Source organism: Rhodococcus daqingensis (genome assembly GCF_042665615.1).
Lineage (GTDB): Bacteria > Actinomycetota > Actinomycetes > Mycobacteriales > Mycobacteriaceae > Rhodococcus_G > Rhodococcus_G daqingensis.
Window position 1 is genome coordinate 228347 of the sequence record NZ_JBHTCS010000022.1, and the last position, 49878, is coordinate 278224.

47 protein-coding genes, 1 tRNA gene, 1 rRNA gene and 1 riboswitch (1 of these 50 running past the window's edge) are annotated in these 49878 nt (G+C 70.1%); of the genes, 13 read left to right on the plus strand and 36 right to left on the minus strand.

Annotation, left to right across the window (positions count from 1 at the left end; genetic code table 11):
- A protein-coding gene (locus ACFQS9_RS18775) for an alpha/beta hydrolase (RefSeq protein WP_378407410.1) crosses the window boundary here: on the minus strand, positions 1 to 896 show its 5' portion. 415 nt of this gene lie to the left of the window's left edge; 896 of the gene's 1311 nt are visible here — the first part of the coding sequence; it begins with the start codon at positions 894 to 896; its stop codon lies off the left edge, out of view.
- Positions 897 to 1028: 132 nt separating this feature from the next.
- Between ACFQS9_RS18775 and ACFQS9_RS18780 the strand changes: the two genes are divergently transcribed.
- The 4 genes from ACFQS9_RS18780 (at position 1029) to gndA (ending at position 6298) form a co-directional block, all read left to right on the plus strand.
- Positions 1029 to 1451, plus strand: a complete 423-nt coding sequence (locus tag ACFQS9_RS18780; protein WP_378407412.1) for a BlaI/MecI/CopY family transcriptional regulator — start codon at positions 1029 to 1031, stop codon at positions 1449 to 1451.
- A 26-nt stretch (positions 1452 to 1477) separates the two neighbouring features.
- Positions 1478 to 2422: a M56 family metallopeptidase gene (locus ACFQS9_RS18785; RefSeq protein WP_378407414.1), complete on the plus strand. Its 945-nt coding sequence runs from the start codon at positions 1478 to 1480 to the stop codon at positions 2420 to 2422.
- Between the two features lie 283 nt (positions 2423 to 2705).
- Positions 2706 to 4688 (plus strand): DEAD/DEAH box helicase, encoded by a 1983-nt coding sequence (locus ACFQS9_RS18790; protein ID WP_378407416.1) that lies wholly within the window; start codon positions 2706 to 2708, stop codon positions 4686 to 4688.
- Positions 4689 to 4840: 152 nt separating this feature from the next.
- Complete coding sequence (gndA, locus tag ACFQS9_RS18795; RefSeq protein WP_378407418.1) at positions 4841 to 6298, plus strand: NADP-dependent phosphogluconate dehydrogenase; 1458 nt, start codon at positions 4841 to 4843, stop codon at positions 6296 to 6298.
- 67 nt (positions 6299 to 6365) lie between these two features.
- On the opposite strand, the gene ACFQS9_RS18800 is transcribed toward gndA, so the two are convergent.
- Complete coding sequence (locus tag ACFQS9_RS18800; RefSeq protein WP_378407420.1) at positions 6366 to 6851, minus strand: DUF4262 domain-containing protein; 486 nt, start codon at positions 6849 to 6851, stop codon at positions 6366 to 6368.
- 193 nt (positions 6852 to 7044) lie between these two features.
- Here ACFQS9_RS18800 and ACFQS9_RS18805 point away from each other — a divergent pair, with 193 nt between their 5' ends.
- The 6 genes from ACFQS9_RS18805 (at position 7045) to ACFQS9_RS18830 (ending at position 14352) form a co-directional block, all read left to right on the plus strand.
- Positions 7045 to 8397 carry a DEAD/DEAH box helicase gene (locus ACFQS9_RS18805; protein ID WP_378407422.1) on the plus strand — a complete coding sequence of 451 codons (1353 nt, stop codon included), beginning with the start codon at positions 7045 to 7047 and terminating at the stop codon, positions 8395 to 8397.
- Between the two features lie 3 nt (positions 8398 to 8400).
- A complete protein-coding gene (locus ACFQS9_RS18810) occupies positions 8401 to 9282 on the plus strand; it encodes a DMT family transporter (protein ID WP_378407423.1) in 882 nt (293 codons plus the stop codon).
- 3 nt (positions 9283 to 9285) lie between these two features.
- The gene (gene guaB1 / locus ACFQS9_RS18815; RefSeq protein WP_378407424.1) at positions 9286 to 10722 is read left to right on the plus strand and encodes a GMP reductase; all 1437 of its coding nucleotides are present in this window, start codon (positions 9286 to 9288) and stop codon (positions 10720 to 10722) included.
- A gap of 285 nt (positions 10723 to 11007) precedes the next feature.
- On the plus strand, positions 11008 to 12381 hold the full coding sequence (locus tag ACFQS9_RS18820) for a hemolysin family protein (protein ID WP_378407426.1): 1374 nt from the start codon (positions 11008 to 11010) through the stop codon (positions 12379 to 12381).
- Entirely contained in the window at positions 12374 to 13462 is a 1089-nt protein-coding gene (locus ACFQS9_RS18825) for a hemolysin family protein (RefSeq protein WP_378407428.1), read from the plus strand. Before ACFQS9_RS18820 ends, ACFQS9_RS18825 begins: the two co-directional genes overlap by 8 nt.
- The gene (locus ACFQS9_RS18830; RefSeq protein ID WP_378407430.1) at positions 13459 to 14352 is read left to right on the plus strand and encodes a 3-methyladenine DNA glycosylase; all 894 of its coding nucleotides are present in this window, start codon (positions 13459 to 13461) and stop codon (positions 14350 to 14352) included. The genes ACFQS9_RS18825 and ACFQS9_RS18830 overlap by 4 nt, the downstream gene beginning before the upstream one ends.
- Positions 14353 to 14364: 12 nt before the next feature.
- On the opposite strand, the gene ACFQS9_RS18835 is transcribed toward ACFQS9_RS18830, so the two are convergent.
- Positions 14365 to 14733, minus strand: a complete 369-nt coding sequence (locus ACFQS9_RS18835; protein ID WP_378407432.1) for a SpoIIAA family protein — start codon at positions 14731 to 14733, stop codon at positions 14365 to 14367.
- Between the two features lie 103 nt (positions 14734 to 14836).
- Between ACFQS9_RS18835 and ACFQS9_RS18840 the strand changes: the two genes are divergently transcribed.
- From ACFQS9_RS18840 to ACFQS9_RS18850, 3 genes are all read left to right on the plus strand, one after another.
- Entirely contained in the window at positions 14837 to 15454 is a 618-nt protein-coding gene (locus ACFQS9_RS18840) for a PaaI family thioesterase (RefSeq protein ID WP_378407434.1), read from the plus strand.
- Between the two features lie 145 nt (positions 15455 to 15599).
- A complete protein-coding gene (locus ACFQS9_RS18845; protein WP_378407436.1) occupies positions 15600 to 17783 on the plus strand; it encodes a malate synthase G in 2184 nt (727 codons plus the stop codon).
- Between the two features lie 181 nt (positions 17784 to 17964).
- Positions 17965 to 19752, plus strand: coding sequence for a substrate-binding domain-containing protein (locus tag ACFQS9_RS18850; RefSeq protein WP_378407438.1), 1788 nt, complete (start codon positions 17965 to 17967; stop codon positions 19750 to 19752).
- A gap of 26 nt (positions 19753 to 19778) precedes the next feature.
- On the opposite strand, the gene ACFQS9_RS18855 is transcribed toward ACFQS9_RS18850, so the two are convergent.
- The 33 genes from ACFQS9_RS18855 to rrf all read right to left on the minus strand — a co-directional run bounded on the left by ACFQS9_RS18855 (position 19779) and on the right by rrf (position 49762).
- The gene (locus tag ACFQS9_RS18855) at positions 19779 to 19949 is read right to left on the minus strand and encodes a hypothetical protein (protein ID WP_378407440.1); all 171 of its coding nucleotides are present in this window, start codon (positions 19947 to 19949) and stop codon (positions 19779 to 19781) included.
- Positions 19950 to 20081: 132 nt separating this feature from the next.
- Positions 20082 to 22934 (minus strand): aminomethyl-transferring glycine dehydrogenase, encoded by a 2853-nt coding sequence (gene gcvP, locus ACFQS9_RS18860; RefSeq protein ID WP_378407442.1) that lies wholly within the window; start codon positions 22932 to 22934, stop codon positions 20082 to 20084.
- Positions 22935 to 23115: 181 nt separating this feature from the next.
- A riboswitch (glycine riboswitch) is annotated at positions 23116 to 23211 on the minus strand.
- A 102-nt stretch (positions 23212 to 23313) separates the two neighbouring features.
- The gene (locus ACFQS9_RS18865) at positions 23314 to 23913 is read right to left on the minus strand and encodes a MerR family transcriptional regulator (RefSeq protein ID WP_378407444.1); all 600 of its coding nucleotides are present in this window, start codon (positions 23911 to 23913) and stop codon (positions 23314 to 23316) included.
- 212 nt (positions 23914 to 24125) lie between these two features.
- Positions 24126 to 24599 (minus strand): bifunctional nuclease family protein, encoded by a 474-nt coding sequence (locus ACFQS9_RS18870; RefSeq protein ID WP_378407446.1) that lies wholly within the window; start codon positions 24597 to 24599, stop codon positions 24126 to 24128.
- Positions 24600 to 24743: 144 nt separating this feature from the next.
- Positions 24744 to 25481: a transcriptional regulator FtsR gene (gene ftsR / locus ACFQS9_RS18875; RefSeq protein WP_378407448.1), complete on the minus strand. Its 738-nt coding sequence runs from the start codon at positions 25479 to 25481 to the stop codon at positions 24744 to 24746.
- On the minus strand, positions 25481 to 25960 hold the full coding sequence (gene garA, locus ACFQS9_RS18880) for a glycogen accumulation regulator GarA (protein WP_378407450.1): 480 nt from the start codon (positions 25958 to 25960) through the stop codon (positions 25481 to 25483). The genes ftsR and garA overlap by 1 nt, the downstream gene beginning before the upstream one ends.
- Positions 25961 to 26130: 170 nt before the next feature.
- On the minus strand, positions 26131 to 26535 hold the full coding sequence (gene gcvH / locus ACFQS9_RS18885) for a glycine cleavage system protein GcvH (protein ID WP_378407452.1): 405 nt from the start codon (positions 26533 to 26535) through the stop codon (positions 26131 to 26133).
- A 55-nt stretch (positions 26536 to 26590) separates the two neighbouring features.
- The gene (locus tag ACFQS9_RS18890; protein ID WP_378407454.1) at positions 26591 to 27340 is read right to left on the minus strand and encodes a DUF881 domain-containing protein; all 750 of its coding nucleotides are present in this window, start codon (positions 27338 to 27340) and stop codon (positions 26591 to 26593) included.
- A gap of 6 nt (positions 27341 to 27346) precedes the next feature.
- Complete coding sequence (locus ACFQS9_RS18895; RefSeq protein ID WP_378407456.1) at positions 27347 to 27733, minus strand: small basic family protein; 387 nt, start codon at positions 27731 to 27733, stop codon at positions 27347 to 27349.
- On the minus strand, positions 27730 to 28536 hold the full coding sequence (locus tag ACFQS9_RS18900; protein WP_378407526.1) for a DUF881 domain-containing protein: 807 nt from the start codon (positions 28534 to 28536) through the stop codon (positions 27730 to 27732). The genes ACFQS9_RS18895 and ACFQS9_RS18900 overlap by 4 nt, the downstream gene beginning before the upstream one ends.
- Before the next feature lie 50 nt (positions 28537 to 28586).
- Complete coding sequence (locus ACFQS9_RS18905) at positions 28587 to 29219, minus strand: CDP-alcohol phosphatidyltransferase family protein (protein WP_378407458.1); 633 nt, start codon at positions 29217 to 29219, stop codon at positions 28587 to 28589.
- Positions 29220 to 29262: 43 nt separating this feature from the next.
- A complete protein-coding gene (locus ACFQS9_RS18910) occupies positions 29263 to 30306 on the minus strand; it encodes an SMP-30/gluconolactonase/LRE family protein (protein ID WP_378407460.1) in 1044 nt (347 codons plus the stop codon).
- Positions 30307 to 30375: 69 nt separating this feature from the next.
- Positions 30376 to 30996 carry an NUDIX hydrolase gene (locus ACFQS9_RS18915; protein WP_378407462.1) on the minus strand — a complete coding sequence of 207 codons (621 nt, stop codon included), beginning with the start codon at positions 30994 to 30996 and terminating at the stop codon, positions 30376 to 30378.
- 69 nt (positions 30997 to 31065) lie between these two features.
- A tRNA-Pro gene (locus ACFQS9_RS18920) sits at positions 31066 to 31139 on the minus strand.
- Between the two features lie 161 nt (positions 31140 to 31300).
- A complete protein-coding gene (der, locus tag ACFQS9_RS18925; RefSeq protein WP_378407464.1) occupies positions 31301 to 32734 on the minus strand; it encodes a ribosome biogenesis GTPase Der in 1434 nt (477 codons plus the stop codon).
- Positions 32731 to 33393: a (d)CMP kinase gene (cmk, locus tag ACFQS9_RS18930; RefSeq protein ID WP_174562898.1), complete on the minus strand. Its 663-nt coding sequence runs from the start codon at positions 33391 to 33393 to the stop codon at positions 32731 to 32733. The genes der and cmk overlap by 4 nt, the downstream gene beginning before the upstream one ends.
- A 53-nt stretch (positions 33394 to 33446) precedes the next feature.
- Entirely contained in the window at positions 33447 to 34670 is a 1224-nt protein-coding gene (locus ACFQS9_RS18935) for a pseudouridine synthase (protein WP_378407466.1), read from the minus strand.
- Positions 34671 to 34682: 12 nt separating this feature from the next.
- A complete protein-coding gene (gene scpB / locus ACFQS9_RS18940; protein WP_378407468.1) occupies positions 34683 to 35381 on the minus strand; it encodes an SMC-Scp complex subunit ScpB in 699 nt (232 codons plus the stop codon).
- The gene (locus tag ACFQS9_RS18945) at positions 35378 to 36286 is read right to left on the minus strand and encodes a segregation and condensation protein A (RefSeq protein WP_378407470.1); all 909 of its coding nucleotides are present in this window, start codon (positions 36284 to 36286) and stop codon (positions 35378 to 35380) included. The genes scpB and ACFQS9_RS18945 overlap by 4 nt, the downstream gene beginning before the upstream one ends.
- Positions 36287 to 37156, minus strand: a complete 870-nt coding sequence (locus ACFQS9_RS18950) for a ParA family protein (protein ID WP_378407528.1) — start codon at positions 37154 to 37156, stop codon at positions 36287 to 36289.
- Positions 37157 to 37421: 265 nt separating this feature from the next.
- Positions 37422 to 37877: an SRPBCC family protein gene (locus ACFQS9_RS18955; RefSeq protein WP_378407472.1), complete on the minus strand. Its 456-nt coding sequence runs from the start codon at positions 37875 to 37877 to the stop codon at positions 37422 to 37424.
- Positions 37878 to 37933: 56 nt separating this feature from the next.
- Positions 37934 to 38857: a site-specific tyrosine recombinase XerD gene (locus ACFQS9_RS18960; protein ID WP_378407474.1), complete on the minus strand. Its 924-nt coding sequence runs from the start codon at positions 38855 to 38857 to the stop codon at positions 37934 to 37936.
- A 2-nt stretch (positions 38858 to 38859) separates the two neighbouring features.
- On the minus strand, positions 38860 to 39540 hold the full coding sequence (locus ACFQS9_RS18965) for an NUDIX domain-containing protein (protein WP_378407476.1): 681 nt from the start codon (positions 39538 to 39540) through the stop codon (positions 38860 to 38862).
- Between the two features lie 14 nt (positions 39541 to 39554).
- Complete coding sequence (locus tag ACFQS9_RS18970) at positions 39555 to 41306, minus strand: CTP synthase (RefSeq protein WP_378407478.1); 1752 nt, start codon at positions 41304 to 41306, stop codon at positions 39555 to 39557.
- A 156-nt stretch (positions 41307 to 41462) separates the two neighbouring features.
- The gene (locus ACFQS9_RS18975; protein ID WP_378407480.1) at positions 41463 to 42416 is read right to left on the minus strand and encodes a copper transporter; all 954 of its coding nucleotides are present in this window, start codon (positions 42414 to 42416) and stop codon (positions 41463 to 41465) included.
- A complete protein-coding gene (gene steA / locus ACFQS9_RS18980) occupies positions 42413 to 43597 on the minus strand; it encodes a putative cytokinetic ring protein SteA (RefSeq protein WP_378407482.1) in 1185 nt (394 codons plus the stop codon). Before steA ends, ACFQS9_RS18975 begins: the two co-directional genes overlap by 4 nt.
- A gap of 95 nt (positions 43598 to 43692) precedes the next feature.
- Positions 43693 to 45474: a DNA repair protein RecN gene (recN, locus tag ACFQS9_RS18985; protein ID WP_378407484.1), complete on the minus strand. Its 1782-nt coding sequence runs from the start codon at positions 45472 to 45474 to the stop codon at positions 43693 to 43695.
- Entirely contained in the window at positions 45464 to 46444 is a 981-nt protein-coding gene (locus ACFQS9_RS18990) for an NAD kinase (protein ID WP_378407530.1), read from the minus strand. Before ACFQS9_RS18990 ends, recN begins: the two co-directional genes overlap by 11 nt.
- 20 nt (positions 46445 to 46464) lie before the next feature.
- Positions 46465 to 47280, minus strand: coding sequence for a TlyA family RNA methyltransferase (locus ACFQS9_RS18995; protein ID WP_378407486.1), 816 nt, complete (start codon positions 47278 to 47280; stop codon positions 46465 to 46467).
- A gap of 1 nt (position 47281) precedes the next feature.
- Positions 47282 to 47509 (minus strand): hypothetical protein, encoded by a 228-nt coding sequence (locus ACFQS9_RS19000; RefSeq protein WP_378407488.1) that lies wholly within the window; start codon positions 47507 to 47509, stop codon positions 47282 to 47284.
- Between the two features lie 82 nt (positions 47510 to 47591).
- A complete protein-coding gene (locus tag ACFQS9_RS19005; protein WP_378407490.1) occupies positions 47592 to 48596 on the minus strand; it encodes an HAD-IIA family hydrolase in 1005 nt (334 codons plus the stop codon).
- A complete protein-coding gene (locus ACFQS9_RS19010) occupies positions 48593 to 49561 on the minus strand; it encodes a tetratricopeptide repeat protein (RefSeq protein WP_378407492.1) in 969 nt (322 codons plus the stop codon). Before ACFQS9_RS19010 ends, ACFQS9_RS19005 begins: the two co-directional genes overlap by 4 nt.
- Positions 49562 to 49645: 84 nt before the next feature.
- Positions 49646 to 49762: ribosomal RNA gene (rrf, locus tag ACFQS9_RS19015) — 5S ribosomal RNA — on the minus strand.
- Positions 49763 to 49878 lie beyond the last annotated feature (116 nt).

Here is a 49878-nt window from a genome sequence, read left to right on the forward strand (position 1 = left end):
GTCCGCGGGTCCGGGTTCACCTCGAGATGCGATTTCACCCAGTCGGGCACGTCCCGGGCGAGATAGGTCGCCACGTTGCCGAGCCGCGAATCGAGACAGAGCGGGTTGGCGAGCTGGGACCCCGTGCCGTCGGCGACGACCACCACCGGCGCCAGGCCGCCGTGCTGCGCGGCGAAGGCATCCATCGCCTGAGCCAGCCGTCCACCGCCCAGCCAGTCCTCCGGGGATCCCGGCTGCCCGGCGAGCAGGACCAGCACGGGCAGCGCCGGGCTGGGGTCCGCGAAGTAGGCCGGCGGGAGGTAGATCCGAGCCTCGCGGGCACCGAATCCGGACACGACGCCGGGGATCGCCACCGTCGTCACGCGCCCCTCGGTGGGCAGGTCGGCCGGTGGCCGCCACACCGACTCGAGCGGGGTACCCGCGACCGGATCCGGTTGGGGCGGCGGCAGCTGATCGAAGCCGATCTCGTTGGGATCGGCGATGCCGAGGACGTCGCGCACGGTCGGGTAGGCGGCGAACTCGAGGTTGATCTGCGCGCCTGCCGCCGCGACCACGGCCACAGCGGCAAACACGGAGACCACCGCTCGCCACACCCGCCGGTCCAGCAGCAACCGCGCCAGCAGCAGCGCCACCGCGAGGATCCCCAGGCCGATCCAGACATAGACCTCGGTCGCGATCGGATCGGGGAACGGCCGCCACCACTTCTCGACGACGAACCAGAGGGCGGCGGTGCACGCGAGCGCGACCGCGGCGGCGAGCGGTACCGCGCGGCGCCGGTACCGACGCGGATTCGTGATCGGCGCCAGCAGCAGCCAGAGTCCGCCCGCGGCTCCGACGACCGTGACGAACCACGGGAGCGGGCCGGAGGTCAGTGACCAGCGAAGCAGCCAATCCACGGGTGCGCCTCTCGACGGAATGACTGCAGACTATTCCCTCCAGCGCCCCCGCACGCCCATAGCACAGTTCCCGCGATTCCGTACTACGAGTAGTAGTACGCATGTGCGTCGGACAGTCCGTAGACTGTTCCCATGGCAGGACTTGGTGAACTCGAGCGCGCAGTCATGGACCACCTCTGGTCCAGTTCCGAACCCCAGACGGTGCGGCAGGTACATGAGGCTCTCGCCACGCGCCGGGAGCTCGCGTACACGACCGTGATGACGGTGCTGCAGCGTCTCGCCAAGAAGAATCTGGTGATCCAGCAGCGCGACGATCGCGCCCACCGCTATGTGCCCGTGCACGGCCGCGACGAGCTCGTCGCGAGCCTGATGGTCGACGCGCTGCAACAGGCCGAGGAGTCCAACGGACGGGCCGCCGCGCTCGTCCATTTCGTCGGGCAGGTGGGCGCCGACGAGGCGGCCGCGCTGCGGGAGGCGCTCGCCGCGCTCGAGGCCTCCGACGCCGCCAAGCGAGGCCTCCACAGCGTCGATCCGGGGACCGATCGAGCCAGCTGAACCAGAATGTGGATGATGGGTAGGACATGAACCCCACCACCGCACTGGCCTTCGCGCTGCTCGCACTTCTGCTTGCAGGGCCGGTGCCCGCCGTCCTCGCCCGGGCCACCTGGCCGTATCGGGCGCCGCGGGCGGCTCTGGTCTTGTGGCAGGCGATCGCGCTGGCCGCCGTGCTGTCCGCCTTCAGTTCCGGGCTGGCGATCGCGACCCAACTGCTTGTGCCCGGCCCCGACGGCAAGCCGACGACCGCACCCACGGCAGAGATCGACGCGCTCGGCCTCCCACTGTGGACCGCCTACGTGGTGGTGCTCACCCTCACCCTGCTGATCGGCGCGAAGCTGGTGTTCTCCATCGCGTCGGTCGGCGTGCGCACGCGCAGGCGCCGGGCCCGGCACCGGATGCTGGTCGACCTCCTCGATCAGCGGGACCCGCACCGCGGACGCACCTCGAACCTTCGGGTACTGAGCGCCGCCGAACCGATCGCCTACTGTCTGCCCGGCCTCCGGCAACGCGTCGTGCTCAGTGAGGGCACTCTGGCGAGCCTGAAGCGCGAGGAGGTCAAGGCCATCCTCATGCACGAGCGCTCGCATCTTCGGGCCCGGCACGACCTGGTCCTCGAGGCGTTCACCGCCGTGAACGAGGCCTTCCCCCGGGTGGTCCGCAGCAAGTCCGCGCTCGGCTGCGTCCAGTTGCTCGTCGAGATGCTCGCCGACGACTCGGCGGTCAAGGTCACCGGACCGACTCCCCTGGCCCGTGCGCTGGTCGCCTGCTCGGGATCAAGCGCCCCGGTCGGCGCCATGGCGGCGGGCGGGCCCCACACGCTGACCCGGATCAGGCGACTCGGCGGCGACGGCAACGATCTCCAGATCGCGGCCGCCGCCTATCTCGCCTCGGTTGCCATCCTCGTCGTACCCACGATCGCGGTCGCGGTGCCCTGGTTGGTCGAGCTCAGCCGCCTGTTCCGGGGCTGAGCCCGACCCGTTCCGGTTCGGGGGCTGAGCCCGACCCGGCGGCGCGCCCAGGCGCAGTTGCCCACGTCACAACCCCGCTGACGTGTTGTTTTACCGGGCCTCGCGTACACTCGACGACGGCCGCAATCGCGGTCCAACCATTGATTGTTCAGGCACCCAGCCCCGCCCCCGGCCGTAATGTCACCGGGAATGGCCAGGCGACACTGTGCCCGGCTCGTCTCTTTGCGTGCTGCATGACAGCTCGCGCTCCGCGACGCGCCCGACGTCCGGAGAGGTAATCCGCGTGACCGACGCTGTCCACATGTCTTCTGCTGCCCCCGTTTCCCCCGAGGAACCGGCGACGCTCGAGTCCCCCTCGCCCGCCGAGGAGACCCCCACCATCACGTTCGCCGAGATCGGTCTGCCCGCTCCCGTGATCGCCGCCCTCGGCAGGAACGGCATCACCGTGCCGTCGCCGATCCAGGCGATGTCCGTGCCCGACGCGCTCGCGGGCAGGAACGTCCTCGGTCGGGCCCAGACAGGGTCCGGCAAGACCCTCGCCTTCGGCCTGCCGATGCTGGCCCGGCTCGCCCAGCACGAGGACCGTCCCGCCGCGAAGCGACCCCGCGCACTGGTCCTCGTGCCCACGCGCGAGCTCGCGATCCAGGTCGTCGACTCGCTGTACCCGTACGCATCCTCGGTCGGCGTGAACGTGCGCGCCGCCGTGGGTGGCATGCCGTTCACCAAGCAGGTCGAGCAGCTCCGTCGCGGCGTCGACATCCTCGTCGCGACCCCCGGTCGACTCGGTGACCACCTGCGCCAGGGGACCTGCGTGCTCGACCAGGTCGAGATCACCGCGCTGGACGAGGCGGACCAGATGGCGGACATGGGCTTCCTGCCCGAGGTCCGTTCCATCCTCGGCGAGACCCGGCCCGACGGTCAGCGCCTGCTGTTCTCCGCGACCCTCGACCGCGAGGTGCAGTCGCTGGTCCGGCAGTTCCTGTCCGACCACGTGACGCACTCGACCGAGGACGGCAAGGCCAGCGTCGACACCATGGAGCACTACGTGCTGCTCGTCGAGCGCGGTCAGAAGGATGTCGTCCTCGCCGAGATCGGCGCCCGCGAGGGCCGCACCATCATGTTCGCCCGGACGAAGCTCGGCTGCGAGGGCATCACCGATCGTCTTCGCGCGGTTGGCATCCCGGCCGAGTCGCTGCACGGCGGCAAGGCCCAGAACCAGCGCACCCGCGTCCTCGAGCGCTTCAAGAGCGGCCGCACCCCGGTCCTCGTCGCCACCGACGTCGCGGCCCGCGGCATCCACGTCGACGGCATCGACCTGGTCGTGCACGTCGATCCGCCCGCCGATCACAAGGACTACCTGCACCGCGCCGGCCGGACCGCCCGCGCGGGCGAGAAGGGCACGGTCGTGGCGATCGTGCTGCCGAACCAGCGTCGCCTGGTTCGCAAGCTCACCGGGATGGCAGGGGTGGACGCCACCGCGGTGAACGTCGCGCCCGGCTCCGAGGAGCTGGCCAGCATCACCGGCGCCAAGGCGCCGAGTGGCGAGCCGGTTCGCGAACAGCACTTCAAGAGCGATCGCTTCGGCGATCGGCCCCGACGCGAGGGTGGCTACCAGGGCAACCGGCCGCGCCGCGAGGGCGGCGGCTACCAGGGCAGCCGGCCCCGCAGTGAGGGTGGCTACCAGGGCAACCGCTCCGAAGGCGGCTACCAGGGTGAGCGCAAGTACGGCGAGCGCCCCCAGCGCAGCGAGGGTGGCTACCAGGGCAACCGGCCCCAGCGCGACGGTGGCGGCTACCAGGGCAACCGGCCCCAGCGCGACGGTGGCGGCTACCAGGGCAGCCGGCCCCAGCGCGACGGCGGCGGCTACCAGGGCAGCCGGCCCCGCAGCGAGGGCGGCTACCAGGGCAACCGCCCCCAGCGCGACGGCGGCGGCTACCGCGGCGAGCGCTCCGAGGGTGGCTACCAGGGCAACCGCTCCGAGGGCGGTTACCAGGGCGAGCGCAAGTACGGCGACCGCCCCCAGCGCAGCGACGGTGGCTACCAGCGTTCGCACGGCAGCCGCCCGTACGGCGACCGTCCCCAGGGCGAGCGCCCGCAGCGGGACCGCCCGTACGGCGACCGCCCGAACCGCGACTCCGGCAACGCCGATCGCGGCCACGGCGACCGTCCCCAGCGCAGCGGCGATTCCGCTCGCTCCGGCGGCTTCCGCAGCCGCACCGAACGCCGCTCGTACGACGGATTCGAGGGCCCGCGTCGCGATCGCTGATCGCAGACGACCCCACCACGAGACGCCACCGACCGCCCACGCGGTCGGTGGCGTCTCGTGTATCCGGACACAGGACGCGCAGCACCGGCACCCGCAGCCGAAATCGGGACCCGCGCTTTTGTTCGCGCGCCCAGCAAGGGAAGGTGTACGGCATGACCGAGAACAGCAGCACGACCGCCCGCGCGCAGATCGGCGTCACCGGACTTGCCGTGATGGGCTCCAATATCGCCCGGAACTTCGCCCGGCACGGCCACACCGTCGCCCTGCACAACCGCAGCGTCGCGAAGACCGACGCCCTCATCGCCGAGCACGGCGGTGACGGCGACTTCGTCCGCACCGAGACCGTCGAAGAGTTCGTCGCGGCCCTGCAGAAGCCGCGCCGGGTCCTGATCATGGTGAAAGCGGGAGACGCCACGGACTCGGTGATCGAGGAGCTCGCGTCCGCGATGGAACCGGGCGACATCATCATCGACGGCGGAAACGCGTTGTACACGGACACCATCCGCCGCGAGGCCGCGCTCCGCGCCCGCGGACTGCATTTCGTCGGTGCAGGCATCTCCGGCGGCGAGGAGGGCGCCCTGAACGGCCCGTCCATCATGCCGGGCGGCCCCAAGGAGTCCTACGAGTCCCTCGGACCGCTGCTCGAGTCCGTGGCGGCCCAGGTGGACGGCACCCCCTGCTGCACCCACATCGGCCCCGACGGCGCCGGTCACTTCGTGAAGATGGTGCACAACGGCATCGAGTACGCCGACATGCAGCTGATCGGCGAGGCGTATCACCTCTTCCGTGACGCGCTGGGCCTCGATGCCGGCCAGATCGCGGACGTGTTCGCCGAGTGGAACACCGGCACGCTCGAGTCCTACCTGATCGAGATCACCGCGGAGGTGCTGCGGCAGAAGGACGCCGCGACCGGTCAGGCCCTCGTGGACGTCATCGTCGACGCCGCCGAGCAGAAGGGCACCGGCCGCTGGACGGTCAAGTCCGCGCTCGACCTCGGAGTCCCGGTCACCGGCATCGCCGAGGCCGTCTTCGCTCGCGCGCTGTCCGGTTCTCGGGCCCAGCGAGCGGCCGCCCAGGCGCAGGGCCTCGCCGCCGGAACCCTCGGCGACAAGCCGACCGACGCCGCACAGTTCACCGAGGACATCCGCGCGGCGCTGTACGCGTCGAAGATCGTCGCGTACGCCCAGGGTTTCGACCAGATCGCCGCCGGAAGCGCCGAGTACAACTGGGATCTCAAGCCCGCCGACCTCGCCACCATCTGGCGCGGCGGCTGCATCATCCGCGCACAGTTCCTCAATCGGATCAAGGACGCGTACGAGGAGAACCCGGACCTGCCGAGCCTGATCCTCGCCCCGTACTTCCGGGAATCCATCGAGGCGGGCATCGACAGCTGGCGCCGCGTCGTGGCCACCGCCACCATGCTCGGCATCCCGGTCCCCGGTTTCGCCTCCTCCCTGTCGTACTACGACGGCCTGCGCGCGGAACGCCTGCCCGCCGCGCTCACGCAGGGGCAGCGCGACTTCTTCGGCGCGCACACCTACGAGCGCACCGACCGCCCCGGCAAGTTCCACACACTCTGGAGCGGCGACCGCTCCGAGGTCCAGGCGTAACACCGCCGAGTTCCGTGGACCCGGCCTCCCTCCGGCGCCGTGAGGTGCAGGAGGGAGGCCGGTCTCGTCAGGCCACGATCCGGCCGCCCGGCGGCGTCCCCAGCAACGGTTGCACGATGGTCGAGCTGATCGGGCCCTCCCACGGCATCAGGCCCTCGCAATCGGCCCAGACAGCCTGGACGGCGGACACGGCCCGCGGCCCGTACAGGTCCACCGCGCGCAGCAGCCAGGACTCGCACTCACGCACTCGGATCAGGCACACCTCGAGTCCGCAGGCCTCGATACGGTCCCCCGGCTCGAGCGGATCGCCGTGCCACAAGCGCTGTCCGAGCTCGTTGAGAACCGCCACCGACTCATCCGCCGCCCTGCCGGTGAGGACAACCTCGGAGCACCCGATCCCGGTCAACCCGACCGTGTAGCAGAAGGCCGGGTGCACGCCCCTGTCGTCCACCGACGATTCGACGTACTGCAGCGCCCATCCGCACCTGTCGATGGCTCGCAACATCTTTCGACGTGCCTGTTCCGGGCTCATCCCGTCGCAGATCTCACACATGACCCACCCTCCCGAATTCGAATGTATGTTCGATGTCGAATGATGCACCCGGCCACCGACAGCGTTCGCCGCGTCGAGGTCACGGGCATGAATGGCGAATCCTGGCCGCCCGGGCGGTAACCTCACTGCACGCGCCGACGACGTTCCGTGAGATCGGGGGCGCCCGCGGCCCAACATCGGAGGCAACCGCGACATGTCCGACCCAGTGACCGCAGGACCCGCCGCCACCTTCGCGGGGCTCGGCCTCCCGCCGCTGCTGGTGCAGTCACTGAATCGGGAGAAGATCACCGTCCCGTTCCCCATCCAGGCCGCCGCGATCCCCGACATCCTGACGGGCCGCGACGTGCTCGGGCGCGGTCCGACCGGCTCCGGCAAGACCCTCGCGTTCGGATTGCCGATGCTGGTCCGGCTCAAGGGCGCCCCCAGCGCGCCCGGCCGCCCTCGCGGGCTGGTCCTCGCGCCGACGAGGGAACTCGCCGCGCAGATCGAGAAGGCGCTCGACGAATCGGCGCTCTCACTCGGGCTGCGCCTGGCCTGCGCGGTCGGCGGACTGCCGATCAAGGCTCAGGCCCAGCGGCTCGCACGCGGGGTGGATCTGCTGGTGGCGACGCCCGGCCGACTGACCGACCTGATCGAGCAGGGCGCGGCCTCGCTCGCCGAGGTACGCGTGACGACGGTCGACGAGGCCGATCACATGGCGGAACTGGGGTTCCTCTCGCAGGTCACCACGCTGCTCGACCGGACGCCGAAAGACGGTCAGCGCCTGCTCTTCTCGGCGACCCTGGACGGCGGGGTCGACGCCCTCGTCCGGGACTACCTGAGCGATCCCGTCACTCACGCCACCGCGCCTGCGGCCGCCTCGGTGGCCACGATGGACCACCACCTGCTCTATGTCCGCAAGGCCGACAAGCAGGCCGTGGTCGCCGAGATCGCCTCGCGCACAGGCAAGACCCTGCTCTTCGTCCGCACGAAGCACGGCGTGGACCGGGTCGCCGACGAACTGCGGTCCGCCGGGGTCGTCGCGGGCGCGCTGCACGGCGACAAGACGCAGAGCAACCGCACCCGCACGCTGGCCGCCTTCGCCGACGGCGACACCCCGGTCCTCGTCGCCACCGATGTCGCTGCCCGCGGAATCCACGTGGACGGGATCGACCTGGTGGTCCACGTGGATCCCCCCGGCGAGGCGAAGGAGTACCTGCATCGCGCCGGCAGGACCGCCCGCGCAGGCGAGTCCGGGACCGTGGTGACCCTGGTGACCGACGATCAACGCGCCGAGGTCGCCGCGCTGACCGAGAGGGCGGGCGTGTCCGTCGCGGGCCTCGAGGTACGTCCCGGCAGCGCCGCGCTCGTCGCCCTGACCGGCGCCCGCACGCCCAGCGGCATCCCGGTGCCGCCGCCGGCCGTGCCGGAGCCGACACCACCGAAGGAGCGCGCCCCCGCGCGGGGAGCACGGGGCAGGCGTCCCGGCGCGACCACGGCGCGCGCAGGCGGGCGGCGCGGCAGCGGTGCGGGCGCGCACGGCCACCGCAATCGTGGGGGACGCTGAGCGATGTCCGGAACCCCCCTGCTTGCCGTCGCGTTCGCGTTGATCGGTGCGCTGCTGTTCGCCTGCGGCTCGGTGGCCCAGCAGAGCGCGGCGGCGGGGGTGGCGGAGGAGGACGCGCTGATGGCCGAGCTGATCAGGAGCAAGCGCTGGTGGGCGGGCCTGCTCGGGGACGGCGGCGGCTACGTGTTCCAGGCGATCGCACTCGGCGTCGGGTCGGTGCTGGTGGTGCAGCCTCTGATCGTGACGTCCCTGCTGTTCGCGCTCCCCCTCTCGGCCCGGTTCAGCGGTGCCCGGATGACCGCACGCACCTGGTCGATGGCGCTGGCGCTGGCGGCGGCGCTGGTCGCGTTCCTGATCGTCGGGAACCCGACCGAGGGCCACAACTCGTCGGCGTTCGCACACTGGCTGGTCCCGCTCACGGTGATGCTCGGTCTGGTCGCCGCCGCGGTCGCGGCGGCGATGGCCCGGATCGGCCCCGGCCCCCGGGCGCTGCTGCTCGGGTTCGCCAGCGGCTCGCTGTACGGCGTCGTGGTCGCGCTGACCAAGTCCGTGATCGACCTGCTGCACCTGGGCCCGGCGGCCGTGCTCGGCAACTGGACCACCTGGGCGTTGATCGCCGCGGGCCTCACCGGGTTCTACCTCCAGCAGCGCGCGTTCCACGCGGGCCCACTCTCCGCCTCGCTGCCCGCGATCACGATCGCCGAGCCGTTGGCCGCTGCCTTCCTGGGCTTCACGGTGCTCGGCGAGCGGCTGCGGGTGCACGGCCCCGGGATGGCTCTGATCGCGGTCACGGTGCTCGTCATGGTCGGCACCACCATCGTGCTGTCCAGATCGCAGGCGGAGGTCACCACACACGCGCAGTCTTCCCAACCGGTACTCTCGTAAGACGTGCGCTTCCTCGACGGCCAGCAGCCGCCCTATGACCTGACCTACGACGACGTCTTCATGGTGCCCAACCGCACCGAGGTCACCTCCCGATTCAACGTGGATCTGTCCACGGTCGACGGATCGGGCACCACCATCCCGATCGTCGTCGCGAACATGACCGCGGTCGCGGGTCGCCGGATGGCCGAGACCGTTGCGCGTCGCGGCGGCATCGTGGTCATCCCGCAGGACATCCCCGCCTCCGCCGTCGCCGAGACGGTCTCGTTCGTCAAGAGCCGCCACCTGGTCGCCGACACCCCGGTCACCCTCGGCCCCGAGGACTCCGTCTCCGACGCGATCGCCCTGCTGCCCAAGCGTGCGCACGGCGCGCTGGTCGTGGTCGAGAACGACCGCCCGATCGGCGTCGTCACCGAGGCCGCCTGCGCCGACGTCGACCGTTTCGCCAGGCTCCGCGCCGTGGCCATCACCGACTTCGTCACCGCACCCGTGACGGCGTCCCCGCGCGAGGTCTTCGAACTGCTCGAGTCCAAGCACGACCCCATCGCGGTCATCGTCAACGAGGACGGCACCCTGGCGGGCGTGCTCACCCGGACCGGCGCGATCCGGGCCGGCATCTACGAACCCGCCCTCGACGCGAACGGCAAGCTGCGGGTCGCCGCCGCCGTCGGCATCAACGGCGATGTGGCGGCGAAGGCACGCGAACTGGTCGCGGCCGGCGCGGACGTGCTCGTGATGGACACCGCGCACGGACACCAGCAGAAGATGCTCGACGCGCTCGGGGCCGTCGCCGCCCTCGACCTCGGGGTGCCGCTGGCGGCGGGCAACGTCGTCTCCGCCGCGGGTACCCGGGACCTCATCGCCGCGGGTGCCAACATCGTCAAGGTCGGTGTCGGGCCGGGCGCGATGTGCACCACCCGGATGATGACGGGCGTCGGCAGGCCCCAGTTCTCGGCGGTGGCCGAATGTGCCGCGGCCGCACGCGAGCTCGGGGCCCACGTCTGGGCGGACGGCGGCGTCCGGCACCCCCGTGACGTGGCCCTCGCCCTCGCGGCAGGCGCGTCCAACGTGATGATCGGTTCCTGGTTCGCCGGCACCTACGAGTCACCCGGCGATCTGCGGATGGACCAGGCGGGCAACGCCTACAAGGTGAGCTTCGGCATGGCGTCCAAGCGCGCCGTCGCGGCCCGCACCGCCACCGACAGCGCCTTCGACCGCGCCCGCAAGGGCCTGTTCGAGGAGGGCATCTCGAGCTCGCGCATGCGCCTGGACCCGGACCGCCCCGGCGTCGAGGACCTCATCGACCACATCTGCTCCGGGGTGCGCAGCACCTGCACCTACGCGGGTGCCCGCACGGTCGAGGAGCTGCACGAGAAGGCGCTGCTCGGCGTGCAGTCGGCGGCCGGTTTCGCCGAGGGCCGCCCGCTGCCCGCCGGCTGGTAGCCGACAGAGACACCGGCTGGTAGCGAGCCGACACACCCGCGCACCACCTCGACTACCGGGCACGGTCACCCGTGCCCGGTAGAATCGAGGTCTGCACGCGCCCACGCGCAGAGCATGGCTGCGCACAACAGGAAGGAACAAGGTGCCCGAGGCACCCACTCTTACTGTCGTCGACTCGACCGAGTCCGGCGACGAGAGCACCTCTACGGAGGGCTCCTCTACCGAGCCGGGCGACAAACCCGGCGCGCTTCCCCCCTTAGGACCCACGCTCGGCGGCGACAGCTGATGGAGATCGCACTCACCGTCTTGAGCCTGATCGGGTTCGCGGCACTGACCGCAGGCACCGCGTTGTTCGTGGCCGCCGAATTCTCACTCACCGCGCTCGAACGCAGCACCGTCGACGCCCACGCGCGCGACGGCGACCGGCGCTCGCGCCAGGTACAGCACGCGCACCGCACGCTCTCGTTCCAGCTCTCCGGGGCCCAGCTCGGCATCACGATCACCACGTTGATCACCGGCTATCTCGCGGAACCGGTGCTGGCCAAGCTGATCCAGCCGGCGCTGACCGCGGTGAACGTCGGCGAATCCGTTGCCGGTGGCATCTCGCTGACGCTCGCCCTGGTGCTGGCGACATCGCTGTCGATGGTGTTCGGCGAGCTGGTGCCGAAGAACCTGGCCATCGCCCTTCCCCTGAAGACCGCCCGGACCACCGCCGGTCTGCAGGCGGGTTTCTCGATGATCTTCAAATGGGCGATCCACGGTCTCAACGGGACCGCCAACTGGGTGGTCCGCAGGCTCGGCATCGAACCGGCCGAGGAATTGCGTTCGGCGCGCTCCCCCCAGGAGCTCGGCTCGCTGGTGCGCACCAGCGCCAGCCGCGGCTCGCTCGACGCCGGGACCGCGCTGCTCGTCGATCGATCGCTGCGGTTCGGTGAACGCAGCGCGGAGGAACTGATGACCCCGCGGGTGAAGGTCGAGACACTCGAACTCCGGGACACCGTCGCCGACCTCATCGAGGCCGCCTCGCGGACGGGATTCTCGCGGTTCCCGATCGTCGACGGCGACCTGGACGACACGGTCGGCGTGGTGCACATCAAGCACGCGTTCACGGTTCCCGCCGCGGGGCGGACGGCCACGCCACTGATCACCCTGGCGCAGAAGGTGCCGGTGGTGCCCTCCAGCCTCGACGGCGACGAGTTGATGGAACGGGTCCGGGCCGACGGCATGCAGGTGGCGCTCGTGGTCGACGAGTACGGCGGCACCGCAGGCATGGTGACGATGGAGGACCTGATCGAGGAGATCGTCGGCGACGTCCGCGACGAGCACGACGAGCCGGAGATCGAGGTGCAACGCAGCGGCGACAGCTGGATCTGCTCGGGCCTGCTGCGCATCGACGAGGTCACCCGGACCACCGGATACTCGGCTCCGGAGGGCGAGTACGACACCCTCGGCGGCCTCGTCCTGGCTCACCTGGGCCGGATCCCAGAGGTCGGCGACCAGGTGGTCCTGCCGAACCCGGACGGCGAGACCCGCTCCGCGGGCGGATGGATCGCCCGGGTCGCCGCGATGGACGGCCGCCGGATCGACCGGGTGGTGCTGACCCCGGTCCCCGACCTGACCGACCACGTCAAGGGGACGGAGGTGAGCGGCCGTGAGTGATCTGTTCGCGGTCGCCCTGACCGTTCTCCTGCTGGCGGGCAACGCCTTCTTCGTCGCCGCCGAGTTCGCGCTGATCTCGGCGCGACGCGACCGGCTCGAGGCCCTGGAGGCCCAGGGCAAGAAGCGGGCCCGCACCGTGATCAAGGCGGGCGAGAACCTGTCGCTGATGCTGGCGGGCGCGCAGCTCGGCATCACCATCTGCTCGATCCTGCTGGGCCGGGTCGGCGAGCCCGCGATCGCGCACCTGATCGAGGTGCCGATGACCGCGCTCGGCGTGCCGGACGGGTTCCTGCATCCGATCTCGTTCACGATCGCGCTCTCGCTGGTGGTGATCCTGCACATCCTGCTCGGCGAGATGGTGCCCAAGAACATCGCCATCGCCGGGCCCGAACGAAGCGCGATGCTGCTGGTGCCCGCGCATCTGGCGTTCATCCGGCTCGTCCGCCCGCTGATCGCGTTCTACAACCTGTGTGCGAACGCGACACTGCGCGCGATGGGGGTGCAGCCCAAGAACGAGCTCGATACCACGGTGTCGGCGCTGGAACTCGCCGAGATGATCGGCGAGTCCCGATCCGAGGGGCTGATCGACGAGGAGGAGCACCGACGCCTGACGTTGGCGCTGCACACCGCCGACCGGACCGTCGCGGACGTGCTGATCCCGCTCGACAAGGTGCGCAGCGTTCCGCTGACCGCGAACGGGACCACGCTCGGCGCCGTCGAGGAGGCGGTGATCGAGACCGGGTACTCGCGCTATCCCGCGCGGCTGGCCGACGGAACGCTGGCCGGGTACCTGCATCTCAAGGACGTGCTCGACGAGGTCGGCGACATACACGCCGGCCCGGACACCGTGATCCCCCGCTCCGACGTGCGCCCACTTCCGCAGGTGCAGGAGCAGACCCCACTCGACGAGGCGCTGGCGACACTGCGGCGCGCGAGCAGCCACCTGGGGTCCGTCGTCGACGAGTCCGGACAGACGATCGGCATCGTCGCGCTCGAGGACCTGGTCGAGGAGTTCATCGGCACGGTCCGCGACGGTACGCACCGGATCGACGACGCGGTGCCCGGGCAACGGACGCCGTGACCCCCTCGACGCTCTCGTGCGGTCCGCTCGTCCTCACCCAGGACGAGTGGACCGCGCGCCGGGACGCGCACCAGGCGCGGGTGGACGAGCTGATCGGCCCGCACCTGACCCGACAGACGCGCGGCGAGAAGCATCCGGTGATCGACTTCCTGTTTACCTATTACAGCCTCCGGCCCGCCCAGCTGCGGCGCTGGCATCCCGGTCTCGGGGTGCGACTGTCCGGTCCCGCTGCGGGCGAGTACTGGGACTACTCGGGGTATCGCCGATGCACGGACGACACCGCCGAGGCCGACCCGCGGCTGCTGACCCAGCGCCGCTCGATGCTCGAGTTCACCGAGCGGCTGCTCGCGGGCACCGCGGCCCGCCCCGCACAGCTCGGCTGCTTCGGCCTGCACGAGTGGGCGATGGTGTACCGCGGCGGCGAGGAGGCGGTCCGGCATTCGGGCACCCCGCTGCGGCTGGGCCCGGACGGCACCGACGCTGTCGTGGAGTCGATGAACCTGCGCTGCACCCACTACGACGCGTTCCGGTTCTTCACCCCGGACGCGGTGGGCCGCAACGACACCGCGCTGCGGCGCGAGGACCAGGCGGCGCGCGAACAACCCGGCTGCCTCCACGCAGGCATGGATCTCTACAAGTGGAGCTACAAGCTGGCGCCGCTGGTCGACTCCGACCTGTTGCTGCGGTGCTTCGAGCTGGCGATGGCCGCCCGGGAACTCGACATGCGGGCGAGCCCGTACGACCTGAGCGCGCTCGGCTACGCGCCGGTCGCCATCGAGACTCCGCAGGGCCGAGCGGACTACGTTCGAGAGCAGTCGGCGCTCGCCGAGCGCGCGGCGCCGCTGCGCGCGGAGTTGCTGGCCAAGTGCCGGGCCCTGCTGAACCGGTGACTCACCCGCCGCTCACTCCCCCCGCGCGGCCCACTCGATCGCGGCAGGCTCCTCGGCGAGCGTGAAGGCTCGCATCTCACAGGGAAACAAGAAGCTGATCAGGTGAATCGCCTTGCCGATCCACTCGTGATCGGTGACCAGCGCGATCCGACCCCAGCTGTGCCGTGGACGGGTCTCGAGCTCGGCGTCCTGCCACAGCGCACCGGCGCTGTAGCGGCTCAGATCGTCGCCGAGCACATAGACGATGTTGACCTTCTCGTGCTCGGCGATCTTCGCATCGATGGCCGGGTCGAGGACGTCCCTGTAGTCCTGCGCGGTCACCATCCCGCTCGCCCGGAAACCCAGGGTGCCTGCGGGCAGGTTATCCATGGTCTCGATCACGGATCCATGGTTCCACAGCTCGAGTCCCGGTGTGACGCAACGCGAGAGTGCCGCGCGCCCCGATTCGCTCGCGTCCCCCGGACGAGTGCTGCAGGATCACACGGTGAAGTTCACCCGAGAAGACATCGACACCCAGGAACTCGACCGGCGCCGGGCGCTCTACGGCCCGCTCACCGCGGCGGTCCGCGACCTCGTCGACGCCACCATTCGCACCGAGGTCGACGAGGCGGTGATCCGCGAGGTCCAGGCGACGGTCGTGGCCGCCACCGCGAAGCTGCGCGCCGAGCAGATCGACGGCGGATTCGGGATGCGATTCACCGCCGACGGCGAGTCGATCGCCTGGGGCAACGCGGGGATCGGCCTGCGGAACGCGATCGCTCCCCCGTTGGTCATCGTGTCCGACGACGCCGGCCTGCACTGGACCGAGGTCACGCTCGGCGCCGCCTACGAGGGCCCGCCGGGGCTGGTGCACGGCGGGATCTGCGCACTGGTGATGGATCACCTGCTCGGTACCACCGCCAGTTCGATCGAGCCGCGGTTCACCGGCACCCTCACGTTGCGGTACCGGCGCGGCACCCCGCTCGGCCCGCTCCGCGCAGAGGCCCGCATCGACCGCAACGAGGGCCGCAAGACCGTCGTGGTCGGCACCCTGTCGGACGCCGACGGCGTCACCGTCGAGGCGGAGGGCATCTTCATCGGTCCGCCCACGCCGACGGAGTGACAGGGCACCGCGGGCGCATCGCGGGAATGCCCGGCCAACCAGTACGGTTGGACTGTTAACCCACCAGGAGAAACAGCTAGCGGATTACCCCCGAGTAACATGAGCGCCGTCTACATGAGGCATTCCCAGAGAAGTGAGGCATTTCATGACTGAGCGCGTGCAGGTCGGTGGTCTTCAGGTCGCCAAGGTTCTCCACGATTTCGTGGGCACCGAGGCTCTCCCGGGTACCGGCATCGACGCCGACACTTTCTGGGCCGGCGCCGTCAAGGTCATCGAGGACCTCGCCCCGAAGAACAAGGCGCTGCTGGCCAAGCGCGACGATCTGCAGGCGCAGATCGACGCCTGGCACCGCGACCACTCGGGCCCGGCGTTCGACGCCGCCGAGTACAAGGCGTTCCTGCAGGAGATCGGCTACCTGCTGCCCACCCCCGCCCCGTTCGGCATCGAGACCCAGAACGTCGACGCGGAGATCGCGACGACCGCGGGCCCGCAGCTCGTGGTTCCGGTGCTCAACGCCCGGTTCGCGCTCAACGCCTCGAACGCGCGCTGGGGCTCGCTGTACGACGCGCTCTACGGCACCGACGCGATCTCCGAGGCGGAAGGCGCGGAGAAGGGTAAGGGCTACAACAAGGTCCGTGGCGACAAGGTGATCGCCTGGGCCCGTGAGTTCCTCGACGCCGCCGCGCCGCTCGCGGCCGGCAGCCACGCCGACTCCCGGCGCTACTGGATCGACGGCGCCGAGCTGAAGGTCGAGCTGACCGACGGCACCGTCACCACCCTCGCGCAGCCGGAGAAGTTCGTCGGCTACCTCGGCGAGAAGGACGCGCCCACCTCGGTCCTGCTGCGCAACAACGGGCTGCACGCCGAGATCCAGATCGACGCGAGCTCCCCCATCGGACAGACCGACTCCGCCGGCGTCAAGGACGTCGTCCTCGAGTCCGCGCTCACCACGATCATGGACTTCGAGGACTCCGTCGCGGCCGTGGACGCCGACGACAAGGTCGTCGGCTACCGCAACTGGCTGGGCCTGAACCGGGGCGACCTGGCCGAGGAGATCAGCAAGGGCGGCAAGTCCTTCACCCGCACCCTGAACGGCGACCGCACCTACACCGCACCCGACGGCGGCGAGCTGACCCTGCACGGCCGCTCGCTGCTGTTCGTGCGCAATGTCGGCCACCTGATGACGAACCCGGCCATCCTCGACGCCGACGGCAACGAGGTCCCCGAGGGCATCCTCGACGCGCTGATCACCAGCCTGTGTGCGATCCACGGCCTGTCCATCAGCGAGGCGAACGGACCGCACAACAACAGCCGCACCGGCTCGGTCTACATCGTCAAGCCCAAGCAGCACGGCCCCGAAGAGGTCGCCTTCACCACCGAGCTGTTCGGTCGCGTCGAGCAAGTGCTCGGGCTGCCCGCGAACACCCTCAAGGTCGGCATCATGGACGAGGAGCGCCGCACCACGGTCAACCTGGCCGCCTGCATCAAGGAGGCCAGCGAGCGGGTGGTCTTCATCAACACCGGCTTCCTCGACCGGACCGGCGACGAGATCCACACCTCCATGGAGGCCGGCGCGATGATCCGCAAGGCCGAGATGAAGAAGCAGAAGTGGATCTCCGCCTACGAGGACTGGAACGTCGACACCGGCCTCGCGGCGGGCCTGCAGGGCAAGGCGCAGATCGGTAAGGGCATGTGGGCCATGACCGACCTGATGGCGGACATGCTCGAGCAGAAGATCGGTCACCCGCGTTCCGGTGCCAACACGGCGTGGGTCCCCTCGCCCACCGGCGCCACCCTGCACGCGACGCATTACCACCGCGTCGACGTCTTCGCCGTCCAGGACGAGCTCAAAGGCAAGCCGCGCGCCACCGTCGACGACATCCTGACCATCCCGCTCGCCCCGAGTGCGGACTGGTCGGACGCGGAGAAGAAGGAGGAGCTGGACAACAACTGCCAGTCCATCCTCGGCTACGTCGTTCGCTGGATCGACGCCGGTGTCGGTTGCTCCAAGGTTCCGGACATCCACGACGTCGCGCTCATGGAAGACCGCGCCACCCTGCGCATCTCGAGTCAGCTGCTCGCGAACTGGTTGCGCCACGGCGTCGTCACCGAGGCCGACGTCGTCGCCAGCCTCGAGCGGATGGCCCCGGTCGTCGACCGTCAGAACGAGGGCGACGCCAGCTACCGCCCGATGGCGCCGGACTTCGACACCAACATCGCGTGGCAGGCCGCCAAGGAGCTGATCCTCGAGGGCGCGTCGCAGCCGAGCGGCTACACCGAGCCGATCCTGCACCGCCGTCGGCGCGAGTACAAGGCCGCCAACGCCTGATCCGCAACGCCGTCACCACGAAGCCGCCTCCCGACCGATCCGGTCGGGAGGCGGCTTCGCCCGTTCCGCCCCATTGGGGACGCGGCTTCGCCGCTTCCGCTCCGCCCCCGTCCGTAGACTGCGGTGGTACCGATGAGGCGGACCTGCGGGACGCCACCGATCGACGACAAGGCGGGCACACGTGGGGCAGCATCGCGGCGCACAGGGCACGAGGGGTGTCAGCAAGGGCCCGTTGATCGCGGTGGGAACCGTCGTCGTCCTCGTGCTCGCAGTGCTCGGCTGGTTCCAACTCCGAGATCGGATCTCCGATCAGGGAACCCAGGCCGCCGAGACGTGCGTCGAGGGTCCGGCCGTACTCGAGGTGACCGCCGATCCCGACATCGCCGCGCAGATCCAGACCCTTGCCGACCGCTACACGCAGACCACACCGGTGGTGCGCGATCACTGCATCACCGTCACCGTCACCACCACCCCGTCACAGGCCGTGGTCGACGCGCTGGCCGCGAGCGGGGGTCAGCAGTGGCCCGGTCCGGGACCGGCACCGGCACTGTGGATTCCGCAGAGCACCCAGTCGATCGCTCGGCTCGGCGGGCAGACGGGGCTGATCGACGGCCAGCCCAAGTCCGTCGCCTCCTCGCCGGTGCTGCTGGCCGCCCCGGTCATGCTCGCCGAAGCCCTCGCCGGACCGAAGATCGGCTGGCAGGACCTCCCGCGCCTGCAGTCGGACCCGAATGCGCTGCAGGGGCTCGGACTCGCCGGGTGGGGCCCCCTGCGCCTGGCCATGCCGACGGGGCTCGGTTCGGATCCGTCCGCGCTCGCCGCCGAGGCGGTCGCCGCGGCGGTCTCGGGTGCAGGGGCCGGGCCGGTCACCGAGGAACAGGCCGCGTCCGCACCGGTCGGCGCGGCGCTCGGTTCGCTCGCACTCGGTTCGGCGGCCGCGTTCCCGTCCGCTCCCGACAACCCCGCCACCACCGCGGACGCGCTCGCCGCGCTCGCCGCCCAGCCCGACCCGAAGGCCGGGGCGGTGCACGCGGTCGCCGTCACCGAGCAACAGCTCTATGCGGCCGAGCCGGACACCAACGCACTCACCGCGTACCTCCCGGCCGGAGCCACCCCGGTGGCCGACCATCCCGCCGCGATCATCGCGACCGGATGGGTGGACGAGGCGCGCCGCGGTGCTGCCGCGGAGTTCGCCGACTACCTCCGCAGGCCCGAGCAGGCACCGGTGCTGCGCGACGCAGGCTTCCGCGTCGACGGGAAATCCCCCTCGGCGGTGGGCGCGGTCCCCTTCACCCCCATCGACACGCCACTGCAGCCCGCCGCCTGGCCCGTGCCCGACACGCTGAGCCGGGCGCTCGCAAATCCGGCGGTGCCCTTCAGAACGACGGTCCTGATGGACATCTCGGGTTCGATGAGCAACGTCGAGGGCGACGGGACGCGGCTGACCAACACGGCCGCCGCGCTGACCGGGCAACTGAACCGGACGCCCGATCACTCCGATCTCGGACTGTGGGTCTATTCCAGGAATCTCGACGGCGCGAGGGCGTACCGGACCGCCGTCCCGACCGGACCGCTCGCCGATACCGTCGGCGGCGGGACCCGAAGGCAGGCAATCGTTTCGACACTCGATTCCCTGACCCCCGCGACCGCGACCTCCACCTATGCCTCCGTCGAGGCCGCATACGCGGACGCGGTGCAGGGCTTCGATCCGAACCGCCCGAACTCGGTGCTGCTGATCACCGACGGACCGAACGACGACACGTCGATCAGCTCCCGGCAGCTGCTGGCGTCGATCGGGGACGCCACGGTCGATGGCAAGCCGGTCCGGATCGACGTCATCACCATCGGCGAGAACTCCGACGCCGACACCCTGCGGGCCCTCGCCGAGCAGACCGGGGGCTCCCTGACCGCCGTCGGCTCGTCACAGGGCCCCGAGCTGGGCGCCGCGATCGGCGAAGCGCTCCGCTGACGCCCGGCTCGGGCTACCCACCCTCGTCAGACACACCATTCGATGTCGGCGGATCCGGGCAGCGGGACGACGAAGCAGAACTCGAGCGACCCTCCCCCGATGATGCGCCGCTCGGCGGATGCCGTCGGAGCTGCGAGCGCTCCGACGGACAGGACGACGGCGGTTACGGCGACGGCTCGTGCGATGGTGGTGAACATTGCCTGCACCTTTGGCTCGACGAAGGCGGCCGACGAGCCGCCCACACGCTCACCATCGTCCTCCGGGCAGGTCACGGCACACAAGGACCCTTTGGTCTCCTCACGAGTGCGCGCGACCGGCCCGGAGCGTGATCAGCCGCTGAAGGCCTCGATCGGCGGGCAGGAGCACACCAGGTTCCGGTCGCCCTGCGCCCCGTCGATCCGGCGCACCGACGGCCACACCTTGGGCCTTGCCTTGCCGAGCGGGAACACCGCGAGTTCGCGCGAGTACGGGTGGTCCCACTCCGCGGCCAGGCAGCCGGCGGTGTGCGGCGCGCCGCGCAGCGGGTTGTCGTCCACCGGCCACTCGCCCGCACCGACCCGGTCGATCTCGGCGCGGATGGCGATCATCGCCTCGCAGAACTGGTCGATCTCGTCGAGGTTCTCGCTCTCGGTGGGCTCGACCATCAGCGTCCCCGCCACCGGGAAGCTCATCGTCGGCGCGTGGAAGCCGTAGTCCGCCAGGCGCTTGGCCACGTCGTCGACCGTGACGCCGGTGTCCTTGGTGAGCTGACGCAGGTCGAGGATGCACTCGTGCGCGACCATGCCGTTCTCGCCGGTGTAGAGCACCGGGAAGTACTCGTCCAGTCGGCGCGCGATGTAGTTCGCGGACGCGATCGCGGTGAGCGAGGCACGGCGCAGCCCGGTCGCGCCCATCATCCGGATGTACGCCCAGGTGATCGGCAGGATCGACGCGCTGCCGTACGGCGCGGCCGACACCGGGCCCGAGCCGCCCAGTTCCGGCGCCATCGGGTGTCCGGGCAGGAACGGGGTCAGGTGGGAACGCACACCGATCGGGCCGACGCCGGGCCCGCCGCCGCCGTGCGGGATGCAGAAGGTCTTGTGCAGGTTCAGGTGGCTGACATCGCCGCCGAATCGTCCGGGACGGGCCAGGCCGACGAGCGCGTTGAGGTTCGCCCCGTCGACGTACACCTGCCCGCCTGCGTCGTGCACGGCCGCACAGATGTCGGCGACCTCGTGCTCGTACACGCCGTGCGTGGACGGATACGTGATCATGATGGCCGCCAGCCGCTCGGCATGGTCGGCGATCTTCGCCCTGAGGTCCGCCAGGTCGACGTCACCGTTGGGGCGGCAGGCGACCACCTCCACCCGCATGCCGACCATCACCGCGGACGCCGCGTTGGTGCCGTGTGCGCTGGACGGGATCAGGCAGGTGTCGCGGTGATCGTCGCCGCGGCTGAGGTGGTAGTTCCGGATGGCGAGCAGGCCGGCGTACTCGCCCTGGCTGCCGGCGTTCGGCTGCAGGCTCACCGCGTCGTAGCCGGTGATCGCCGCCAGCCAGCCCTCGAGATCGCTGATGATCTGCAGCATGCCGGGCGCGTCCGCCGTCGGCGCGAACGGGTGCAGGCCCGAGAACGCCGGCCAGGTGATCGGCTCCATCTCCGCGGTGGCGTTGAGCTTCATCGTGCAGGATCCGAGCGGGATCATGCTCCGGTCGAGGGCGATGTCCTTGTCCGAGAGCATCCGCAGGTAGCGCAGCATCGCGGTCTCGGTGCGGTGCTTGGTGAATGCGGGGTGCGTCAGGTAGTCCGAGGTGCGCGCCATCACGGCGGGCAGGGAGGAGCCCGACGCGCCCTCGGCCGCCTCGGGACGGACACCGAACGCGGCGAAGACCGATGCCAGGTGGGCGTCGGTGGTGGCCTCGTCGCAGGCGATGCCGACGTGATCGGCGTCCACGAGGCGCAGGTTGACGTTCCAGCCCTTCGCGTTCTCGACGATCGCCTCCGCCCGGACCGGGACGCGGGCCAGCACCGTGTCGAAGAACGACTCGTGCACGATCTCGACGCCCTTCGACCGCAGCCCGGCCGCGAGGGCGACGGCGCGTCCGTTGACCCGCTCGGCGATCGCCTTGAGTCCGTCGGCGCCGTGATAGCTGGCGTACATGGCGGCCACGATGGCCAGCAGCACCTGCGCGGTGCAGATGTTCGAGGTGGCCTTCTCGCGGCGGATGTGCTGCTCGCGGGTCTGCAGCGCGAGTCGGTATGCGGGATCACCGTCCGCATCGACGGACACACCCACGAGGCGGCCCGGCAACTGACGGGCGTGTTTGGTGTGCACCGCGAGGTATCCCGCGTGCGGTCCGCCGAAGCCCATGGGGACGCCGAACCGCTGCGTGGTGCCGAAACAGGCGTCCGCGCCGAGCTCACCGGGCGGGGTGAGCAGGGTCAGCGCGAGGAGGTCGGCGCCGACCGCGACCAGGGCCCCACGCTCGTGGGCGGCCGCGATGAGGTCCGCGTAGTCGACGACGCGACCGGAGGCGCCGGGCAGCTGGGCGAGCACGCCGAAGAACTCGCCCTCGGGCAGGCCCTGGCTCAGATCGGCCTCCACCAGCTCGATGCCGAGCGGGGTGGCGCGGGTCTCGATCACGGCCCTGGTCTGCGGGAACAGGTCGGCGTCGATGACGAAGCGCGGGGAACGGCTCTTGTTGGCCCGGCGCAGCAGGGTCATCGCCTCGGCGGCCGCGGTGCCCTCGTCGAGCATCGACGAGTTCGCGACCTCCATGCCGGTGAGGTCGGAGACCATGGTCTGGAAGTTGAGCAGGGCCTCGAGCCGGCCCTGGCTGATCTCCGGCTGGTACGGCGTGTACGCGGTGTACCAGGCGGGGTTCTCGAGCAGGTTGCGCACGAGAACCGGCGGGGTCAGGGTGTCGTAGTAGCCGAGCCCGATCATCGAGGTCGCGACGGTGTTCCTGGCGGCGAGCGCGGACAGCTCGGCGAGCGCCTCGTGCTCGGTGAGCGCGGCAGGCAGCGTGCTCAGCCCGTCGCTGACACCGTCGGCGACGGTGTCGATGATGCTGGCGGGAACGGCCTTTCCGGCCATCTCGTCGAGGCTGCCGACACCGATCACTCCCAGGATCCGCTGGAGCTCAGCAGAATCGGGGCCGATGTGGCGGTCGACAAATGAACGAACTGTGGCGTCTGACAAGGCAACTCCCGCGGCTGAAGGATCGTAGGCGCATTCGGCTCGACCCAACCGGGCCGGGCGGAACGTTCCTCCCCCTCTGTCGCCTGCTCGTCGCCGCGAGCGCCTGAGAGATTGAGGGCCGTTGCGTATGGCCCCTTTCCCCGTGGGCGGGTGGGTGCTCCCACCGCTTTCCAGAGACGTCGTAGCCCGCACGGTCCTGGATGCCTGAGAGATTGACGGGGAGGTATTGCTCCTTCGGCGTCCGGATAGTGCTCCGGAACTCTCCCATGCGGCGGCGACGTACCCCGAATTCTAGGCTACGTTCGCCCGACCTTGCGCCCGGGAACCGCACGGCATGGTGTGCCGCGCGCCACGTCGATGACCGTGACGTTCGGTCGCGCTATCCGGTCTTGCGGCTGGCGCGGTTCTTGCGCCGCGAGGCGAGCTCGTCCTCCGGGCTCAGTTCACTCTCGCCACCGTCGGCCCGTTCGGCCGGGAAATCGGCGATCGTGCCGGTGAGCTCGCGCATCGCTCCGCTGACGGCGATCCCGAACACTCCCTGACCGCCCTGCAGGAGATCGACGACCTCCTCGGCCGAGGTGCACTCGTAGACGGTGGTGCCGTCGGAGAAGAGCGTGATCTTGGCGAGGTCACCCACGCCGCGCTGACGCAGGTGGTCGACGGCGACCCGGATGTTCTGCAGCGAGATGCCGGTGTCCAGCAGGCGCTTGACGATCTTGAGGACCAGGATGTCCTTGAACGAGTACAGGCGCTGACTGCCGGATCCGGCGGCCCCGCGGATCGACGGCACGACCAACGAGGTCCGCGCCCAGTAGTCCAGCTGCCGGTAGGTGATTCCCGCGATCTGACACGCGCTCGGCACCCGGTAGCCAACCAGGTCGTCCGGCACCGAGTCATCAGGAAAGAGGCCCGGCTGGACATCCTCGACACCCTCGGACGGGGCGAGACCGCGCTGAGGCCCTTGCGGATGATCTCCCACTGACTGCTCCCTCTCGCATGGAATTCCATACCGTGGATTCGACTCAGAGTACGCCTCGGTGCGAATCACATGGTGTGCGTTCGATGGATCAAAGCTATTGCGACGATTGACCTGGGTCAACGCAACACGCCGAACCCTAAACCTAAACTTGAGGGTGAGACTATTTCGTTGCCCAGTGCATTACCTCGCCGTCTCTCGACAGCGGGATCACACTAACCGTCGGTTGCCTTGAAATCGTCCGGCGACACGGATTCGAGGAACTCTTTGAACTTCTCGACCTCGTCCTCGCGCTCGTCGGGCATCACCAGTCCCGCCTCGGCCAGCACCGCCTCCTCCGCAAAGATCGGCACGCCCGCCCTCAACGCGATCGCCACCGAATCGGACGGCCGCGCCGAGATCCGCAGGTCGTCGGCGAAGACCAGGTCGGCATAGAACGTGCCCTCCTGGAGGTCGACGATGCGGACTTCGCGCAGAGCGTTGCCCAGCGCCGTGATGAGCGTGATGATCAGGTCGTGGGTGAGCGGCCGCGCCGGCTCCACGCCCTGTTGCTCGAGCGCGATCGCAGTGGCCTCCGTCTGACCGATCCAGATCGGCAGGTACCGGTCACCGTCGCTCTCCCGCAGCAGCAGTACGGGCTGATTCTGTGGCTGCTCAACACGAATCCCGATCACACGCATCTCGCTCATCGCGTCTGCCTCCCGTCTGCTGGGCCTCATCGGCATCGACCGCACCCATCGCATGAGGCCGTACCCAATTCTAAGCGAACCCAGCGACCCATTCGACTGTCGCCGAGCGGATACCGGTCCTCGCGCTGTCAGCCTGGGCGATCGTCAGCGATCGAGCGCGCCGCGGACAGCCGCCTTCACCAGACAGGTGTGAAGGGTGAGCGACAGCGCGGCGAGCTCACGCACCATCTCTTCGGCGCGATCACGCGCGCCCGCATCTCGGCCCTTGGCCACGGGTCCCGCGATCTGGGCGACCAACCCGGCCTCCCGGTCGGCCGCCAGCTTGAACGCGCGCAGGTGCCGGACCTCGAGTCCGAACTCCGACATCGCCTTTGCCGCCCGCGCCAGGGTGACGGCGTCCTCGTCGAAGAAGCCCGCGACACCCGGCACGATCAAGCCGCTTCGCAGCAACTCCGACAGGAAGGCCTCGTCCGCTCCCGACCGTGCGATCAGGTCGCCACGGCTGATGCGGACCTCCCGGTTGGCCCTGAACTCTTCCGGCGAGACCTCGCCGGGCGCGATGGCCAGCGCCCGGGGCCGCCGCGGGGCCGACTCCGTCGACCCGACCACCGCGACGCCGCTGTCGATGGCCTCGAGCTGTTCCTTGATCACCTTCAACGGCAGGTATTGATCACGCTGCGCGGTGAGCACGAACCGCAGTCGCTCACAGTCGGCCAGCGAGAAGCGCCGGTAGCCCGACGGCGTCCGCTCGGGACTGATCAGCCCCTCCGCCTCGAGGAAACGAATCTTCGAGATGGTGATATCGGGGAAATCGGGACGTAGCCGATCCAGGACGGAGCCGATCGACATCCCGCCCTCGGTCCGCTGCCCGACCGCGGTCATCAGCTACCCGCACCCGCAGCGGAGTTGCCGGCGCCGCGGGGGCCGGTGAGGTAGACGAGTCGGAACTTTCCGATCTGCACCTCGTCACCGTTGACGAGGGTGGCCGAGTCCACCGGCTCTCGGTTGACGTAGGTGCCGTTCAGGCTGCCCACGTCCACCACCTGGAACTCGTTCTGGTCCTGCCGGAACTCGGCGTGCCGACGGCTGACCGTCACGTCGTCGAGGAAGATGTCGCTGTCCGGGTGGCGGCCCGCCGAGGTGGTGGGCTGGTCGAGCAGGAACCGGGAGCCCGCATTGGGGCCACGCTTGACGACGAGGAGCGCCGAACCGGCGGGCAGGCCCTCCACCCCGGAGACCTGCTCAGCGGACTGCGGAGCAGCGGTCGTGCTGTCCAACTCGTTGAGGAAATCCGCCCGGAAAACCGACGTTGTCTCAGCCGGCGATTCTCCAAAAACCGCGTCGCTGTCGTTCTCGCTCACCGTTTCTCCTCCTGAAGTCCGATCGGTCCGGGAACCCTCCCGGACAAATCTTCTCGACACAATCACATTCCGATACGGACCTACGCCCCGACATGACGGATGCGCTCCCTATCGACCGTACCCTGCGAATGCCTCTCACGTGGGCACTCGCAGGTCGATCCACGCGTGTCCTAGCCGCCCGCGATGGCCTGGTAGCCCTCGGCGTCCAGCATCTCGGCCAACGCGGCGTCCAGAGCGGCCTCGTCGGCCACCTCGAGATCGACCAGCCAACCGTTTCCGTACGGCTCGGAGTTCACCAGCTCGGGGCTGGACTCCAAATCCGCGTTGGCCACAATGACTTTCGCGTTCAGAGGAGCGTAGATGTCCGACACGCTCTTCGTCGACTCGACCTCACCGAGCGACTCGCCCGCCACCACATCGTCACCGACCGCGGGGAGCTGCACGAAGACGACGTCACCGAGCTGGGACTGCGCGAAATCGGTGATCCCGATCCGCACGGTCGTCGACCCGGTCCGCTGCACCCATTCGTGCTCCGCCGTGTAGCGCAATTCGGCCGGGATGTTCGTTTCGCTCAAGGTGAGAAGTCCTTTCGATCGCACCGGCGCGCGCGAATACCGCGCGGCGCCGGATTCAGTTTCCGGGCTGAGCGTATTGACGAGGCTTCGTCTCCCGCAAGGCGGTGATCGTGACCTGCTGAGATTGCTCGACGGCCAACCTGCCACCGCCGCGCGCGACCGTGTCGAACACACCGCCGGGTATGTTGAGGGCGGCCGCCAGAGTCGGCGGATCGCCGATCGCGAGCACCTCGTACGGCGCCCTCAGCTCGGTCCCGTCGACCGTGATCTTCCCGGGCGGTCCGGTGACCCAGGAATCGACACCGATACGCACCGGCTCGCCCCCGTCGCCGCGAACGGAGATCGCCTCCGCCCCCGCCGCCCGCAATTCCTGCACGAGATCCAAGATCACCTCGGAGCCGACGCTCCTGCTCGGGTCGGACACCGACAACACCACGCCGGGTCCGGCGGCGGGCACGGCGCCCACCTGGATCGACAGCGCGGTCAGGCGCGCCCTGGCCTCGTCCAGTGCGGCCTGGGACCCGCCGCCGCTGCGCTGGAGGGTGGCGAGGGTCCCCTCGAGTCCCGCGATCTCCTGCCGCAGCGCGGCCTCTCGCTGTCCGAGATTGTCGAGCAGCACCAACAGGTCCGCTGGGCGCGCCGAGTCCAGGGTGTCACCCGAACCGGTGGTCCTCACCTGGGTCGCGATGGCGACCCCGAGCGCGGCCAGGAGCAACACGGCGAACAGCCCGAACACGACCCTCGAGCGCCGCGCCGAGGCCGACAGCTCGGTGCGCCATTCGTGCTTGCCCTCGTGACCACTCACCGCCGATCACGCCCCGAACAGCCTGCGCCGCAGCGCGGCCGCGTTGCCGAAGATGCGAATGCCGAGGACCACCACGATCGCGGTCGAGAGCTGCGTGCCCACGCCCAACTGGTCGCCGAGCCAGACGATCAGCGCCGCGACGAGCACATTGAAGACAAAGGACACGACGAAGACCTTGGCGTCGAAGATCTCGTCCAGGTAGGCGCGCAGCCCGCCGAACACCGCATCCAGCGCCGCGACCACGGCGATCGGCAGATAGGGCTGGATCGCGTCGGGCACCTGCGGACGGAACACCACTCCGGCGACGATCCCCGCGACGAGCGCGAGCACCCCGTAGACGGCGTATCCGTTCTTGACTGCCCTGACGCTCTTGATTGCGCTGACCGGCTTCACTGGCCACCCACCTCGTGTGCGGTTCTGATCTCCCTGGCGGTCGCGGCCGGGAGGCTGACATCTTCTTCTTCGGCGACGGTGAAACCCACCCCGTACAGCTGCGCGACGCCCGACATCCGCAGGTACGCGTCGCTCACCACGAACCCGGTCTGCAACCGGTCCGCCGGCCCGATCGCCGAGATCGCATACGGCGAGAACACCGGCTGATTGTCGACGAGCATGGCCCCACCCGCCTGGCGGATGGTGGCCGAGGGGCCGATGCGGACCCCGCCGACCGCGACCGCCTCGGCTCCGCTCGACCACAAGGCGTTCACCACCGACTGGATGTCCCGGTCGAGGACCACCGCCTTTGCCGGGGCAGCGCCGGGCCTACCGCGGTCGGACAGGTCAGGACGGGCGGCCGGGTCGGTCAGCGTGACGGTCAGCCCGGAGCCGTGCACCGCGTCCAGGCCGGCGGCCTGCTCCAGGACAGCGAGCTGGGCCAGCACGTCGGAACCCTCGGAATCGCCAGCGAGCACCCTGGAGCGCAGCGCCTCGGCCTGCGCCGCCAGCTCGTCCCTGGTGTCGGAGAGGCCGCCACCGCGTTCCTCCGCGGCGTGGACCTTGCCGAGGATCTCGCTGCGCACCTGGTCGGTGCCGGGCTCCCGGTCGTCGGCCTGCGCGTACGCGATACCGAAGATCAGGCCGAGCACGATGCCGCCGGCCACACACCAGCTCCCCGAATGCAGCGGCCGGTGCAGGGAATGGCCCCTGGCCCGGTCTTCCGCCGCCGCCGCGTACCCGGGGTCGAGATGGTCGTTCATCAGCGACCGGAGCAGCGAGGGCACCGGATTGCGGCGAACCTCGCCGTCGGTCACCGCGCCCGGTCCGTTCGGGGTACCTCCCGCGCGATGTTCCGCGCGGCGAGCAGGTACAGGATCGCCGTCCACACGTAGAGTCCGGTCCCCCACACGAGCAGCGCGTACCCCCAGGCCCGCGCGATCGGCGCGAACCCCCAGTCGCCCTGCGCGGCGAGAATCAGCGGCAGCGCGAACATGAGCGCGAAGGTCGCGGCCTTGCCGAGGTAGAGCACCGCCGGCGGCGGCAGACCGCGTCGACGGTAGATCGGAAGGGTCAACGCCAGGATCACGTCCCGGCCGATCAGGATCACGGCCACCCACCAGGGGATGATCCCGCGGATCGCGAACGCGACGAGGGTCGAGACCACATAGAGGCGGTCCACCAGCGGGTCCAGCAGCGCGCCGAGCCGCGAACTCTGGTTCAGCAGGCGGGCGAGCTTGCCGTCGGCCCAGTCGGTGAATCCGCTGAGCATCAGGATCGCGAGCGCCCACCCGTCGGCCTGCGGTCCGAGCAACAGGTAGACGAACAGTGGGACACCGACGAGCCGCACCACGCTGAGCAGATTCGGGACGGTGACGATCCGGTCGGACACGATCGGTGCAGCCGGGACGTCCGCCACCTCGTGTGGCCGGTCACCGCTGCCCATTGGTCCCCCGTGCTCCTCGTCCGCCGATATCTCGAACAGCTTTTCACACGGCGGACGGGGGCGCCGGGACCCTGGCCACCGAGTCGGCGGTCAGGCTGCCCAGGTAGAGCCAGCCGTCGGCCTCGCGGACACCGGTGATCGGGGCGTAGCTGCCCGGGCCGCCCTGCAGACTGTGCACGAACTCGCCCGAGGCGTCGAGCCCGAGCACCCAGCCGCGCTGGTCCGGTTCGGGCTGCGCCCAGTGCGGCAGATTCGCCGCGACCACACGGAGCGCCGGGTGGGGCGCCAACAGGTCGAGCAGGCGCATTCGGGGGCTGTACAGCGCCACCCAGAAGATCCCCCCTGGCGTCTGCGAGGTCACGTTGTCGGGGATGCCGGGCAGGTTCTCGGCCCAGATCGACACCCGGCCCGCGTCGGTGCCGGTGAGCTCGACCCGCCGGATCTGATACGCCCCGGTCTCGGCGACCACCACGAACGACTCGTCCGCCGACAGTCCGACCCCGTTGGCGAACTGCAGCCCGTCCGCCAGCAGGTCGGTCTCGCCCGTGGCCGGGTCGAGGCGGATCAGCCGGCCGGTGCCGCCGTGCTCGAGGAGGTCGGTGCGGTGCTCGGCGACGGAGTACTTCGCCGACGAATCGGTGAAGTAGATCGTGCCGTCCCGTCCGACCGCCGAGTTGTTGCACGCGACCAGCGGGCGCCCGAGCGCGCTGTCGGTGAGGGTCTCGATCCGACCCGCCTCGTCGACGCGCAGCACCCCGCGCTCGCAGTCGCAGATCAGGTATCGGCCGTCGTCGAGTATCTCGATGCCCAGGGGTCGGCCGCCCGTGTCCGCGATCAGGGTCGCGCGGCCGGGTGCGTCGAATCGCCACACCTTCCCGTCGTCCGTGCCGGTGACGAGCCGGCCCTCGTGGTCGACGGCCACGTCCTCGGGCCCCTTGCTCCCCGGCGTCGCCCACCGCTCCGCGCCGTCGAGTGCGGTGTTCGGGGCGAGCGCGCCCTCGAGCGGGGGCGGGGGCGGTGCGTGCCACGCCACGGGATCGATTCCGGTCCGGTCGAGGCCGCGAAGCGCGGAGAGCAGGATTCCCATGGCGGTCACCGTAGACGGCGCCCGACCCGCCCGCAGGGGCTTGCGGCGGCTACACCGGCGCCGGCAGACCTACCGGGACGCGAAGTCCGGCTGACCGAGCTCGTCGACCCTCGTCGGCCGCCCGTGCAGGGCGACCTCGCGGAACTGATAGATCATCGCCGCGGTCGGCGCGAAGATCCGAGCGCCCCGGAACGGCCACTCGATCAACGGTTGTGCGCTCCCCGGGACCGACAGGAACTGCGGGTCGTGATCGAGCTCGGCCATGCTCACCTGGAAGACGTACTCCACCTCCTCGGCGTTCGGCCGAATCGGCGCGTCCAGCTCGCCCACCCAGACCACCACCGGGGTGATGACGTAGCCGGACCTGGTGACGAAGTCGTCGAGGTGGCCGAGCACGGACGACGGCGGCGCCTGCACGCCGAGCTCCTCCTCCAGCTCACGCAGCGCCGCCTCTCCCGGCGACTCCCCCGCGTCGATGCCGCCACCCGGCAACGCGAACTGGCCTGGGTGTGCCCGCATGGTGCTCGGCCGCACGGTGAGCAGCAGTGAGGGGACCCCGTCGGTGGTGACCACCGCGAGCGCGACCGCCGCGCAGCGATGCCCGGCGCGTTCGACGGTGCGCACGTCGAAGGATTCGAGCGCGGCGGCGCAGGCGGCACGCGTGAGGGTCGACTCCCGGGCTGCGGTCATCCGTCGACCCTAGCCCGCCGCGATAACGAGAAAGGCGGCCCCGGATCACTCCGGGGCCGCCTTCTTCGGTCGGGCTGACAGGATTTGAACCTGCGACCACTTGACCCCCAGTCAAGTGCGCTACCAAGCTGCGCCACAGCCCGTCCACTCCCTTGCGGGCGCTCGATGAGATTACATCAGTGACAGTCGAGAGTGCGAATCGACTGTTCGGAGCGGGTTTCGCCCCAAGCGGGTCCCCCTCGAACGACACTGGCAAGCCCCCGATTTCGGGGGCTTGCCAGTGTCGAGGTCGATCTCGGCGGCGTCAGCGCTTGCTGCGATCGCGCTTCTCGCGCACGCGCACCGAGATGCGCACCGGGCTGCCGTCGAAGTTGAACTCCTCACGCAACCGACGCTCGAGGAACCGGCGGTAGCCGGCCTCCAGGAACCCGGTGGTGAACAGCACGAACGTCGGCGGACGGGTGCCCGCCTGGGTGGCGAACATGATCCTGGGCAGGCGACCGCCACGCATCGGCGGCGGCGTCGCGGCCACGATCTCCTTGAGCCAGGTGTTCAACCGGCCGGTCGGGATCCGCTTGTCCCAGGACTCGAGCGCGGTCTCCAGCGCGGGAACCAACTTCTGCACGGCGCGGCCGGTGTGCGCGGAGATGTTCACCCTCTGCGCCCACGGCACCCGGACCAGCTCCCGGTCGATCTCCTTCTCGAGCATGTACCGGCGGTCCTCGTCGACGAGGTCCCACTTGTTGAACGCCAGCACCAGCGCGCGGCCGGCGTCGGCCACCATGCTCAGCACCCGCAGGTCCTGCTCGGTGATCGGCTGCGAGGCGTCGATCAGCAGGATCGACACCTCCGAGGCCTCGATCGCGCTCTTGGTGCGCAGCGACGCGTAGAACTCGTGGCCGCTCGCGTGGCTGACCTTCTTGCGCAGGCCCGCGGTGTCCACGAAGCGCCACACCTTGCCGCCGAGCTCGACCAGCGAGTCCACCGGGTCGACGGTGGTGCCCGCGACGTCGTGCACGACGGACCGCTCGGTGCCGGAGAGCTTGTTGATCAGGCTGGACTTGCCGACGTTCGGCTTGCCGACCAGCGACACACGGCGCGGTCCCTGGCCGCCGGTGCCCTCTCGAGGCGTCTCCGGCAGCACCTGCAGGATCTCGTCGAGCAGGTCACCGGTGCCGCGGCCGTGGATGGAGCTGACCGAGTAGGGCTGGCCGAGGCCGAGCGACCACAGCGCCGCGACCTCGGACTCGGTCCGCTCGTCGTCGACCTTGTTGGCCACCAACAGGACCGGCGTCTTCGAGCGCCGCAGCACCTTGGCCACGGCCTCATCGGTGGCGGTGGCGCCGACGACCGCGTCGACCACGAGCACGATCGCGTCCGCGGTCTGCATCGCGAGTTCGGCCTGACGGGCCACGGACTGCTGCAGCCCCTTGGCGTCGGGCTCCCAGCCGCCGGTGTCCTGCACCATGAATCGTCGTCCGGCCCAGTTCGCCTCGTACGAGACGCGGTCCCGGGTGACCCCGGGAATGTCCTGCACGACGGCCTCACGGCGGCCGATGATGCGGTTCACGAGCGTGGACTTGCCGACGTTCGGACGTCCGACGATGGCGAGCGTCGGGACGGCGACGTGGCCCTCGCCCTCCTCGCCCTCCTCGAGATCGACGAGCTCCCAGTCGGATTCCTCACTCCAGGTGCCGTCGCCGGCGATCGAGCCGCCGATGTCAAAGCTGTCGGTCACTGCACTGCTCCAGTTCTGTCGCGTACCACCAGCAGCAACCTGCCGATCACGTCATCGATTCCGAGTTCGCTGGTGTCCACGATCACCGAGTCCTCGGCGGGCCGCAGCGGCGAGACCGCACGGGTGGAGTCCAGATGATCGCGGCGCTCGACATCGGCCAGCACCGCCTTGTAGTCATCGCCCCTGCCCTCGGCGATGTTCTGCGTGTTCCTGCGCTCAGCCCTGGCAGCAGCAGAGGCGGTCAGGTACACCTTCACGTCCGCATCGGGCATCACGACGGTGCCGATGTCGCGCCCCTCGACCACGATCCGCTCGGTGCGCGCGATGAACTCGCGCTGCTTGTCGACCAGGATCGTGCGTACCTCGGGCACCGCCGAGACCGCGGACACGGCCTGGGTGACCGCGCCGCCGCGGATCTCGTCGGTGACGTCCTCACCGGCGAGCAGCACCCGGTCCGAGGCCGGATCGGTGCCGATGGTCAGCTCGAGCGCCTTGGTGGCCGCGGCCACCGCCGCCGGGTCGCTGGGGTCGACGCCGGAGCGCAGCACGTGCAGCGTCGCGATCCGGTACATCGCACCGGTGTCGAGATACTGCGCGGCGAGTCCCGTCGCGAGCCGCCTTGCGACCGTGGACTTTCCGGTACCGGACGGCCCGTCCATCGCCACCACCAGGCGGCCTGCCGTCACATCCCCCGCCGCTTCGCTCGCCCTGCTCACAGTCCGACCGCCTTGTACAGCGCGCCGACCTCGCCGGGGCCGATGACCCGCAGGGTGCCCGGACGTCCGTCTCCGAGCGCGACCGGTCCGATGTCGGTGCGCACCAGCCGAACCACCGGATGCCCGACCGCCTCGAGCAGGCGGCGCACGATGTGCTTGCGGCCCTCGTGCAGCACGACCTTGACCAGGGACTTGCCCTGGTTCACGTCGAGCAGTGCGAACGAGTCGACCTTGGCCGGGCCGTCCTCGAGCTCGACGCCCGCCTTCAGCGTCTTGCCGAGGTTGCGGTCGACCACGCCGGACACCGTCGCGAGGTAGGTCTTGGGCACCTCGAAGGACGGGTGCATCAGCCGGTGCGCGAGATCACCGTCGTTGGTCAGCAGGATCAGGCCCTCGGTGTCGGCGTCGAGGCGCCCGACGTGGAAGAGTCGCTGGCCCGCGGAGACCCGTTCGGAGACGATGTCGCCGATGCAGGGCCTGCCGAGGTCGTCGGACATGGTGGACTGCCAGCCGCGCGGCTTGTTGAGCGCGATGTGGACGAGATCCTTCTTGACGACGACGCGGACGCCGTCGACCCGGACCACCGCGTTCTCGGGGTCCACCCGCAGGCCCTGCTCGACGACGATGCGGCCGTCGACCTCGACGCGGCCCTGCTCGATGAGTTCCTCGGCGGCGCGGCGCGAGGCGACACCGGCCTGGGCGAGCACCTTCTGCAGGCGCATGCCCTCGCCTGCGGCCAGCTTCGCCGGGCCTGCGCCCTCTGTGTACTGGTGCCGCGCGGGCTTGGCGTTGCTGATCGTCGGCGCGACGGACTGCGCTCGCTGCGGCTTCGGCGCCTTGGGCTTGCCCCGCTTGGACAGCTGCGGCGCAGGTCCTCCCCGGGGGTAGCCGCCGGTCTTGCGCGGTGCCGCGCCCCGTTCGGTGCGATCCTGGGCGCCACGCGGCGCGCCACCGCGCTGGGAGCGGTCCTGCGAGCCGCGGGATTCGCCGCTCCGGGGGGTGGCGCCACGCTCGGTGCGGCCGTAGGAACCGCGGGGGGCGCCGCCGCGCTCGGTGCGATCGTAGGAGCCGCGGGATTCGCCGCCACGGGCGGAATCGCGGGGTGCCGAGCCCCTCGACCCCGACCCCTTCTGGGGCGAGTCCCTGCGGCTCGAGCTCTTGTGGGCGGGATTGCTCCTGCCCCGGTCCGGTGTGCCATCACGGCGAGCGGAATTGTTCACTTGGGTGTCCTGTCACTCTTCACTATCTATGCCGGGATCCAATACGGGTTCGGATCCCGCCCTGCCGGCTCCCAATTTGGTGAACCGTGGGTCTGACTCCATGTCGTCACTGATGTCGTCGATGACGTCGACGTCGGGCAGCAGCGGCGCCAGCGCGGGCAGGTCCGCCAGCGAGGCGAGTCCGAGCCGCTCGAGGAAAAGCTCCGTCGTCGAGTACGTCGTCGCGTTGGTCTCGGAGTCCACACCGGCCTCCGAGATCAGTCCGCGGGCGAGCAGGGTTCGCATGACGCCGTCCACGTTGACGCCACGAACCGCACTCACCCGAGCACGGGTCAAAGGTTGACGGTACGCAATAACCGCCAATGTTTCCAAGGCCGCGCGTGTGAGCTTCGACCTAGCGCCGTCGAGAAGCAGCCTCTCGACGTACGGCGCGTACTCGTTCCTGGTGTAGAAACGCCACCCGTCGCCGGCGTACCTGAGGTCGATGCCGCTGCGCCGTTCGGTCAGCGCGGCCGACATCCGGCGCAGCGTCGCCTCCACCCGCTCGGCGGAGTCGCCGACCGCCGACGCGAGCACCTCGTTGCTCGCGGGCGAGTCCACGACCAGCAACATCGACTCCAGTGCCGCCTCCAGCTCGTCGTCCTCGAGCCGGTCGTCGGGGTCGAAGGCGCCCTCGTCGTCGAGCCTCGGCGCCTGATCGAGCTCGCTCATCCGTAATCCTCCGCACTCACCAGCGTCTGCCCGTCCGCGTCGACGTCACCGGTCCAGCTGACCATCAGTTCCCCGAGCGGCTCCGGCTGCTCGAAGGCCACCGCCCGCTCGCGGTAGAGCTCGAGCAACGCCAGAAATCTTGCCACGATCTGCACGGTCAGGTCGCAGCCCGCGACCAGGTCGCCGAACGTCGCCCAGTTCCCCTCGCCGCGCTGCTTGAGCAGGTCGAGCACCATCGACGCCTGCTCGGGCACCGAGACCGTCGGGACGTGCAGGTGATCGAGCCCCACGGTCGGGACCGGTCGCGGCGCGAACGCGGCCGCCGCGATCTCCGCGAACCGCCCGGGGTCGACGCCGAGCAGGACCTCAGGCAGCAGTCCCGCGAACTGGTCCTCCAACGACACCGAGCGTGGATAGCGCCGCAACGCCGCCGACTCCAGCTCCGCGAACAGCATCGCGACCTGCTTGTAGGCCCGATACTGCAGGAGCCGCGCGAACAGCAGGTCCCTGGCCTCCAGCAACGCCAGGTCCTCGGCGTCCTCGACGTCGCCGGAGGGCAGCAGCCGGGCGGCCTTGAGGTCGAGCAACGTGGCCGCGACCACCAGGAACTCGGTGGTCTGGTCGAGGCTCATCTCGCTGCCCAGCGAGCGGGTGTAGGCGATGAACTCGTCGGTGACCTGGTGCAGCGCGACCTCGGTGACGTCGAGGCGGCGCTGACTGATCAGCGTCAGCAGCAGATCGAAGGGACCCTCGAAATTGCGCAGCTTCAGCCGGAACCCGGGCTCGACCGGGGCCTCCAGGGCCGCGACAGGCAGTTCCTCGATCGGTGTGCCTGCCGCTGCTTCCGCGGCGACTGGTTCCGAGAGCGGAACCTCGGCCATACGCTCGGCCTCGTCGATGTCCATCTACCGTCCGGACCGGTGGATCACCTCACGGGCGAGCGCCCGGTACGCCTCCGCGCCACCGGACTTCGGCGCCCATGTGGTGATGGGTTCTCCCGCGACGCTGGTCTCGGGGAACCTGACCGTCCGATTCACGACCGTGTCGTAGACCAGATCACCGAACACCTCGACCAGCCTGGCCATGACCTCGCGCGAATGCAGGGTCCTGGCATCGAACATCGTCACCACGATGCCCGACAACGACAGCTTCGGGTTCAGGCGCTCGTGCACCTTCTCGACGGTGTCGTTGAGCAGCGCGAGCCCACGGAGACTGAAGTACTCGCACTCCATGGGGATGATCACGCCCTCTGCGCAGGCCAGAGCGTTGACGGTCAGCAGCCCCAGTGAGGGCTGGCAGTCGATCAGGATGTAGTCGTAGCGGTCCAACACCGGGTACAGCACCCGGCCCAGGGTCTGCTCGCGGCCGACCTCGGTGACCAGCTGGATCTCGGCCGCGGACAGGTCGATGTTGCTGGGCAACAGATCCAGGTTGTCCACCCGGGTCCGCATCAGCACGTCGTCGATGGACACCCGCGGCTCGACCAGCAGGTTGTGCACCGTCAGCTCTAGGTCGTTGTGCGCGACGCCGAGGCCGGCGGACAGCGCGCCCTGTGGGTCGAGGTCGACGAGCAGGACCCGCCGGCCGTACTCGGCCAGTGCGGCGCCGAGGTTGATCGTCGACGTCGTCTTGCCGACGCCGCCCTTCTGGTTGCACATCGCGATGATCCGCGCGGGCCCATGGGTGTTGGGCGGCGTGGGAACGGGTACCTCGCGAAATGGTCGGCCGGTCGGACCGAGTGCGGACTCGGCAGGAGCGGCGCCGTTGCCCTCGATGCGGTCGGCCTGTAGACGGGTCGGCGGTTCCGGCTTCCGGGTGTAGAAGTAGGCACCCTGACGCTCAGACTCCGCCGCTGGCGGCTGCGGTGTCACCACGGTCTGCAACTCCCCTGTCTGTCGTCCCTGATGCACAAACGCTACCGCTTGACGGGCGACGATCGGTCAACGGACACGCGGAGCACGACCCGGGGCCGATCGCGCAGGGCCCCGAGCTGGGTTGATGAAGTCCTGGGGTGACGCAGTCATCGCGACCGCGACACGGTCATTCGCCGGCGCCGGTCGCCTCGAGGATCGTCTTGAGGCGAGCCAGGTCCTTCGTGTTGGCCCGGCGCATCGCCGCGGCCATGACCGGGGCCGCGATCTTTCCGAAGCCCGATGGCTCGCCGCGGTTGCGCAGCACCATTCTGGTCAGACCCTCCCCCGCGTCCGACCAGGCGTAACTCGTCTCCATTCGAAAGGGCCCCTCATCGGTGCGCATCACGAATCGCTCGTCGGGCACCAGCTCGGTCACCCGGTACGTGTAGCTCAGGCGCCGGCCGAGGAAGGTGGCGACAAACGCGATTCGGGACCCGATCACTGCGGGCTTCGCCGATTTCCACTCCACCGCCGCGATATTCGCATACCAGGTGGTGGCCGTATCGGGATCGGACGCGTACGCGGCGACGTCATGCCGCGGCCGCGCGATCACGATCTCGGTGCTGACGTCGACGATCGACACTAGGGCGCCTCCTCGGTGCTTCCGACTCCCGGGACCGTATCCATTCCCTCACCCCTTCACAACGCCCGCGGATGCGCGCCCGCCCAGACCTCGCGCAGCGCCCCCACCGTCACCAGGGTGTAGATCTGCGTCGTCGTCACCGACGCGTGCCCGAGCAACTCCTGCACCACCCTGATGTCGGCCCCGCCGTCGAGCAGGTGCGTCGCGAACGAGTGACGCAGCGTGTGCGGCGACACCCCCTCGGCGATCCCCACCCGGTCGGCTGCGCTGCGCAGCACCTGCCACGCGCTCTGCCGCGAGAGTCGGCCGCCACGGATGTTCAGGAACACCGCGGGTCCGCCGCGAACCGCGTGCACCGCACGGCCCCGCACGAGGTAGGCCTCCAACGCGGCGATCGCGGGCCTGCCGATCGGCACCACCCGTTCCTTGCCGCCCTTACCGCGCAACAGCACCGCGCGGTCGACCGCGTCGATGTCGTCGATGTCCAAGCCGACGGCCTCGGAGATGCGGGCGCCCGTCGAGTAGAGGAGCTCGAGCAGGGCGCGATCACGCAGGGCCCGCGGCTGATCCGCCGCGTCGGGGCCGCCGGTGGCCTCGAGCAACGCGAGAACCTGATCGACCGGCAACGACTTGGGCAGCTGCTGGCCGGGCGCGTGCGGCTTCACCTCGCGCGCCACGTCCACGGCCGTGATGCCCTCCGCGGTCGCGAACTTGTGCAACCCGCGCACCGCGATCAACGCCCGCGCCGCCGAACTCGGAGCCAAAGGCGGCACCTCGGCGGCGGGATCACCCTTGCGCAACGCGACGACGAAGCCGCTGATCTCGCGCTCCGGCACCGCGGCGAGGTCGTCGATTCCCCGGCTCGCCAGGTACCCCTGGTAGCGGATCAGGTCGCGCCGATAGGAGCTGAGGGTGTTCGCCGCCACCCCGCGTTCGACCGCGAGATGGTCGAGATACGTCTCCACCTGGTCGGCGAGCACGCCTATACCCCATCGGTATTCGCTCCGCCGGCTCCGCGAGGACCGTCGTGCCTGCGCCGCGACAACGCCACCGGACGATCGATCCATTCCGCATCCGCCGGACGCCCCGTCACATCCGTCCCGCCTGCGCGCGACCTGGCCGCCGCCAGCGCCAGGATCCCGGACACCGCAGTGGCGTTCACGATCTCCCCCGACAGCGCTCGGTCGACGGCATCGTCGACCGACACGCGGTCGACCTCGAGGTCGGCCTCTTCGTCCGTCGGGGTCGGCTGATGCACATCGCTGAGGCCGGTCGCGAGGAACACCCGCACCACCTCGTCAGTGAAACCGGGTGAGACAGCGACGTCCACCAGCACCGACCAGTGCCGGGCGGCGAGGCCCGTCTCCTCGGCCAGCTCGCGCCGCGCCGCGTCCACGGGGTCCTCGTCCGCCTCGTCCAGCAGCCCGGCGGGCAGCTCCCACACCCGCCTGCCGAGCGGGTGCCGGTACTGGTTGATCAGGATCAGCCGGTCGTGCTCGTCGACGGCGACGACCGCGACAGCACCGTAGTGCTCGACCACCTCGCGGTTCGCCGCGCCGCCGCCGGGCATGGCCACCCGGTCGACCCGCAACGTGAGAATGCCGCCCTCGTACACGGTTCGCGTGTCGAGGGTTTCGAACTCGTGCTCGCCCGGCCTGCTCATCGGGTGCCGGCGGGCTAACCCACGCTCGGCGCGTCGACCGATTCGCCGTCGGCCGCCGCGGACTCGAGTGCGTCCTCCGGATGCACGTCCACCTCGAGCCGCTCGGCCGCCTTGTACTTGAGCGCGGCACCGATGAACGCCGCGAACAGCGGGTGCGGACGCGTCGGGCGGCTCTTGAGCTCCGGATGTGCCTGTGTCGCGACGAAGAAGGGGTGCTTGTCGGCGGGCAGTTCGACGAACTCGACGAGGTGCCCGTCCGGCGAGGTGCCGCTGAACTTCAAGCCGCTCTTCGCGATCCGGTCCCGGTACGCGTTGTTCACCTCGTAGCGGTGGCGGTGTCGCTCGGAGACGTTCTCGGAGCCGTACGCGCGGGCCACGACCGAGCCCTTCTCCAGGACCGCGGGGTACGCACCCAGGCGCATCGTGCCGCCGAGATCGGCCTCGCCCGCGACGATCTCCTCCTGATCCGCCATCGTCGAGATCACCGGATGCTTGGTATCCGGCTCGAACTCCGCAGAGTTCGCGTCGTCGAGTCCCACCGACCGGGCCGCCTCGATGACCACGGCCTGCAGCCCGAGGCACAGGCCCAGCAGCGGGATCCCGCGGGTCCGGGCGAACCGGATGGCGCCGAGCTTGCCCTCGATGCCGCGGATACCGAACCCGCCCGGGATCAGCACCGCGTCGACCTCGCCGAGCTTCTCCTGCGCGCCCGCCTCGGTCTCGCAGGCGTCGGAGGGCACCCAGTCGATCTCGACCTTGGCACGGTGCGCGAAGCCGCCCGCCCGCAGCGCCTCGGTCACCGAGAGGTACGCGTCCGGGAGGTCGACGTACTTGCCGACCAGCGCGATCCGAACCGACTCGCGCGGCTCGTGCACGCGCTTGAGCAGTGCGCCCCACACGGTCCAGTCGACGTCCCGGAAGGGCAGGCCCAGCTTGCGCACGACGTAGGCGTCGAGTCCCTCGCGGTGCAGCACCTTCGGGATGTCATAGATGGAGGGCGCGTCAGGGGTCGAGATGCAGGCGTCGACGTCGACGTCGCACATCAGCGCGATCTTCGACTTCAGCGGCTGCGGCACCTCACGGTCGCAGCGCAGGATCAGCGCGTCCGGCTGGATACCTATGTTCCGCAGCGCCGCCACCGAGTGCTGGGTGGGCTTGGTCTTGAGCTCACCGGAGGGGCCGAGGTACGGCACCAGCGACACGTGCAGGAAGAAGACGTTGTCCCGGCCGATGTCGTGACGAACCTGTCGCGCCGCCTCGAGGAACGGCTGCGACTCGATGTCGCCGACGGTGCCACCGATCTCGGTGATCACCACGTCCGGCTCCTGGCCCTGCGCGTCGGGGCCCGCCATCGCGAGGATGCGACTCTTGATCTCGTCGGTGATGTGCGGGATCACCTGCACCGTGTCGCCGAGGTACTCGCCGCGTCGTTCCTTCGCGATGACCGACGAGTACACCTGACCCGTGGTGACGTTCGCGAATCCGTTGAGGTCGCGGTCGAGGAACCGCTCGTAGTGCCCGACGTCCAGGTCGGTCTCCGCCCCGTCCTCGGTGACGAAGACCTCACCGTGCTGGAACGGGTTCATGGTGCCCGGGTCGACGTTGAGATAGGGGTCCAGTTTCTGCATGGTCACCCGCAACCCGCGGGCGGTGAGCAACTGCCCGAGGCTCGACGCCGTCAGACCCTTGCCGAGCGACGAGGCAACGCCCCCGCTGACAAAGATGTGCTTGGTGGCGGTACGCGATTGACTGCGTGAAAGTGGCAAAAGAGCTCCCGTGACGACCTTGCAGGGCTTGGCTAATGGTAGAGCTGGGGCCTGCCGACCCACGGGACTTCACGGTAACACCAACGCGTCGGATTCTCCGCATGACGCGCCGCGAACCGCTGGTCATCGCCCCGTGAGCCGGTCATGGCTGTGATCTCAGCCGGCCGGGGCGCCGACTGTGATCGACGTCGCGTTGGGGCCCGTGCCGAAACGGCCCGCCTGGCCCGCGAGCTGCTCCTGCAACGCGAGCACGGTGGTGATGCGCCCCGCCTCCCGGTCGACGTTGTCGACTGTCGAGACGCCCGACGACAGCGCCGTGTCCGACCGGACCACGGCGATCGGCCCGTTGCCCGCTGCGGCACCGGGCCGACCGGCCAGCACGGTGCCCGCGCCGCGCGTGTCCATCGCGCCCGCGAACCGCGCGACGATGGCGCCCCGGTTGCCGCCCTCGGACCCGTCCGCGGACTTGCCCGAACCGGTCAGCACCACCGCCAGCTGGGCGGGCTTGACCGACGCGTTGTCATAGGCGATGAATCCACCGGATCGCAGGGTCTCGAGCGCCAGCGCGAGCTCCTCGGGCGTGCTCTGCGGCTGCGCGTTCTGGGAGTTCAGCAGGAGCACCGAGCCGAGCAGGTCGCCCGCCAGGCTGCCCTGGTCGACCGCACCGGTCTTGAGCTGGACCCCCGCGGGAATCACGTTGGTGATGGTGGTCCGCAGCTGATCGCCGTTGGCCGCGTCGACGAACGAGTCGGTCAGCGAGACCCGGCCGGTGACGGTCCCGCCCGCCGCGCCGACCATCCTGGTGACTCCCTCGAGGTCGCCGGGGTCTGCGTCCGGGGAGGTCACCAGGACCACCGAGCGCTGGGCGAGCGCATCGCGCACGACCCGGCCCGAGACGGCCGCGTCGAATCCGTCCGCGGAGTTGAGCTGCTGTTCGAGCTGGTTGTTCGTCTCCTGCAGCGCGTTGACCTGTCCTTGCAGCTCGGACTTGTCGTCGCGCAGCCCCGACAGCAGGCCGCCGGAGAGGGTGCCCGAGCCGAGCACCACCCCCACCGCCAGCGCCAGGAAGATCGCCGCTATCGAGATAGCGTGTTGACGCATAGAGATCACTTGAGCAGTCCCTGTACCCACGTCGCGAAGCTGTTCCAGGTCGCGATGGCCCAGTCGAGGGCCTCGCCGCCGATGTTGGAGACGACCAACGCGACGATCACCGCCGTCAGTGCCGCCAGCACGAGCAGCGCGATGGCGCCGCCCGAGACGCGGCTGCGGTACAGGGTCGCGACCGCCTTCGCGTCGACCAGCTTCGGGCCGACCTTCAACCTGGTCATGAACGCCGCCGGGTTGCTGTCGCGCCGACCCCGATCGAAGAACTCGTCGAGCGAGACGGTGCTGCCGACCGTGACGATCAGCGAGGCGCCGTGATGGTCGGCCAGCAGCAGTGCCAGGTCCGCGGGCGCCCCGGACGCGGGGAACGTCATCGCCCCGATGCCGAGGTCCTGGATCCGTTCGAGCCCCTTCGCGTGGCCGTCCGGATCCGCGGGAAGCACCACCTCGGCACCGGACTTGAGGGTCGAGCTGCTGATGTCCTCGGGGTCGCCGACGATCAGGTCCGGGCGGTAGCCGGCATCGGCCAGCGCGTCGGCGCCCGCGCCGACCCCGATGAGGATCGGCGAGTACTCCTTGATGAACGGCTTGAGGTTCTTCAGATCCGCCACGTGGTCGGTCCCGTCCGCCACGACCACCACGTGCCGGTCCTGCAGGTCCACGTCGATGTCGGGGACCCCGACCCCGTCGATGAGCAGCGGACTCTCGGTCCTGATGAACTCGATAGTGTTGCCGGAGAACGCCTCCAGGTGATCGACCAGTCCGGTCTTCGCCTCGATCATGAGGTCGGAGATCTCGGCCTCGCTCTGCTCGGCACCCTTGGCGAGCCTGCGTTCACCGCTGTAGACGCCGCCCTCGTGGAGGCGGACCTTGGCCCCGTCCTTGACCTTCTTGAAGACCTCGTCGCCGACCGAATCGATCAGCGTGATCCCGTTCGCGACGATGACCTCGGGCCCGAGGTTGGGGTAGCGGCCGGAGATGGACGGCGACGCGTTGACGACCGCGAGCACCCCGGCCTCCACCAACGCGTCGGCGGTGATCCGGTCCAGATCCAGTTCGTCGAGGACCACGATGTCGCCTGGGCCGACGCGACGCAACAGCTTCGTCGTGTCGCGGTCGACCCGGGCGATGCCGCTGATCCCCGGCAACGATTCGGTGTTTCGTGACAACAGGGACGGCATCTTCATGCCATCGATGATGAACCCGACGGGGCCCGGACCAGCGGAGGCGCGCCGACCCGGTTCATGAGGCGACCCGACGAGCGGTCGCCTGGCCTGCCGGGCTATTCGCTGCGCGCGGCCTTCGCCGTCGCCAGCAGTTCCTCAGCGTGCGCGCGTCCGGTCTGGGTGTTGTCGAGTCCCGCGAGCATCCGGGCCAGCTCGACCACCCGCTCGGCGTCGGTCAGGGTGCGCACCCCGCTGTCGGCGCCCTTGCGACCGTCCACCTTGTCGACGACCAGGTGGGTGTCGGCGAACGCCGCGACCTGTGGCAGGTGCGTCACCACGATCACCTGGTGGGTGCGTGCCAGGCGAGCGAGGCGCCTGCCGATCTCCACCGCGGCCCGGCCGCCCACCCCCGCGTCGACCTCGTCGAACACCATCGTCGCGCTGCTCTCGGCGCCTGCGAGCACCACCTCGAGGGCGAGCATCACCCGCGACAGCTCACCGCCGGAGGCGCTCTTGCTGATCGGAAGCGCCTGGGCGCCGCTGTGCGCGGCGAGGCGGAACTCCACCTCGTCGACACCCGCCGAACCGGCGTGCACCTCGCGACCGTCCACCATCAGCGGCGCGGAGTCCTGCGCACCCGCGGCGAGCGGCTGCACGGTGACCTCGAGGCGGGCCTTGCCCATCGCGAGACCGCCGAGTTCCGTGGTCACCGCCTTACCGAGCTTGACCGCGTGCTTCGTCCTGGCCTGGCTCAGCGCGGCCGCCGCGACCGCCACCGCGGCCGCGCAGTCGTCGACCCGGGCCGCCAGGGCCGCCAGCGCCTCCGCCGAGACGTCGATCTTGGACAACCGCTCGCGGGCCTGCTCGGCCCACGCCAGCACCCCGTCGACGTCGGCCGCGTACTTTCGGGTCAGCGTCTTGAGTTCGGCCTGCCGGTTCAGCAGGGTGTCGAGCGCCCCCGGGTCCGACGGCAGATCCGCGAGATAGCCCGTGAGATCGGCCGACAGGTCGGTGACGACGGCGATGGCCTCGGCCAGACGCGGGCCGAGCGCGGTCAACGTCGGGTCGTCCGAGGACTCGATCCGGGCGCGCGCCTCCCCCAGCAGGTCGAGCGCGCCGACGCCGTCGGGGTCGCCGTCGACCCCATCCACCGCAGCGGCTCCGCCGAGCATCGCCACCTGAGCCTCCGCCGCCGCCGACCGCAGCGAGTCCAGGTCGCTCAGCCGTCGCACGTCCGAGACGATTGCCAGGTCCTCGCCCGGCTGGGGTGCCACCGCGTCGATCTCGTTCAGTCCGAACTCGAGCCGATCCACCTCCTGCGCGAGTTCGCGGCTGCTCCGGGTGCGTTCGGCGAGCTCGTCGCGGGCCTCGATCCACTCCGCCCGCAGCGACCGGTACTTGTCGAGCAGGGAGCCGATCGGTGCGCCACCGAACTCGTCGAGCGCCTGGCGCTGCTGGTCCGGCCGCTGGAGCCGGAGTTGGTCGTTCTGGCCGTGCACGGTCAGCAGCGGTCCGGTCAGCTCGGTGAGCGCCCCGGCCGGCACGCTTCGTCCGCCCAGATGGGCGCGGGAACGGCCGTCGCTGCTGACGGTGCGCAGCGCGATGATCGTGCCGTCCTCGTCGCGCTCGGCGCCGGTCGACTCGAGCAGCCGGTCGACCTCGGAGATCACCTTCTCCGAGGCGTTGGCGGTGGAGAACCTGCCCTCGACGACGGCGCGGTCGGCACCGAGCCGCACCCGGCCCGCGTCGGCACGGGCACCGCTGAGCAGGTGCAGGCTGGTGACCACCATGGTCTTGCCGGCGCCGGTCTCACCGGTGAGCACCGTCAGTCCCTCGTGGAACTGGGCCCCCGCCTGTGAGATGACTCCGAGACCGTCGATCCGGATTTCAGCGAGCACTGGCGTTGCTCCCTTCCCCGTCGGCCCTTCTTCCCCGCCAACCCTTGACCGGGAGCTCGAACTTGCGGACCATCCGGTCCGCGAACGGTGCCGAGTCGAGCCGGATCCACTTCACCGGTTCCCGACCCCGGACCACCTCCACCCGGCCGCCCGCGGGCAGGCTCATCGTGCGGCTGCCGTCGCAGAAGACCAATCCGTTGTGACCGCCCGCGAAGGTCTCGACCGCGATGAGCGATTCCGGGCTCGTCACCAGCGGCCGCGCGAACAACGCGTGCGCGTTGCTCGGGATGACCAGCAGCGCCTCGAGCTCGGGCCACACCACCGGACCGCCCGCGGAGAACGCGTACGCCGTCGACCCGGTCGGGGTCGCGACGAGCACGCCGTCACACCCGAACGACGAGACTGGACGGCCGTCGACCTCGAGGACCACCTCGAGCACCCCGAGCCGGGACACGTTCTCGATGCTGGCCTCGTTCAACGCCCACCCGCGGTCGACGATCTCGTCGTCCACCCGGACGATCACGTCGAGCGTCATGCGGTGTTCGACGCGGTACTCGCGCCGGACCACCTTCGCCAGGGCCTCCTCCAGATGCTCCGCCTCGGTCTCGGCGAGGAACCCGATCCGGCCGAGGTTGATGCCGAGCACCGGAATCGATGCGGCACGCGCCAGTTCCGCTCCGCGCAGGAAGGTTCCGTCGCCGCCGAGAACCAGCACCAGCTCGCAGCCGACGGCCGCGGACGGCCCCGGCTCGACGACACTCAGCGCGAGATCTGGCAGGCGGAAGGAATCGTGTCCGTCCGACGCGGTCGGATCCGTCCGATCGGCCTCCGTTGCCAGGACGCGCAGTCCGATACCGGACTTCTCGAGGATCTTGGCCACCCGGAGCGCTGTCGCGGTGATCTCGGCCCGCCCCGTGTGGGCGACAACCAGGATCTCGCGCTGCGGAGACGACGTCCCCGGTTCCGGGATCCCTGGTTCCGGTGCCGGATTCACTGGGGCCCCTCCTGTACCGCTCGCTCGATGACCTCACGCACCGAATCCACCCCGGGTTCTGTCTGCTTCCGCAGCCACAGAAAGTATTCGACGTTGCCCGACGGCCCCGGCAGGGGGCTGGCGACCGCTCCGAGGGTCCGCAGCCCGAGCGCGTCCGCGGCCTCGGCGACCTCGACGACGGCCTCGATCCGCAGGGCGGGGTCCCGCACCACTCCTCCGGACCCGACGCGGTCCTTCCCGACCTCGAACTGCGGCTTCACCATGGGCACCAGGTCGGCGCCGTCCGCGGTGCAACGGACGAACGCCGGCAGGACGAGCTTGAGGGAGATGAACGACAGGTCGGCGACCACCGCCTCGACCGGCCCCCCGATCTGCTCCGGCTCCAGCGAACGCACATTGGTCCGGTCCACGACGGTGACGCGGTCGTCGGACTGGAGCCGCCACACCAACTGTCCGTACCCGACGTCGACGGCGACCACCTCGCGGGCGCCACGACTGAGCAGGACATCGGTGAACCCGCCGGTGGAGGCGCCTGCATCGAGGCATCGCTTACCGTCTACGGACAGCCCGGACGGCTCGAACGCCTCGAGCGCGCCGAGGATCTTGTGTGCGCCGCGCGACGCCCACGAGACCTCGTCGACTTCCTCGGTCACCAACAGGGGGGTGCCTGCCTCGACCGCGGTCGCGGCCTTGACCGCGACCGTTCCCGCGATCAGGACCCGACCGGCCCCGATCAGCTGAGCTGCGTGTTCCCTGGATCGGGCCAGTCCCCGCCGAACCAGCTCGGCGTCGACCCGTGCGCGCCGAGCCACCTCAGATCTTGTCCACTGTGGCGAGCGCCTGCACCAGGACCTCATGGGCCCGCTCGAGGATCTGTGCCTGCCCCGGGATCCGGCCGTGACCACTCGCGTCGTCCTCCGCCGAACCCACCGAGTCCAGGCGCGCGAGCAGCCCGTCGACCTCGGCGTGGATGCGGTCGGGGTCGACGGTGGTCGGCGGTCCGGGAAGGTGCTGCCCGGGGCGTGGCATTGGCGTACTCATCGGGGCCAACGCTAGCCGATCCGGGGCCCGCACGCCCACACCGCGACACGGCGCATCCCGCCCCGTGGCACGACGCAGGCAATCAACCGACGAGGGCCGCCACCGCCGCCGCGGCGGCCGGATCCTCGCCACGGAGTCCCTCGAACTCGGGCTGCGCCCACGCCGCCGCGAGCACCGATCGAACCACGTCGAGGCGCTCCGGGGCGGCGCCTCGATCGCAGGACACGACCAGGTCGGAGTCCTCGCGTCGCACACTCACCCCCGGAAGCGGTCGGATGCTCAACCGCTCGGCGGGCAGATCCAGTTCGGCGAGCCGCGACGCCAGATAGGTGGGTCGATACGACTCGGGCGCGCGCAGCAGGTCGGCGACGGAGCTGACGCCGCTGAGCACCAGCAGCGAATCCACCCCGACCGCATTCGCCCCGGCGATGTCGGTGTCGATCCGGTCACCGACCACCAGCGGTCGCTGGGACCCGCTGCGCTGAAGGGCGTCCTCCATCAGTGGACGGGCCGGCTTCCCCGCGACCAGCGGCTCCCGGCCGGTCGCGGCCCGCACGGCAGCCACCATCGCGCCGTTGCCCGGGCACAACCCTCGTTCGGTGGGCAGCGTGGAGTCGACATTCGAGGCCACCCACAACGCACCGGCACGGATCGCCAGGGTCGCCTCGGCGAGGATCGCCCAGCCGGTCTCCGTGGAGTGGCCCTGAACGACCGCCGCAGGATTCTCGTCGAACCTCCGGACCGGTGAGAGTCCGACCAGCCGGACCTCCTCGGCCAAGGCCTCGGTGCCGATCACCAGCACCGACGCCCCCGGCTCGAGGCCCTCCGCCAGCAACCGCGCCGCGGATTGCGAACTCGTCACCACCTCCGATTCGGAGGCGGGGAACCCGAGCTCGCGCAGATGCTGGGCGACCGCGAGCGGGCTGCGGCTCGCATTGTTGGTGACGTAGAACAACCGTGACGACCGATCGACCAGCGCCTCGCGCGCGCCGGGGATCGCGTGAGCGCCCTGGTACACGGTCCCGTCGAGGTCGAGCAGCAGCACATCGTGCAGTTCCCGCAGCGACGGTGCGGCGTCCACCGTCACTGGTCGCCGGAGAGTTCGGCCACCCGGTCCTCTGCGTCGGTGTCGCCGTCGAGGTCGGCGGCCGCGGAGTTCAGGAACCACTTGAGGCCGTCCTCGACCCGCCCGGCCGCGACCAGGGCGTCGGCGTACGCGTAGAACAGACGCGCCGCGGTCGGGCCCTGCTTGGCAGCATCGAGTTCCGCCGTCTGCAGGGTCACCACGGCCTGATCGAACTGACCGAGGTCCATCCGGGCACCCGCGACCACGATCCTGAGCTCCGTCGCCTCGTCACCGCTGAGCGAGCGAGCCTCGTCGCTGCGCCCGAGTTCGATCGCACGCTCGGGTCGGCCCAGTCCGCGTTCGCAATCGGCCATGACGGCGAGCAGTCCGGGACCGCCTGCCATCCGACGCGCGGCACGGAGCTCGGAGAGCGCCTCCGCCCATTCGCCTGCGTGATAGGCGGTGATACCGGCGGTCTCCCGGACGACCGCGACGCGGCCGGCCCGCTGACGGGCGGCACGCGCGTGCGCCAGCGCGAGACGGGGGTCGTCGTCGATCAGCTTGCTCGCCATCACAAGGTGACGGGCGACCGCATTGGCATTCGACTTGTCGAGGCTGAGCAGATCCCGGCGGACGGCCGGGTCGAGTTCGCCCGCCTGCACATCCTCGGGAAGGTCCGGCTCGTCCGGTCGCGGGGCACGGCGCTCGGCGTGCACTCCTCCGTCGCGAGGGCGCGGACCGAAGCTGCCCTCGCCGCCCCGCCGCCTCGGCGGACCGTCGCCGCGCCGATCCGGGCGGCCTCCGCCGCTGCCGCCGCGGGCTCCGCCGCCGGTGTTGCCGCGGGGGCCATCGCCTCTCCCGCCGCGGGGGCCATCGCCTCTCCCGCCGCGGGGGCCGCCGGCACCTGCGCCACGGTTGTCCCCCGACCGACTGCGGTCAGAACCGCCGCTCCCATACGAACGACGGCCATCGTTGTTGTCCGACACAGCATCTCCTTTCAGACAACACACGCTATGCAGAAAAAACACGAAAGGGGACCCAGTATATTGGGTCCCCTTTCGGTAACGGATGTTCGGCGGTGTCCTACTCTCCCACACCCTGTCGAGTGCAGTACCATCGGCGCTGGAGGGCTTAGCTTCCGGGTTCGGAATGGGGCCGGGCGTTTCCCCTCCGCTATGGCCGCCGTAACTCTATGAAACTGTCACACATTCAGTTTCCCCCGCCCGAATCATCAACCCTGAGGGGTGTGATGTTGGGGGTGAATGGTATCTGTGTGTTGTTTCAGATACCGCACAGTGGACGC

What these genes read in the sequence shown, in the direction of transcription:
- ACFQS9_RS18780 (WP_378407412.1), top strand. Translation starts at nt 1,029, where the DNA reads ATGGCAGGACTTGGTGAACTCGAGCGCGCAGTCATGGACCACCTCTGG.
- ACFQS9_RS18785 (WP_378407414.1), top strand. Translation starts at nt 1,478, where the DNA reads ATGAACCCCACCACCGCACTGGCCTTCGCGCTGCTCGCACTTCTGCTT.
- gndA (WP_378407418.1), top strand. Translation starts at nt 4,841, where the DNA reads ATGACCGAGAACAGCAGCACGACCGCCCGCGCGCAGATCGGCGTCACC.
- ACFQS9_RS18800 (WP_378407420.1), bottom strand. Translation starts at nt 6,851, where the DNA reads ATGTGTGAGATCTGCGACGGGATGAGCCCGGAACAGGCACGTCGAAAG.
- ACFQS9_RS18805 (WP_378407422.1), top strand. Translation starts at nt 7,045, where the DNA reads ATGTCCGACCCAGTGACCGCAGGACCCGCCGCCACCTTCGCGGGGCTC.
- ACFQS9_RS18810 (WP_378407423.1), top strand. Translation starts at nt 8,401, where the DNA reads ATGTCCGGAACCCCCCTGCTTGCCGTCGCGTTCGCGTTGATCGGTGCG.
- ACFQS9_RS18820 (WP_378407426.1), top strand. Translation starts at nt 11,008, where the DNA reads ATGGAGATCGCACTCACCGTCTTGAGCCTGATCGGGTTCGCGGCACTG.
- ACFQS9_RS18845 (WP_378407436.1), top strand. Translation starts at nt 15,600, where the DNA reads ATGACTGAGCGCGTGCAGGTCGGTGGTCTTCAGGTCGCCAAGGTTCTC.
- ACFQS9_RS18855 (WP_378407440.1), bottom strand. Translation starts at nt 19,949, where the DNA reads ATGTTCACCACCATCGCACGAGCCGTCGCCGTAACCGCCGTCGTCCTG.
- ACFQS9_RS18870 (WP_378407446.1), bottom strand. Translation starts at nt 24,599, where the DNA reads ATGAGCGAGATGCGTGTGATCGGGATTCGTGTTGAGCAGCCACAGAAT.
- ftsR (WP_378407448.1), bottom strand. Translation starts at nt 25,481, where the DNA reads ATGACCGCGGTCGGGCAGCGGACCGAGGGCGGGATGTCGATCGGCTCC.
- ACFQS9_RS18900 (WP_378407526.1), bottom strand. Translation starts at nt 28,536, where the DNA reads ATGAACGACCATCTCGACCCCGGGTACGCGGCGGCGGCGGAAGACCGG.
- ACFQS9_RS18905 (WP_378407458.1), bottom strand. Translation starts at nt 29,219, where the DNA reads ATGGGCAGCGGTGACCGGCCACACGAGGTGGCGGACGTCCCGGCTGCA.
- ACFQS9_RS18910 (WP_378407460.1), bottom strand. Translation starts at nt 30,306, where the DNA reads ATGGGAATCCTGCTCTCCGCGCTTCGCGGCCTCGACCGGACCGGAATC.
- ACFQS9_RS18915 (WP_378407462.1), bottom strand. Translation starts at nt 30,996, where the DNA reads ATGACCGCAGCCCGGGAGTCGACCCTCACGCGTGCCGCCTGCGCCGCC.
- cmk (WP_174562898.1), bottom strand. Translation starts at nt 33,393, where the DNA reads ATGGACGGGCCGTCCGGTACCGGAAAGTCCACGGTCGCAAGGCGGCTC.
- scpB (WP_378407468.1), bottom strand. Translation starts at nt 35,381, where the DNA reads ATGAGCGAGCTCGATCAGGCGCCGAGGCTCGACGACGAGGGCGCCTTC.
- ACFQS9_RS18945 (WP_378407470.1), bottom strand. Translation starts at nt 36,286, where the DNA reads ATGGACATCGACGAGGCCGAGCGTATGGCCGAGGTTCCGCTCTCGGAA.
- ACFQS9_RS18965 (WP_378407476.1), bottom strand. Translation starts at nt 39,540, where the DNA reads ATGAGCAGGCCGGGCGAGCACGAGTTCGAAACCCTCGACACGCGAACC.
- steA (WP_378407482.1), bottom strand. Translation starts at nt 43,597, where the DNA reads ATGAAGATGCCGTCCCTGTTGTCACGAAACACCGAATCGTTGCCGGGG.
- ACFQS9_RS19000 (WP_378407488.1), bottom strand. Translation starts at nt 47,509, where the DNA reads ATGAGTACGCCAATGCCACGCCCCGGGCAGCACCTTCCCGGACCGCCG.